The organism is Streptomyces sp. NPDC088097, assembly GCF_044741845.1.
GTDB lineage: Bacteria > Actinomycetota > Actinomycetes > Streptomycetales > Streptomycetaceae > Streptomyces.
Map to the genome: position 1 here is coordinate 1 of NZ_JBIUTJ010000016.1, position 57,671 is coordinate 57,671.

General features: G+C 72.7%; 43 protein-coding genes and 1 other RNA gene (1 of these 44 running past the window's edge). 25 read left to right on the forward strand and 19 right to left on the reverse strand.

What is annotated here, in order from left to right; all coding sequences use genetic code 11:
- Positions 1-137: 137 nt before the first annotated feature.
- The 6 genes from ACIOD1_RS29915 to ACIOD1_RS29940 form a co-directional block, all read right to left on the reverse strand.
- On the reverse strand, positions 138-332 hold the full coding sequence (locus ACIOD1_RS29915; protein ID WP_401905832.1) for a hypothetical protein: 195 nt from the start codon (positions 330-332) through the stop codon (positions 138-140).
- Positions 333-578: 246 nt separating this feature from the next.
- Positions 579-1,889 carry a DUF58 domain-containing protein gene (locus tag ACIOD1_RS29920; RefSeq protein WP_401905834.1) on the reverse strand — a complete coding sequence of 437 codons (1,311 nt, stop codon included), beginning with the start codon at positions 1,887-1,889 and terminating at the stop codon, positions 579-581.
- The gene (locus ACIOD1_RS29925) at positions 1,889-2,851 is read right to left on the reverse strand and encodes a MoxR family ATPase (RefSeq protein WP_365624386.1); all 963 of its coding nucleotides are present in this window, start codon (positions 2,849-2,851) and stop codon (positions 1,889-1,891) included. The genes ACIOD1_RS29920 and ACIOD1_RS29925 overlap by 1 nt, the downstream gene beginning before the upstream one ends.
- Positions 2,848-4,110: a DUF4350 domain-containing protein gene (locus tag ACIOD1_RS29930; protein WP_365624383.1), complete on the reverse strand. Its 1,263-nt coding sequence runs from the start codon at positions 4,108-4,110 to the stop codon at positions 2,848-2,850. The genes ACIOD1_RS29925 and ACIOD1_RS29930 overlap by 4 nt, the downstream gene beginning before the upstream one ends.
- A complete protein-coding gene (locus ACIOD1_RS29935) occupies positions 4,107-4,787 on the reverse strand; it encodes a DUF4129 domain-containing protein (protein ID WP_365624380.1) in 681 nt (226 codons plus the stop codon). The genes ACIOD1_RS29930 and ACIOD1_RS29935 overlap by 4 nt, the downstream gene beginning before the upstream one ends.
- A gap of 7 nt (positions 4,788-4,794) precedes the next feature.
- Positions 4,795-6,069, reverse strand: coding sequence for a glycerophosphoryl diester phosphodiesterase membrane domain-containing protein (locus ACIOD1_RS29940; RefSeq protein WP_401905836.1), 1,275 nt, complete (start codon positions 6,067-6,069; stop codon positions 4,795-4,797).
- A gap of 235 nt (positions 6,070-6,304) precedes the next feature.
- On the opposite strand from ACIOD1_RS29940, the gene mtrA reads away from it, so the two are divergent.
- The 6 genes from mtrA to ACIOD1_RS29970 all read left to right on the forward strand — a co-directional run bounded on the left by mtrA (position 6,305) and on the right by ACIOD1_RS29970 (position 13,811).
- Positions 6,305-6,994, forward strand: coding sequence for a two-component system response regulator MtrA (gene mtrA, locus ACIOD1_RS29945; RefSeq protein ID WP_328298976.1), 690 nt, complete (start codon positions 6,305-6,307; stop codon positions 6,992-6,994).
- Positions 6,995-7,091: 97 nt separating this feature from the next.
- The gene (gene mtrB, locus ACIOD1_RS29950) at positions 7,092-8,972 is read left to right on the forward strand and encodes an MtrAB system histidine kinase MtrB (RefSeq protein WP_365624432.1); all 1,881 of its coding nucleotides are present in this window, start codon (positions 7,092-7,094) and stop codon (positions 8,970-8,972) included.
- Positions 8,959-10,842, forward strand: a complete 1,884-nt coding sequence (locus tag ACIOD1_RS29955) for an LpqB family beta-propeller domain-containing protein (protein WP_401905839.1) — start codon at positions 8,959-8,961, stop codon at positions 10,840-10,842. Before mtrB ends, ACIOD1_RS29955 begins: the two co-directional genes overlap by 14 nt.
- A gap of 149 nt (positions 10,843-10,991) precedes the next feature.
- Positions 10,992-11,762 (forward strand): ComF family protein, encoded by a 771-nt coding sequence (locus tag ACIOD1_RS29960; protein ID WP_401905840.1) that lies wholly within the window; start codon positions 10,992-10,994, stop codon positions 11,760-11,762.
- 351 nt (positions 11,763-12,113) lie between these two features.
- Positions 12,114-12,809 (forward strand): ribosome hibernation-promoting factor, HPF/YfiA family, encoded by a 696-nt coding sequence (gene hpf / locus ACIOD1_RS29965; protein ID WP_365624366.1) that lies wholly within the window; start codon positions 12,114-12,116, stop codon positions 12,807-12,809.
- 234 nt (positions 12,810-13,043) lie between these two features.
- Positions 13,044-13,811: a response regulator gene (locus tag ACIOD1_RS29970; protein WP_401905842.1), complete on the forward strand. Its 768-nt coding sequence runs from the start codon at positions 13,044-13,046 to the stop codon at positions 13,809-13,811.
- Positions 13,812-13,895: 84 nt separating this feature from the next.
- On the opposite strand, the gene ACIOD1_RS29975 is transcribed toward ACIOD1_RS29970, so the two are convergent.
- Together ACIOD1_RS29975 and ACIOD1_RS29980 are read right to left on the reverse strand one after the other, a co-directional pair.
- Complete coding sequence (locus tag ACIOD1_RS29975) at positions 13,896-15,077, reverse strand: DNA glycosylase AlkZ-like family protein (RefSeq protein WP_365624360.1); 1,182 nt, start codon at positions 15,075-15,077, stop codon at positions 13,896-13,898.
- 9 nt (positions 15,078-15,086) lie between these two features.
- A complete protein-coding gene (locus tag ACIOD1_RS29980; protein WP_365624357.1) occupies positions 15,087-15,668 on the reverse strand; it encodes a GNAT family N-acetyltransferase in 582 nt (193 codons plus the stop codon).
- Positions 15,669-15,894: 226 nt separating this feature from the next.
- Between ACIOD1_RS29980 and secA the strand changes: the two genes are divergently transcribed.
- Entirely contained in the window at positions 15,895-18,681 is a 2,787-nt protein-coding gene (secA, locus tag ACIOD1_RS29985) for a preprotein translocase subunit SecA (protein ID WP_365624354.1), read from the forward strand.
- Positions 18,682-18,847: 166 nt separating this feature from the next.
- Here secA and ACIOD1_RS29990 read toward each other — a convergent pair whose 3' ends face one another.
- Positions 18,848-19,282: an Rv3235 family protein gene (locus ACIOD1_RS29990; RefSeq protein WP_365624351.1), complete on the reverse strand. Its 435-nt coding sequence runs from the start codon at positions 19,280-19,282 to the stop codon at positions 18,848-18,850.
- Positions 19,283-19,631: 349 nt separating this feature from the next.
- Here ACIOD1_RS29990 and ACIOD1_RS29995 point away from each other — a divergent pair, with 349 nt between their 5' ends.
- The 3 genes from ACIOD1_RS29995 to ACIOD1_RS30005 all read left to right on the forward strand — a co-directional run bounded on the left by ACIOD1_RS29995 (position 19,632) and on the right by ACIOD1_RS30005 (position 26,117).
- Positions 19,632-20,132, forward strand: coding sequence for a DUF6912 family protein (locus tag ACIOD1_RS29995; RefSeq protein ID WP_365624348.1), 501 nt, complete (start codon positions 19,632-19,634; stop codon positions 20,130-20,132).
- A complete protein-coding gene (locus ACIOD1_RS30000) occupies positions 20,129-20,785 on the forward strand; it encodes an HAD family hydrolase (protein ID WP_365624345.1) in 657 nt (218 codons plus the stop codon). The genes ACIOD1_RS29995 and ACIOD1_RS30000 overlap by 4 nt, the downstream gene beginning before the upstream one ends.
- A gap of 364 nt (positions 20,786-21,149) precedes the next feature.
- A complete protein-coding gene (locus tag ACIOD1_RS30005) occupies positions 21,150-26,117 on the forward strand; it encodes an NAD-glutamate dehydrogenase (RefSeq protein ID WP_401905847.1) in 4,968 nt (1,655 codons plus the stop codon).
- Between the two features lie 98 nt (positions 26,118-26,215).
- Here ACIOD1_RS30005 and ACIOD1_RS30010 read toward each other — a convergent pair whose 3' ends face one another.
- Both ACIOD1_RS30010 and ACIOD1_RS30015 read right to left on the reverse strand, forming a co-directional pair.
- Positions 26,216-26,962 carry an ABC transporter ATP-binding protein gene (locus ACIOD1_RS30010; protein ID WP_365624429.1) on the reverse strand — a complete coding sequence of 249 codons (747 nt, stop codon included), beginning with the start codon at positions 26,960-26,962 and terminating at the stop codon, positions 26,216-26,218.
- A 94-nt stretch (positions 26,963-27,056) separates the two neighbouring features.
- Complete coding sequence (locus tag ACIOD1_RS30015) at positions 27,057-27,968, reverse strand: ABC transporter permease (protein WP_401905848.1); 912 nt, start codon at positions 27,966-27,968, stop codon at positions 27,057-27,059.
- Positions 27,969-28,151: 183 nt separating this feature from the next.
- Between ACIOD1_RS30015 and ACIOD1_RS30020 the strand changes: the two genes are divergently transcribed.
- Positions 28,152-28,772 (forward strand): TetR/AcrR family transcriptional regulator, encoded by a 621-nt coding sequence (locus ACIOD1_RS30020; protein ID WP_401905849.1) that lies wholly within the window; start codon positions 28,152-28,154, stop codon positions 28,770-28,772.
- Positions 28,773-28,851: 79 nt separating this feature from the next.
- On the opposite strand, the gene ACIOD1_RS30025 is transcribed toward ACIOD1_RS30020, so the two are convergent.
- The 5 genes from ACIOD1_RS30025 to ACIOD1_RS30045 form a co-directional block, all read right to left on the reverse strand.
- The gene (locus ACIOD1_RS30025) at positions 28,852-31,113 is read right to left on the reverse strand and encodes a bifunctional glycosyltransferase family 2 protein/CDP-glycerol:glycerophosphate glycerophosphotransferase (protein WP_365624336.1); all 2,262 of its coding nucleotides are present in this window, start codon (positions 31,111-31,113) and stop codon (positions 28,852-28,854) included.
- Positions 31,114-31,239: 126 nt separating this feature from the next.
- Entirely contained in the window at positions 31,240-32,157 is a 918-nt protein-coding gene (locus ACIOD1_RS30030; protein ID WP_365624333.1) for a carbohydrate ABC transporter permease, read from the reverse strand.
- On the reverse strand, positions 32,154-33,548 hold the full coding sequence (locus tag ACIOD1_RS30035) for a carbohydrate ABC transporter permease (protein WP_401905976.1): 1,395 nt from the start codon (positions 33,546-33,548) through the stop codon (positions 32,154-32,156). Before ACIOD1_RS30035 ends, ACIOD1_RS30030 begins: the two co-directional genes overlap by 4 nt.
- A gap of 9 nt (positions 33,549-33,557) precedes the next feature.
- On the reverse strand, positions 33,558-34,919 hold the full coding sequence (locus ACIOD1_RS30040) for an ABC transporter substrate-binding protein (protein WP_365624330.1): 1,362 nt from the start codon (positions 34,917-34,919) through the stop codon (positions 33,558-33,560).
- 108 nt (positions 34,920-35,027) lie between these two features.
- Complete coding sequence (locus ACIOD1_RS30045; RefSeq protein ID WP_401905852.1) at positions 35,028-37,988, reverse strand: FtsK/SpoIIIE domain-containing protein; 2,961 nt, start codon at positions 37,986-37,988, stop codon at positions 35,028-35,030.
- Between the two features lie 461 nt (positions 37,989-38,449).
- On the opposite strand from ACIOD1_RS30045, the gene ACIOD1_RS30050 reads away from it, so the two are divergent.
- Positions 38,450-40,189 carry a serine/threonine-protein kinase gene (locus tag ACIOD1_RS30050; RefSeq protein WP_365624324.1) on the forward strand — a complete coding sequence of 580 codons (1,740 nt, stop codon included), beginning with the start codon at positions 38,450-38,452 and terminating at the stop codon, positions 40,187-40,189.
- A gap of 150 nt (positions 40,190-40,339) precedes the next feature.
- Positions 40,340-41,602 (forward strand): serine/threonine-protein kinase, encoded by a 1,263-nt coding sequence (locus tag ACIOD1_RS30055; RefSeq protein ID WP_365624321.1) that lies wholly within the window; start codon positions 40,340-40,342, stop codon positions 41,600-41,602.
- Between the two features lie 60 nt (positions 41,603-41,662).
- On the opposite strand, the gene ACIOD1_RS30060 is transcribed toward ACIOD1_RS30055, so the two are convergent.
- Complete coding sequence (locus tag ACIOD1_RS30060) at positions 41,663-42,685, reverse strand: 2-oxoglutarate and iron-dependent oxygenase domain-containing protein (protein ID WP_365624318.1); 1,023 nt, start codon at positions 42,683-42,685, stop codon at positions 41,663-41,665.
- 315 nt (positions 42,686-43,000) lie between these two features.
- On the opposite strand from ACIOD1_RS30060, the gene prfB reads away from it, so the two are divergent.
- Positions 43,001-44,110, forward strand: coding sequence for a peptide chain release factor 2 (prfB, locus tag ACIOD1_RS30065; RefSeq protein WP_365624315.1), 1,110 nt, complete (start codon positions 43,001-43,003; stop codon positions 44,108-44,110).
- Positions 44,111-44,230: 120 nt separating this feature from the next.
- On the opposite strand, the gene ACIOD1_RS30070 is transcribed toward prfB, so the two are convergent.
- Positions 44,231-44,422, reverse strand: a complete 192-nt coding sequence (locus ACIOD1_RS30070) for a hypothetical protein (RefSeq protein WP_365624313.1) — start codon at positions 44,420-44,422, stop codon at positions 44,231-44,233.
- A gap of 228 nt (positions 44,423-44,650) precedes the next feature.
- Between ACIOD1_RS30070 and ftsE the strand changes: the two genes are divergently transcribed.
- The 5 genes from ftsE (at position 44,651) to ssrA (ending at position 48,629) form a co-directional block, all read left to right on the forward strand.
- Positions 44,651-45,340 carry a cell division ATP-binding protein FtsE gene (ftsE, locus tag ACIOD1_RS30075; RefSeq protein WP_030240478.1) on the forward strand — a complete coding sequence of 230 codons (690 nt, stop codon included), beginning with the start codon at positions 44,651-44,653 and terminating at the stop codon, positions 45,338-45,340.
- 16 nt (positions 45,341-45,356) lie between these two features.
- The gene (gene ftsX, locus ACIOD1_RS30080; protein WP_365624310.1) at positions 45,357-46,319 is read left to right on the forward strand and encodes a permease-like cell division protein FtsX; all 963 of its coding nucleotides are present in this window, start codon (positions 45,357-45,359) and stop codon (positions 46,317-46,319) included.
- Between the two features lie 67 nt (positions 46,320-46,386).
- The gene (locus tag ACIOD1_RS30085) at positions 46,387-47,589 is read left to right on the forward strand and encodes a S41 family peptidase (RefSeq protein ID WP_365624308.1); all 1,203 of its coding nucleotides are present in this window, start codon (positions 46,387-46,389) and stop codon (positions 47,587-47,589) included.
- A gap of 18 nt (positions 47,590-47,607) precedes the next feature.
- On the forward strand, positions 47,608-48,093 hold the full coding sequence (gene smpB / locus ACIOD1_RS30090; protein WP_266908355.1) for an SsrA-binding protein SmpB: 486 nt from the start codon (positions 47,608-47,610) through the stop codon (positions 48,091-48,093).
- A gap of 147 nt (positions 48,094-48,240) precedes the next feature.
- Positions 48,241-48,629: a transfer-messenger RNA gene (gene ssrA / locus ACIOD1_RS30095) on the forward strand.
- A gap of 113 nt (positions 48,630-48,742) precedes the next feature.
- Here the strand turns inward: ssrA and ACIOD1_RS30100 are convergent.
- Positions 48,743-50,062 carry an MFS transporter gene (locus ACIOD1_RS30100; RefSeq protein ID WP_401905855.1) on the reverse strand — a complete coding sequence of 440 codons (1,320 nt, stop codon included), beginning with the start codon at positions 50,060-50,062 and terminating at the stop codon, positions 48,743-48,745.
- Between the two features lie 84 nt (positions 50,063-50,146).
- Here ACIOD1_RS30100 and ACIOD1_RS30105 point away from each other — a divergent pair, with 84 nt between their 5' ends.
- The 6 genes from ACIOD1_RS30105 to ACIOD1_RS30130 all read left to right on the forward strand — a co-directional run.
- Positions 50,147-51,151 (forward strand): LysR family transcriptional regulator, encoded by a 1,005-nt coding sequence (locus ACIOD1_RS30105; protein WP_365624306.1) that lies wholly within the window; start codon positions 50,147-50,149, stop codon positions 51,149-51,151.
- Positions 51,152-51,246: 95 nt separating this feature from the next.
- A complete protein-coding gene (locus ACIOD1_RS30110) occupies positions 51,247-52,617 on the forward strand; it encodes a nitrate/nitrite transporter (RefSeq protein ID WP_365624304.1) in 1,371 nt (456 codons plus the stop codon).
- Between the two features lie 171 nt (positions 52,618-52,788).
- A complete protein-coding gene (locus ACIOD1_RS30115; RefSeq protein ID WP_401905856.1) occupies positions 52,789-53,967 on the forward strand; it encodes a uroporphyrinogen-III synthase in 1,179 nt (392 codons plus the stop codon).
- Positions 53,968-53,976: 9 nt separating this feature from the next.
- On the forward strand, positions 53,977-54,531 hold the full coding sequence (locus ACIOD1_RS30120; protein WP_401905858.1) for a GNAT family N-acetyltransferase: 555 nt from the start codon (positions 53,977-53,979) through the stop codon (positions 54,529-54,531).
- An 86-nt stretch (positions 54,532-54,617) separates the two neighbouring features.
- Positions 54,618-55,202, forward strand: a complete 585-nt coding sequence (locus tag ACIOD1_RS30125; RefSeq protein WP_365624298.1) for an ABATE domain-containing protein — start codon at positions 54,618-54,620, stop codon at positions 55,200-55,202.
- A 1,156-nt stretch (positions 55,203-56,358) separates the two neighbouring features.
- Positions 56,359-57,671 carry the 5' portion of a UvrD-helicase domain-containing protein gene (locus ACIOD1_RS30130; RefSeq protein WP_365624296.1) on the forward strand. The gene runs 994 nt beyond the window's last position, so the window shows 1,313 of its 2,307 coding nt (coding positions 1-1,313); its start codon is at positions 56,359-56,361; the stop codon falls past the right edge of the window.

The window sequence follows — 57,671 nt, forward strand, 5'->3', positions numbered from 1 at the left end:
CCCTGTGGGAGAGTAGGACGCCGCCGAACAATCATTGTGGGAAAGCCCCGCACCAACCCTTACGGGTTCGGTGCGGGGCTTTTCTGCGTTTACGGCCCGTGTGTGGGCGGGTCGTATGCGCGCGTAGCCGACGACGCTTACCAATCGACGGGGTAGCTCTTGAGGCTGCTCGTGTCGAGCAGCCACCGGCCGGCGGTCACGCTGTCCCCGAAGGCGTAGGGAACCGTCTTGCGGTACCGGATGCCGTCCGGGCCTTCCGAGGGGTCGCCATGGACGGTGACGCTCTTCTTGTCTTTACGAGGGTCCACGACGACGTACAGCGGAACTCCCATCTTCGGGTAGTCGTGCAGCTTGTCGCGGATGTCGGTGAGGGAGTTGGTGCGGCGTCTGGGCTTCGATCTGACGGCGCAGCCTCACCACGTTCAGCCCGTGGGGAGCTGTGGGGCTCGTCATGGTTCCGCGAAGTCGTGCATGCGGTGCATTTGCTCGGGGGTGAGGTCGGCCATGATGTCCCTCCTGATGGGTGCCGTGACCAGCGTATTCAGACTGGTGCCGGTGCGTGCGCCTACCGCCGGCGGCTAGAGGCGGCCGGTGGCTTTCAGGGTGAGGTAGGTGTCCGCCAGGGTGGGGGCCAGGGTTTCCGGGGTGGCGTCGACCACGTGGACGCCGTGGCGGGTGAGCTGTTCCGCCGTGCGACGGCGTTGGGAACGGGACTGGGTGGCGGCCGCGGCCTCGTAGACCGCGTCCAGGGAACCGCGGGAGGCCGACATCCGTGCGATGTTCGGGTCGGCGACCGAGGCCAGGACCACCGTGTGGCGCTGGGTGAGTCGTGGGAGGAGCGGGAGCAGGCCCTCTTCGACGGGGGCGGCGTCCAGGCTGGTCAGGAGGACCACCAGGGAGCGGCGCGGGGCGCTGCGCAGGATCGTGGAAACCAGGGTGCGGGGGTCGGTCTCGACCAGCTCCGGTTCCAGGCCGGCCATGGCGTTGACGAACGCCGGCAGGGTGTCGGCCGCCGAGCGGGCCTGGACCTGGGCGCGGGGGCGGCGGTCGTGGGCCAGGAGGTCCACGCGGTCCCCGGCGCGCACGGCCAGGGCCGTCAGGAGCAGGGCCGCGTCCATGGCGGAGTCCAGCCGCGGGGCGTCCCCGACCCGGCCGGCCGACGTACGGCCCGTGTCCAGGCAGATCAGGATGTGGCGGTCGCGTTCGGGACGCCAGGTGCGGACGGCCACCCGGTTTTGGCGGGCGGTGGCGCGCCAGTCGATGGAGCGGGTGTCGTCGCCGGGGACGTAGTCGCGCAGGCTGTCGAACTCGGTGCCCGCACCGCGCGTCAGGACACTGGTGCGGCCGTCCAGTTCGCGCAGGCGCGCGAGGCGGGACGGGAGGTGCTTGCGGCTGGTGAACGGGGGCAGGACGCGGACCGTCCAGGGGACGGTGTGGGAGCCCTGACGGGTGAGGAGACCGAGCGGGCCGTACGAGCGGACGGTGACCCGGTCCGCCTGGCGGTCGCCGCGCCGGGTGGGGCGCAGACGGGTCGTCAGGAGGCGGCGTTCGCCGGCGGGGACGGTCAGGGAGTGCCGCGAGGCGGCCGTTTCGCTGCCGGGCTGCCAACTGCTGGGGGGCCAGGCGTCGCGGACGCGGGCGCGGAGCCCGCGTGAGGAGGGGTTGGTGACGGTGAGGTGGACGTCGGCGCTCTCACCGAGGCGGACCGAGGTGTCGCCGGAGCGGGTGAGCTTCAGGGTGCGTACGGGCGCCGCGAGGGCGTAGTCGACGGCGCAGGCCAGGCCGAGCGCGCCGTTGACGGCGAGGAAGCCCGTCCAGCTCGGTTCGAGGAGGCCGACGGGGAGGCTGCCGAGGGCCGCCAGCAGGGCGGCGCGTCCGGTGAGGGCCATCAGCGCGGGACGGGGACGTGGGAGAGGATCGCGGTGATCACCGCGTCCGGGGTGACGCCTTCCATCTCGGCTTCCGGGCGCAGTTGGACGCGGTGGCGCAGCGTCGGCAGGGCGAGGGCCTTCACGTCGTCGGGGGTGACGTAGTCGCGGCCGGTGAGCCAGGCCCAGGCGCGGGCGGTGGCGAGCAGGGCGGTCGCGCCGCGCGGGGAGACGCCGAGGGTGAGGGACGGCGATGCGCGGGTGGCGCGGCAGAGGTCCACCACGTACGCGGTGATCTCGGGGGAGACGGTGGTCTCGGCGACGGCCTTGCGGGCGGCTTCCAGCTGTTCGGCGCCGGCGACGGGGCGGATGCCGGCGGCGTGCAGGTCTCGCGGGTCGAAGCCGGCAGCGTGGCGGGACAGTACGCCGATCTCATCCTCGCGGGAGGGCAGGGGGATCGTCAGCTTGAGGAGGAAGCGGTCGAGTTGCGCCTCGGGGAGCGGGTACGTGCCCTCGTACTCGACCGGGTTCATGGTCGCCGCGACGAGGAACGGCTCGGGGAGCTTGCGGGGGAGGCCGTCGACGGTGACCTGGCGTTCCTCCATCGCCTCCAGGAGGGAGGCCTGGGTCTTGGGGGGCGTGCGGTTGATCTCGTCGGCGAGCAGGAGGTTCGTGAAGACCGGGCCGTCCTGGAAGGAGAACTCGGCGGTGCGGGCGTCGTAGACGAGGGAGCCGGTGACGTCGCTCGGCATCAGGTCGGGGGTGAACTGGACCCGCTTGGTGTCGAGGGAGAGCGAGGCGGCCAGGGCCCGTACGAGGAGGGTCTTGGCGACGCCGGGCACGCCTTCGAGCAGGACGTGGCCGCGGCACAGGAGGGCGACGACGAGACCCGTGACGGCGGAGTCCTGGCCGACCACGGCCTTGGCGATCTCGGTGCGGAGCGCTTCCAGGGAGGAACGGGCGCTGTCCGTGGTGGCCGTCATGAGGTGCGGACCTCTCTTTCGAGGGCGTCGAGGTGGTCGGCGAGCGCGACGAGTGCCGCGTCGTCGGCGGGGGTGGGGCCGAAGAGGGTGGTGGGCACGTCGGGGCCCGGGTGCGCGGGGCGTTGGACGCGGGCGGAGACGGCCGGGATCAGGGTGGCGGGGTCGTGGGCGTGGGCGGGCGGTACGCCGACCAGCGCGGCGAGGCGTTCGCGGGCGGCGGCGCGCAGCACGGTGGAGGCGCGGTCGCGGGCGTTGGCCTTGCGGTAGAGGCGGGCGCGGCCCTCGGTGGCCTCGGAGGCGCGGACGGCGACGGGCAGCCTCTCGGTGACGAGCGGGCCGAGGCGGCGGGCCCGCCAGAGGGCGGCGAGGGCGGCGGCGACGAAGAGTTGGAGCAGGGCCCAGAGCCAGCCCGACGGGACGAGGTCGATGAGGCTCTCGTCCTCGCCGGCGGGGTCGTCGGGCATGTCCGCGAGGGTCGGCAGGTACCAGATCAGTTCGGGGCGGGAGCCGAGGAGTTGGAGGGCGAGGGAGGCGTTGCCCTCGGTGGCGAGGTGTTCGTTGAGGAGGATCGCGTCGGAGCCGAGGAGGACGGTGTCCCCACCCTCGGTGGTGCCGGGCAGGACCAGGACGCTCGGGTCGCCTTCGTCGGGGTAGCAGCCGACGGCGCCGGGGAGGTCGCTGGTGTAGAGGCGGCCGGCGCCGGTGGTGGCCGGGCCGGCGGCGCCGGCGGCGGGCAGCGCGCATGCGGGGGCGAGCGCGGAGGTGCGGGAGCGGGCCTCGTGGGCGCGGGCGGCCGGGGCGAGCGTGGTGAGGCCGGGGCCGGGGGAGACCAGGACGGTGCGGCCGCCGGAGAGGTCCATGGCGGAGCGGAGGGCGAGCCGCTGGGGTTCGCCGAGGAGGTCGGGGTCGGTGACCAGGAGGGTGGTGCCGGGGCCGGCCGCCGCGGCGGCCTCGTCGGCGTTGGTGACGACCCGGGTGGTCACGCCCCGCTCCCGGAGCAGCTCGGCGAGGGCGCGGCTGCCCTGGGGTTCCGCGGAGCGGGGGTCGAGCCGGCCGTGCCGGTCGCCCGACTGGAGCACGGCCAGGACGGCGACGGCGAGGAGCAGGACGGCTCCGGCGAGGAGGAAGCCGCGGGTGCGGGTCCAGAGCTGGGCGGGGGTGAGGGCGGTGGAGGTCCGACCGGCGCCCCCGTTCCGGTGTGCGGCGGGCGGCGTGCCGGGGTCGTGTGTCGGGGTCGGGCCCGGGGTGGGGGCGGTCATGCGCGGGGTCCCGTCAGGAGGGGCTTCGCGCGCTCCAGGGTGAGGTCGAGGGCGCGCAGGCGCGCGTAGGCGGCGGAGTCGCCGGGGCGGCCCCCGTACGTCACGTCGTCGAAGGCGCGGGCGGCGGCGCGCAGCTCCGCGGCGTGGGCGGGCAGGGTCACGGCGGCTTCGGCGGCGGCCTCGTCGGCGGTGCGACCGGGGCGGGGGTCGATGAGGGTGCGTTCCTCCAGGGAGCGGACGACGGCCCGCATGGCTTCCTGGACGGCCTCGGTCCAGGCTCCGGCCGCGGCATGGGCGTCGGAGGCCGCGCGGTGGTCGGCGGCGCTGCGCGGGCCCTCGTCGAACAGGCCGCCGACGCCGGTGGCGGTGCGGCGGGGGGAGCCGAGCCGCCACCACAGGGCGACGACGACCAGCACGATCAGGATCAGGATGACCAGGACCCCGAAGGCGCCCCCGGGGGTGGCTTCGGAGGCGCTCCCGAACAGTCCGTCGAGCCAGTGCGCGAACCGGCGCCAGGCGCGGGTCAGGAGGCCGGGGTCGTTCTGGTGGTAGAGCGCCTTGGACAGCTCGCGCTCGGCGGCCTCGCGGGCCGGCTCGCGCGGTGTCGTCACCGGTGGTGTCCCGTCGCGCGACGGGAGCGTCGTGACGCTCGTGATGAGGCCCCCCGTGCTCATCATCGGCGGGTCAGCCCCCGGTCGTGCCGGAGTGCTCGACGCCCGCGGCCCGGGCGAGCTCCAGGTCCAGGGCCTCGCGGCGGATGCGCTGGTCGACGTAGAGCAGGACGGTGACGCCGGACTGGAGGGGCAAGGTGACGGTCTGGGCGATGATCACGCCGACGCCGCTGAGGACGAGGACGCCCCAGGCGGTGGCGGCCGTGCCGCTCTGGAGGCCGTTCATGCCGCCGCCGAAGAGGATCAGGCCGAGGATGGTCATGGGCCAGGTGATGATCGCCGCGACGACACCGGCGATGAGGCCGGTCAGCAGGCTGATGCCGAAGACGCGCCACCAGGAGCCCTGGACGAGCTTGGAGGAGCGGCCGAAGGCCTTGCGGACGGTGCACTTCTCCAGCATCAGCGCGGCCGAGGCCAGGGTGAACTTGATGCCCAGCCAGATCAGCAGCGGGAAGGCGATGACGATGCCGAGGATGACCAGGCCGGTGCTTCCGGCGAGGATGCCCGGCAGCATCAGCACTCCGCCGAGGAGCACGGCGCCGACGCCCATGATCAGGGTGAGCCCGATCAGGCGCGGGAGCTGGGGGCGGGCGTCGCGCCAGGCGGCGGAGACGGTGGAGGAGTGACCGAGCACCGCGCGGCTGAAGATCATCGTCAGCATGGCGGTGGCCACGATCGTGCCGAGGAGCTGGATGAACCCGGTGGCGACCTCGAAGGCCAGAGTGGAGCCGAGGTCGTTGACCACGTCGTCGAGTCTCGGTTTCGCGCCGGAGGTCGTCGTGGTGGAGAGGTCCGCGAACACGTACTTCTGCAGGAGGACGCCGATCACCTGGATGACCGTGGCCACGACCAGGGTGATGGGCAGCACCGAGCGCCAGTGCGCGCGCATGGTGGCCATGGCGCCGTCGAGGATCTCGCCGAGGCCGAGCGGGCGCAGCGGGATGACCCCGGGCTTGGCGGCCGGGGGCCTGCCCCACTGGCCGGCGCCACCCGGATGGCCGTACGGGCCCTGGGAGCCCGCGTACGGAGCCGTGGGCGCTCCCGCGTACGGTGTGCCCGGGGGAGTGCCCCAGCCTTGCTGCTGGGGCTGCTGAGGCTGCTGGGGCGGGGTCTGGCCGGGGGTCGGGCTCGACCACTGGCCGGGCGGCGGCTGATCGGCGGACCACTTGGAGTCGTCGGTGGGCCCCGCGGACGGTCGGTCGGCGCCTTCGCCGTCCGCGGGCCTGTCGTCGGAACCCCGGTCGTCGGACGGGGTTCCGGGCGCGGCCCAGCCCGGAGAGTCGTTCATCGTCGCTCCTTCACGTGCACCTGCCGTGGCGGGCGCGCTGCTCGGCTGCCATCGTGCCACGGGGCGGCTCCGGGCGGACGGGCCCTCCCCAGGATCTTCGGTCCGTCGCTCCCTTCAATTGTCCTGCGGATCCGAGGCAGACTGGTCGCCCTGATCACCACGCAGGTCCGAGGGGCGATTTCCAGCCCTTTTGGCTGTGGGACAGCTCACCGCCAGGTAACGATTAGCTAATGGGATGATGTCAAGCATGAAGGGACGAGTCCTTGTCGTCGACGACGACACCGCGCTGGCCGAGATGCTCGGCATTGTGCTGCGTGGAGAAGGTTTTGAGCCGTCGTTCGTAGCGGACGGTGACAAGGCGCTGGCTGCCTTCCGGGAGGCGAAGCCGGATCTGGTACTGCTCGACCTCATGCTTCCCGGACGGGACGGCATAGAGGTGTGCAGGCTGATCAGGGCCGAGTCGGGCGTACCGATCGTCATGCTCACCGCCAAGAGCGACACGGTGGACGTCGTGGTGGGCCTGGAGTCCGGTGCCGACGACTACATCGTGAAGCCGTTCAAACCGAAGGAGCTGGTCGCCCGCATCCGGGCCCGCCTGCGCCGGTCGGAGGAGCCCGCGCCCGAGCAGCTGACCATCGGTGACCTGGTCATCGACGTGGCCGGGCACTCGGTCAAGCGCGAGGGTGCCTCGATCGCCCTGACCCCGCTCGAGTTCGACCTGCTGGTCGCCCTCGCGCGCAAGCCCTGGCAGGTGTTCACCCGCGAGGTGCTGCTGGAGCAGGTCTGGGGCTACCGGCACGCGGCGGACACCCGCCTGGTCAACGTGCACGTACAGCGCCTGCGCTCCAAGGTCGAGAAGGATCCGGAGCGCCCAGAGATCGTCGTGACGGTGCGCGGTGTCGGCTACAAGGCCGGACCGAGCTGACGTGCAGCCCGGCAAGTCCCGTGGCGACTCCCGCGGGGGAGTCGGGCGGGGCGGCCGGCCCCTGCGCCGTGGAACCGGCGGGGTGACCGGCGGTCCCGTGCTGCGGCTGTGCGCACGCCTCGTGGGCCGGCCGCTGCTTCCGGCTGTCCGGTTGTGGCGGCGCAACATCCAGATCCGGGTGATCGCGGCCACCGTGCTGATGTCGCTCGCCGTGGTCCTCGCGCTCGGCTGGGTCGTCGTGGCACAGGTCAGCAAGGGGCTCCTCGACGCCAAGGAGGAGGCCGCGCAGAGCCAGGCCGCGGGCGGGTTCGCGGTCGCACAGGAGAAGGCCAACACCCCGTTCGCGGTGGACGGCGCCGACGTCACCGACAACAAGGTCGGCCGCGACGCCAGCACCTGGATGAACTCGCTGGTCAAACAGCTCGCCAGTGGCGGACAGACCGCCTTCGAGGTGGTCGCGCTCGGCGCCGGTACGGGAGAGGAGGCGCCCGGCCAGGGCGTCAAGGGCGCACGCGCCTCGGGCAACGTGGACCCGACCGCGAGCGTCCCCATCACGCTGCGCCGGGCCGTCAACCACGGCACCGGAACCTTCAAGACCTTCTCGGAGATCCGCTACACCGCCGGGACCGGGGAGAAGAAGCCCGAGCCCGCGCTGGTCGTGGGCAAGCGGGTCACCGACATCAACGGGGATCCGTACGACCTCTACTACCTCTTCCCGCTGACGCAGGAGGAGGAGTCCCTCAACCTGGTCAAGAGCACCATCGCCACCGCCGGACTCTTCGTCGTGGTGCTGCTCAGCGCCATCGCCTGGCTGGTCGTGCGCCAGGTGGTCACGCCGGTGCGGATGGCCGCCGGCATCGCCGAGCGGCTCTCGGCCGGGCGGCTCCAGGAGCGGATGAAGGTCACCGGCGAGGACGACATCGCCCGCCTCGGCGAGGCCTTCAACAAGATGGCCCAGAACCTCCAGAGCAAGATCCAGCAGCTGGAGGAGCTCTCGCGGATGCAGCGCCGCTTCGTCTCGGACGTCTCGCACGAGCTGCGGACCCCGCTGACGACCGTGCGCATGGCCGCCGACGTCATCCACGACGCCCGCGTCGACTTCGACCCCATCACCGCGCGCTCCGCCGAACTGCTCGCCGGGCAGCTCGACCGCTTCGAGTCCCTCCTCGCCGACCTGCTGGAGATCAGCCGGTTCGACGCGGGCGCGGCCGCGCTGGAGGCCGAGCCCATCGACCTGCGCGAGGTCGTGCGCCGGGTCATCGACGGGGCCGAACCGCTCGCCGAGCACAAGAGGACCCGGATCCGGGTCCTCGGGGACACCCAGCCCGTCATCGCCGAGGCCGACTCGCGGCGGGTCGAGCGGGTGCTGCGCAACCTCGTCGTCAACGCCGTCGAGCACGGGGAGGGCCGCGACGTGGTGGTCCGGCTCGCCTCGGCGGGCGGAGCCGTCGCGGTGGCCGTCCGCGACTACGGGGTCGGGCTCAAGCCCGGCGAGGCCACCCGCGTCTTCAACCGCTTCTGGCGGGCCGACCCGGCCCGGGCGCGCACCACCGGCGGAACCGGCCTCGGCCTGTCCATCGCCGTCGAGGACGCCCGGCTGCACGGGGGCTGGCTCCAGGCCTGGGGCGAGCCCGGCGGCGGGTCCCAGTTCCGCCTGACCCTGCCCCGCACCGCCGACGAGCCGCTGCGCGGATCGCCGATCCCGCTGGAGCCCGAGGACTCGCGGGGCAACCGGGCCAGGGCCGCCGCCGACGCCGCCCAGCGGGCCGCGGGAGCGGGCGGACGCCCCGCCGGGGCCCCCGAGCGGCCCGACCGCTCCCCGATACCGCCGAGGCCGGCGGTCACCACCGCCCAGCCGGTGCCCGCCGACCCCACGGCGCTGCCGGGCAACGGGGCCCGGGTCGTGGCCCGACCGACCGAACAGCCGGCGCAGCCCGCACGAGGACAGCAGGAGGATGGATCCGGTGGAGGACGCTGAGCGGGCGGCGGCGGGAGGCGTACGGGGCTCCGTACGGGCTGCGGAGCGGTCCCCGGGGCCGGGCGGGACGCGCGGGCTCGCCGTCCTGGCCGCCGCCGGGATGCTGCTGGCCGGCTGCGCCTCCATGCCCAACCAGGGCGAGATCCGCCGGGTGGACGCCTCCCAGGGCGTCGACTCCCAGGTCCGGGTCTTCGGCGCGCCACCGGCCGACCGGGCCGGTCCGGCCGACATCGTCGACGGCTTCCTGGAGGCCATGACCAGCGACGACCCGCAGCTGGCGACCGCCCGCAAGTACCTCACCGACCAGGCCGCGAAGGACTGGCGGCCCGGCTCCGCCGTCACGGTCCTGTCCGCGGGCCGCGACACCGTCCCCGTGACGGGCGAGAAGGACCCCGAGGGGCCCCGCTGGAAGGTGTCCGGCAAGAAGCTCGCGACCGTCGACGAACGCAGCGCCTACCAGCCCGAGACCGGCGGCAAGCGCTACGAGGAGTACCTCCAGCTCGTCCGGGTCAAGGACCAGTGGCGGATCGCGACCCCGCCCAGCGGCCTGGTGCTCAGCGAGTCCGACTTCCAACGCATCTACAAGCCGGTCAACAAGTACTACTTCGCGGGCAACACGCTCGTCGCCGACCCGGTGTACGTGCGCCAGCGCAACGACCCCGAGTCCCGCATGGACCCGACCACGCAGACCGTGCAGTCGCTGCTCGCCGGCCCCTCCAAGTGGCTCGGGCCGGTCGTGTCCACCGCCTTCCCGACCGGCACCGCACTGCCCGAGGGAACCAAGTCCCTCTCGTACGACGGTCAGAACACCCTGCGCGTCCCGCTGAACGAGAAGGCCGAGAACGTCGGCCAGCCGCAGTGCCAGAAGATGGCCACCCAACTCATGTACACCGTGCGGGACCTGATCGCCTCGCGGCTGGAACGGGTTGAACTCCTGCGCGCCGACGGCAAGTCCTCGCTGTGCTGGGTGACGGCGGGGTCGAGCGCGGGCTTCGCGACCCGGCCGCCGTTCCCCGAGCACCAGTACTACGTGGACAAGGACTCCCGGCTGGTCCGCATGACGCTCGACGTCAACGCCGAGGAGCAACAGCAGCAGGACAAGCCGGAGCCGGCCCCCGGACCACTGGCCACGGCCACCGGTTTCAAGGTGGGCACGGCGGCGGTCACCTACGACGAGAAGCGGGCCGCGGTCGTCGGCGAGGACGGGCACGGGCTGTACGTCGTCACGCTGACCACGGCCGGGGCGATGCCGCAGCCGGTCCTGGGCGGCAAGACGTCCAGGCTGACCGCCCCGAGCTGGGACGCGCGCGGCGACCTGTGGATCGCCGACGTCGACCCGCAGAACCAGGCCCTGTGGCGGATCCCCGGCGGCACCGGGACCCCGCAGAAGGTGGACGTGGCCGGGCTGGACGGCGGTCGGATCAGCGCGCTGAAGGCCTCTTCGGACGGGGTGCGCCTGGCGCTCGTCGTCGAGAAGGAGGGCGGGCGCAAGAACCTCTACATCGGACGGATCGAGCGGCCCGACGGCAAGGAGGACGCCACCGCGGTCTCGGTGCGCGAGCTGCGTCCGGCCGCCCCGCAGATGGCCGAGGTGACGGCCATGAGCTGGGCGCCGCACGGGCGGCTGCTCGTGGTGGGCCGGGAGAGCGGGGGCGTGGACCAGGCCCGGTACATGCTGGCCGACGGGTCGATGGTGGCGGCGAGCCTGCCCGGGGCGACCGGGCTGAAGGCCATCGCCGCGTCCGAGGACGAGTCGAAGCCGGTGGTGGGCTACTCCGGCGAGGACGGGATCGGCATCGTGTGGCTGCCGCCGGGGGCGCAGTGGCGCACGGTGGCGGCGGGTGGCCGGGCGCCGGTCTACCCGGGCTGAGCGGCGGGGTCTTCCACCGGCCGATCTTCCACGGCCCGGTCGTCCGCGCCGAATCTGTTTTCCACACTCCGGATTTCCGCGGCCCGGTTTTCCACACCCGGTTTTCCACAGGGGTCGCGCGCGCCGGTTTCCGGCGGCAGGCTGGATCCATGCGGGGGTGGTGGCAGGAGCTGGCCGGGCTGGTGCTGCCGTCGCCCTGCGCGGGCTGCGGGGCCGGGCGGGAGCTGGTGTGCGCCGGCTGCCGGGACGCGCTGGGCGGAGCGGGCGCCGGGCCGGTGCGTCCGACCGAACGCCGGGCGGGGCCCGTCGGGCTGCCGCCGGTGTGCGCGGGCGCCCCGTACGAAGGGGCCGTGCGCGCCGTCCTGCTGGCCCACAAGGAGCGCGGGGCGCTCCCGCTGGCCGGGCCCCTCGGCGCGACCCTGGCGGCGGCCGTCCTGCGCACGGGTGCGGGGCGGGCGCGTGCGGGACGGGCGGGGGCCGGAGCCGGGCCCGGGGAACTGCTGCTCGTCCCCGTGCCGTCGGCGCGGCGGACGCTGCGGGCGCGCGGGCACGACCCGGCGCGCAGGACCGCCCTGGCGGCCTCGGCGCGGCTGCGCCGGGAGGGCGTCGCGGCGCGGGTGGTGCCCGTACTGCGGTTGCGGCGGCGGGTGGCCGACCAGGCGGGGTTGGGGGCGCGGGAGCGGCTGGCGAACCTGTCGGGCGCCTTGGAGGCGGTGCGCGCGGGGTCGCGGCTGACGGCCGGCGGGCGGATCCTGTTGGTGGACGACGTGATCACGACGGGGGCCACTCTGGCGGAGGCGGCCCGGGCCTTGAGGGCGGCCGGACTGCGGGTGGAGGAGGCCGCCGTGGTGGCGGCTCCGACGGAATCTTTCGTGCGGATCCGGTCGACAACCCGTGCGGACCAAAAATCTTGCGAATAGATTTGGAACTGCCGGGGAATGCGCAACGTTGCAGGTAGTAAGAGTGAACAGCCACCTGAACGGAGGTAGGTTCCGGTAGCGGGTGCCGACAACCGGCATTGAGGGATATGTTCGGTTGTGAGGAACTGGCGATCCTCGGGTTCCGGGTATCGGAGCACCGGTCCGCTCGTTTTGGAATCTTCGTGGCAGGTGGGTTCTCTCTACTCCGAAGTCGGTGGGATGTAGATCTTGCCGATGGGGGAGGAGGAGGTGAAAGTCGCCAAGTCCGAGGCTTCGGTGTTCACCGGAGCCTGGTGCGAAAGGGAGACGCTTCGCCACTGAGGGCGGGGCTCTCCGGGAACGGAGTTCTGCGTGGACATCGTCGTCAAGGGCCGCAAGACCGAGGTGCCCGAGCGGTTCCGCAAGCACGTGGCCGAGAAGCTGAATCCGGAGCGGATCCAGAAGCTCGACGCCAAGGTGATCAGCTTGGACGTCGAGGTGTCCAAGGAGCACAACCCGCGTCAGGCCGACCGTTCCGACCGCGTGGAGATCACCCTGCGTTCGCGGGGCCCGGTGATTCGTGCCGAGGCGTCCGCACCCGACGCGTACGCGGCGCTCGACCTCGCTCAGGACAAGCTGGAGGCCCGGCTGCGCAAGCAGCACGACAAGCGCTACACCCGGCGTGGGAGCGGCCGGATCTCGGCGGCCGAGGTCGCCGATGTGGTGCCCGGCGTCGCGTCGCTCAACGCCAACGGCGAGACGGTCGCGGAGGAGAACGCGGACGGGATTCCGACCACGCGGATCGGGCCCCTCGAAGTGCAGGGCGAAGGCCCGCTCATCGTCCGCGAGAAGACCCACTCGGCCGGCCCCATGTCCCTCGACCAGGCGCTGTACGAAATGGAACTCGTCGGCCACGACTTCTACCTGTTCGTGGACTCCGACACCAAGATGCCCAGCGTCGTCTACCGCCGTCACGCCTACGACTACGGCGTCGTCCACCTGAACGCCGACGGGGCTTCCAGCTCGGACGAACCGGCCGCCGGCGCGGGTGGCGCGCTCGGAGGCTGATCCCTCGATTTCACCGCCCCCGCGGAAACGCCCCGGCGTTCCGCGGGGGCACCTGTGTGCGAAGACATGGCCGATAGTCGTCGGTACTGACTGGTAATGACGGCCTTATTGAGCCGGACGGCTTCCGCAGGACCCCCTCGCGGCCATCGGGGCATGGAATCATGTCGGGCAGTCAGGCGGCGGTCGATACAGCCGGTTTGACCCAGCAGCTGAGCACATGCAGGGGGAGGAACCATGGCGGACAGCTTCGGGCCGGTACGCGGTGACGACGGCACGGGCTGCCGCGAGGCGGACCGCGGGGACCGGAGGGACGCGGCGGGGCCGGGCGGGCCTGGTGTCGGGGAGCCCATCCGGGTCCTGGTGGTCGACGACCACGCCCTCTTCCGGCGCGGACTGGAGATCGTCCTCGCGCAGGAGGAGGACATCCAGGTCGTCGGCGAGGCCGGGGACGGGGCGGAGGCCGTGGACAAGGCCGCCGACCTGCTGCCGGACATCGTGCTGATGGACGTGCGGATGCCCCGCCGCGGCGGCATCGAGGCCTGCACCTCCATCAAGGAGGTGGCCCCCTCCGCGAAGATCATCATGCTGACGATCAGCGACGAGGAGGCGGACCTCTACGAGGCGATCAAGGCGGGCGCGACGGGCTACCTCCTCAAGGAGATCTCCACGGACGAGGTGGCCACGGCCATCCGCGCGGTGGCGGACGGCCAGTCCCAGATCAGCCCGTCGATGGCGTCGAAGCTCCTCACCGAGTTCAAGTCGATGATCCAACGCACCGACGAGCGCCGGCTGGTGCCGGCGCCGCGGCTGACCGACCGCGAGCTGGAGGTCCTCAAGCTGGTGGCCACCGGGATGAACAACCGCGACATCGCCAAGCAGCTGTTCATCTCCGAGAACACCGTGAAGAACCACGTGCGCAACATCCTGGAGAAGCTCCAGCTGCACTCCCGCATGGAAGCGGTCGTGTACGCGATGCGGGAGAAGATCCTGGAGATCCGCTGAGCGGACCGGTCCCGGCGGATATGGTCCCGGCGGATCCACTCCCCGGGCCGGTTCCGGCGGACCGCGTCCCGGTCCGGACTCCCGTCAGAGCGCGGCCAGTTCGGAGGTGACGGCCGCAGCCTCGGCGTCCGAGGAGGCGCGCTCCACGCGGACCGCGTCACAGCCGACCCACTCCGCCGCCTCCCGCAGGGCCCGGGCCATCGCGCCGGCGGCCTTCGGGGTGGTCAGCGAGAGTTGGCGGGCGACCAGGGTGCTTCCCTCGCGGCCCGGGTCCACGCGCCCGAGGAGGCGCCCGTCGGCCAGCAGCGGCATCGCGAAGTAGCCGTGGATCCGCTTGGGCCGCGGGACGTACGCCTCCAGGCGATGGGTGAAGTCGAAGATCCGCTCGGTGCGGGGCCGGTCCCAGACCAGCGAGTCGAACGGGGACAGCAGGGTGGTGCGGTGGCGCCCGCGCGGTACGGAGGCCAACGCCGCCGGGTCGGCCCAGGCCGGCTTCCCCCAGCCCGCCACCTCCACCGGGACCAGCCCCGAGTCCTCGACCACCGCGTCGAACTGCTCGCCCTTGAGCCGGTGGTAGTCGGCGATGTCGGCGCGGGTGCCCACCCCCAGGGAGCGCCCGGCCAGGGACACCAGTCGGCGCAGGCACTCGCGGTCGTCGAGGTCGTCGTGGAGCAGCGCTTCGGGGACGGCCCGCTCGGGGAGGTCGTAGACGCGCTTCCAGCCGCGCCGTTCGGCGCAGACCACGTCACCGGTGTCGAGAAGCCACTCCACCGCGATCTTGGTCTCGGACCATTCGAACCACTCCCCGCCGTTCTTGGCGCCACCCAGCTCGGTGGAGGTCAGCGGGCCCTCGGTACGCAGCCGGTCCAGGACCGCCTTCGTCGAGCGGTCCTTGTCCTGGAGTAGGTGCCAGCGGTGGCCGCGCGCCCGCCGGGCCCGGCGGCGGAAGGCGAAGTGCGGCCACTCCTCGATCGGCAGCACGCAGGCCGCGTGGGACCAGTACTCGAAGGCGTGGCTGTCGGACCAGTACGCCCGCTCCACGGCGGGCCTGCCCACCGCGCCGAGGCGGGCGTACGGGATCAGCTCGTGCGAGCGGGCCAGCACCGAGATGGTGTCGAGCTGGACGGCGCCCAGGTGCCGCAGCACGCCCCGGACCCCGCCCCGGCGGTCGGGGGCCCCGAGGAAGCCCTGCGCGCGCAGGGCGATCCGGCGGGCCTCGTCGGCGGAGAGGGAGAGCGTCGGGCGCGGTGGGGTCAGGGGCGTCATGCGCGCACCCTAGAGGGCGCCACCGACAGCGGGCAGGTACGGCAGGGGGGACGGGAGGCCGAGGTCGCCGGGGAGCAGGGAGGCGACCCAGCAGTCCCGGGCGGTGCCCTGGTGCCTGCCGGAGCCGCGCAGGACGCCCTCGTAGTGGAAGCCGGCCTTCTCGGCGACGGCCCGGGAGCCCGCGTTGCCCACCTCCGCGCGCCACTCCAGGCGCAGGGCGCCCAGCTCGGTGAAGGTCCAGCGGGCGACGGCCCGCAGGGCCTCGGTCGTGTAGCCGTTGCCCCGGTGCTCCTTGACCGCCCAGTAGCCGACCTCCAGGGTGTCCTCGCCGCGCCGGTGCACGCCTATCGCCGCGACCAGCGGTCCGCCGGGGCCCCGGCGGACGGCGAACGAGTAGCCGGTGTCCTCGCGCCAGCCGGTCGGGACGATCTCACCGACGAAGGTCTTCGCGTGCGCGCGTTCGTAGGGGGAGGGGATCATGGTCCAGCGCCGGACGTCGGGGTCCTGCGCGGCGGCGTAGACCTCGTCCTCGTCGGCGGGCGTGAAGGCGCGCAGGTCGAGGCGCGGCGTCGTCAGTGTGGTGGGCTCCATGGGCGGATTCTCCCGGAGGGGGCCCGGGTCGGCGAGCAGTTTTCGTCGACACCGGCACCTTCGGAGCCTCCCGTACGTTCTCAATCCGGGCGCCCGTGCCCTGCGGATACGGCGGACCTCCCGGCGTGACCACGTCCTCGCTTACGATGGCCGTTGCGGTGGGGCCCACCTGCCGTGCCCGGTTACGAACAGTGCCCAGGCCCGACCGGCAAGGAGACATACCTCGGTGTCCGTCTTCAACAAGCTCATGCGTGCAGGCGAAGGCAAGATCCTGCGCAAACTGCACCGCATCGCGGACCAGGTCAACTCCATCGAAGAGGACTTCGTCAACCTCTCCGACGCCGAGTTGCGCGCGCTCACGGACGAGTACAAGCAGCGGTACCAGGACGGCGAGAGCCTCGACGACCTGCTGCCCGAGGCCTTCGCGACCGTACGCGAGGCCGCGAAGCGCGTCCTCGGTCAGCGTCACTACGACGTGCAGATCATGGGTGGCGCGGCCCTGCACCTCGGCTACGTGGCCGAGATGAAGACCGGTGAGGGCAAGACCCTCGTCGGCACGCTCCCCGCCTACCTCAACGCGCTGTCCGACAAGGGCGTCCACCTGATCACGGTGAACGACTACCTCGCCGAGCGCGACTCCGAGATGATGGGCCGGGTGCACAAGTTCCTCGGCCTGGAGGTCGGCTGCATCCTGGCGAACATGTCGCCGGCGCAGCGTCGGGAGCAGTACGGCTGTGACGTCACGTACGGCACGAACAACGAGTTCGGCTTCGACTACCTGCGCGACAACATGGCGTGGTCGCAGGAAGAGCTGGTCCAGCGCGGCCACAACTTCGCCGTGGTCGACGAGGTCGACTCGATCCTGGTCGACGAGGCCCGCACCCCGCTGATCATCTCCGGTCCCGCGGACCAGGCCACGAAGTGGTACGCCGACTTCGCGAAGCTGGTCACCCGCCTGACCAAGGGCGAGGCCGGTCAGCCGCTCAAGGGCATCGAGGAGACCGGCGACTACGAGGTCGACGAGAAGAAGCGCACCGTCGCCATCCACGAGGCCGGTGTCGCCAAGGTCGAGGACTGGCTCGGCATCGAGAACCTGTACGAGTCGGTGAACACCCCCCTCGTCGGTTACCTCAACAACGCGATCAAGGCCAAGGAACTCTTCAAGGTCGACAAGGACTACGTCGTCATCGACGGCGAAGTCATGATCGTCGACGAGCACACGGGCCGCATCCTCGCCGGTCGCCGGTACAACGAGGGCATGCACCAGGCGATCGAGGCCAAGGAGGGGGTGGACATCAAGGACGAGAACCAGACCCTCGCCACGATCACCCTCCAGAACTTCTTCCGCCTCTACTCGAAGCTGTCCGGCATGACCGGTACGGCCATGACCGAGGCCGCCGAGTTCCACCAGATCTACAAGCTGGGCGTCGTCCCGATCCCGACCAACCGGGCGATGGTCCGCAAGGACCAGGCGGACCTGATCTACCGCACCGAGGTCGCGAAGTTCGCCGCGGTCGTCGACGACATCGCCGAGAAGCACGAGAAGGGCCAGCCGATCCTCGTCGGCACCACCTCGGTCGAGAAGTCCGAGTACCTCTCGCAGCAGCTCTCCAAGCGCGGCGTCCCGCACGAGGTCCTCAACGCGAAGCAGCACGAGCGCGAGGCCTCGATCGTCGCCCAGGCGGGTCGCCGCGGCGCCGTCACGGTCGCCACGAACATGGCCGGTCGCGGTACCGACATCAAGCTCGGCGGCAACCCGGACGACCTCGCCGAGGCGGAGCTGCGCCAGCGCGGCATCGACCCGGAGGAGCACATCGAGGAGTGGGCGCAGGCCCTGCCCGAGGCGCTCCTGCGTGCGGAGGCGGCCGTGAAGGCCGAGTTCGAGGAGGTCAAGTCCCTCGGCGGGCTCTACGTGCTGGGCACCGAGCGCCACGAGTCGCGCCGTATCGACAACCAGCTGCGCGGTCGCTCCGGCCGTCAGGGAGACCCGGGCGAGTCCCGCTTCTACCTGTCGCTCGGCGACGACCTGATGCGCCTGTTCAAGGCGCAGATGGTCGAGCGCGTCATGTCGATGGCGAACGTGCCGGACGACGTCCCGATCGAGAACAAGATGGTGACGCGGGCCATCGCCTCGGCCCAGTCGCAGGTCGAGACGCAGAACTTCGAGACCCGCAAGAACGTCCTCAAGTACGACGAGGTCCTCAACAGCCAGCGCGAGGTCATCTACGGCGAGCGCCGCCGCGTCCTGGAGGGCGAGGACCTGCACGAGCAGGTCGTCTTCTTCATGGACGACACGATCGACGCGTACATCGCGGCCGAGACCGTCGAGGGCTTCGCCGAGGAGTGGGACCTGGACCGGCTGTGGGGCGCCTTCCGGCAGCTCTACCCGCTCAAGGTGACGGTGGACGAGCTGGAGGAGGCCGCCGGGGACCGGGCCGGCATCACCGCCGAGTTCATCGCGGAGTCCGTCAAGGACGACATCCACGAGCAGTACGCCTCGCGCGAGAAGACCCTCGGCTCCGACGTCATGCGCGAGCTGGAGCGGCGCGTGGTCCTGTCGGTGCTCGACCGCAAGTGGCGTGAGCACCTGTACGAGATGGACTACCTCCAGGAGGGCATCGGCCTGCGGGCGATGGCCCAGAAGGACCCGCTGGTCGAGTACCAGCGCGAGGGCTTCGACATGTTCAACGCCATGATGGAGGGCATCAAGGAGGAGTCCGTCGGCTACCTGTTCAACCTGGAGGTCCAGGTCGAGCAGCAGGTCGAGGAGCTTCCGGTGCAGGACGCCCCCTCCCTGACGAAGGAGCCGGCCCGCCCGGAGATCCGGGCCAAGGGCCTGGACGCTCCGCAGCGCCCGGACCGGCTGCACTTCTCCGCTCCGTCGGTGGACGGGGAGGGCGGTGTCGTCGAGGGCGAGTTCGACCACGACGGCTCCGAGGGCGGGGACGGTCTGACGCGTGCCGAGCGGCGCAAGGCCGCCAAGGCCTCGGGCGGACGCCGCCGCAAGAAGTAGCCGGGCCCTTCGGGGCACGTCGTGACACGGCCGGGGCCGGACACCGCTGGGTGTCCGGCCCCGGCCGTTCGCGGTACGGGCGTACGGGCGTAAGGGCGTACGGGCGTACGGGCCTGAGTACGGGCGTAAGGGTGCCGGGGGCCCGCGCGGGCGTCGGGGCGGGCGGTCAGGGGCGCGGAGGACCGACCTCGATCGCCGCGCAGCGCCAGCGCAGGTCGGCGCCCTGTTCGAGGCGGAAGGCCATCGCCGAGACCCGGTCGCCCGTGGCGACGCGGGCGAAGGCCTCGATGACCCCCGGGCCCGGGTGGAAGCGGCCGCACTGGCGCAGGACCGGGCGGGGGCGCTCGCGCGGGGGCCCGCTCGGGGCCAGGGCGACGAGCTGCTCGTAGGCCTCGCCGACCGTCAGGCCGAGCAGCGAGTGGACCGGGCGCCGGCCGCTCAGCACCGCCAGGAGGCGCTCCGCGAACCAGTCGTGGGGGCCGGGCCGGCGCACCGCGCGGGGCGTGGCCCGGGGGCGCCGGAGGTCGCGCCGACCGGCGGGACCGGTGCGGTTGCCCTCGCCACCGCTCGCGGTGCGGGTGCTGCGGGTGGTGGTCTTCATGGCGGTTCCCCCCGAACGGGCCGGGCCCGGCGGGGGTGCCGGGCTGCGGTGTGTCCCGGATGTCTACGGGCGGGGAACAGGCCCCGCAACGGGCCCCTCGGGGGCGCGCCGGGGCGGGGCCCGTTCACCTATCCAGGTCGGCGCCGGTCGGGTGGGGGGCCCGGGGGCCGGGGCGCGCGGACGGCGGTGGACGCGGCCGGGGCGCGCCGCCGAGGCCCGAAGGGGTACGGCCCGCTCACTCCGGCGGACGCACCCCGTCGGGCCGGCCGCGAACGGCGCAGGGGGGCTCCGGCGGAGCGGGGCGCGGTCGTATCCTGAGGGCGTTCCCGACTACCGAAAGCAGCCGGCCATGCGCGTGTACGTCCCCCTGACCCTTACCGGGCTCGCCGAGGCGCACCAGGCGGGCGAGTTGGGCCCCGCCCCGCTCCGCGCCTACGCCGTGACCCCCGGGCTGCGGGAGTGGTACGTCTCGGACGACGTCGAGGAGCTGGAGTACGCGGCCCTCGGTCGGGCCTCCGAGGCTTCCCTGCGCCTCCTGGCGGCCGACGGGGCCGCGCCCCGCCGTCGGATCGTGGTGGCCGTGGACGTGGACGACAAGGCCGCCGTGGCCGTTCCCGGGGACGACGAGGCCGCCCTCGGGCAGGTCACCCTCGCCGCGCCGGTCCGGCTCACCGTGGCCGCGGCCGTGCACACCGACGTGTACGACGCCGAGCGGGACGTGGCCGCCGCGGCGGAGGCGATCGGCGCGGCCGACGCCGGGGACGACGAGGCCCGCTCCGCCGTCGACGGGGCCGCGGACCACGAGCTGCTGTGGTTCGGCGTCCAGGAGATCCCGGGGCTGCTGAAATGACCCACCTGGTCTGGGACTGGAACGGCACGCTGCTGCACGACATCGACGCGGTGATGGCGGCCACCAACGCCTCCTTCGCGGAGCTGGGCTTCGCGCCGATCACCCTGGCGACCTACCGCGACCTGTACGTGGTGCCGGTGCCCAAGTTCTACGAGCGCCTCATGGGCCGGCTGCCCACCGAGGCGGAGTGGCTGCTCATGGACGAGACCTTTCACCGGCACTACTGGTCCGCCGCCGAGACCGCGGGCCTCGCCGAGGGCGCCCTGGAGCTGCTGCGGGGTTGGCAGCGCGACGGGCTGACCCAGTCGCTGCTGTCCCTCGCGCCCCACGACAAGCTGGTGCCGCTCGTGCGGACGCACGGCATCCACGGGCACTTCCTGCGCGTCGACGGACGCACCGGGCCCTCCCACACATCCAAGGCGGGGCACCTCGTCCGCCATATGGCCGCACTGGAGTCCTCGGGTGTGGAAGCCGGCCGGACCGTCCTCATCGGGGACGCCGTCGACGACGCCCTGGCGGCCGCGCACGTGGGCGCGTACGCGGTGTTGTACACGGGCGGTTCGCACAGCCGCAGCAGTCTGGAATCGGCCGGCGTCCCCGTCGTGGACACGCTGGCGGAAGCCGTAGCCACAGCTCGGGAACTGGCCGGATAGTGCCGGGCACGGGCACACGGCCACGTCGCTGGCCAGAGTGTCCAGGTTTCACCCCCGGATTTGTACAGATGCAGTGAATGACGGGCGGGGGGTGGGTGGGGATAGCCTGGACCCGTGATCAGCGCGATAGTCCTCGGGGGCACGGACGCCCCCGTCCCGCGCCCGGCGCACACACGTGCCCGGGCCCTCGCTGGTCCCCGCTGCCCGGACCTCGTGCCGATCTTGGCCGAAACCCTCCAGGGCGGCTTCACCGACGGCATAGCGTCGACAACGAATCCGGACGGACATCCCGCTTCGACGGGGCGCTGTGCCATTCCTTCCTTCACCTACGTCACGCAATGGCGCGCGACAGGAGCCAGAGGACATGCAGACCAAGCTGGACGAAGCAAAGGCCGAGCTGCTCGCGCGGGCGGCACGGGTAGCTGAGAACAGCCCGGCCGGGGGGCTACTTCCGACTGGGGCAGAGCGGGGGGAACGCACCGGCGCGGGCACCGCGCTCCCCTACCTCCAGCGCTACTACCTGCACACGGCACCCGAGGACCTCGCCGACCGGGACCCGGTCGACGTGTTCGGGGCGGCGCTCTCCCACTACCGGCTGGCCGAGAACCGACCGCAGGGCACCGCGAACGTGCGCGTGCACACCCCGACGGTCGAGGAGAACGGCTGGACCTCCAGCCACTCGGTCGTCGAGGTGGTCACCGACGACATGCCGTTCCTCGTGGACTCCGTCACCAACGAGCTGTCCCGCCAGGGCCGCGGCATCCACGTCGTGATCCACCCGCAGGTCGTCGTGCGCCGTGACGTCACCGGCAGGCTCATCGAGATCCTCGGCCCCGACTGCGACGCCCACGGTCCCCGCACCGCGCGCCCCCACGACTCCCTCGTGGAGTCCTGGATCCACGTCGAGATCGACCGCGAGACCGACAAGGCCGACCTCAAGCAGATCACCGTCGACCTGCTGCGCGTCCTGTCCGACGTCCGCGAGTCCGTCGAGGACTGGGAGAAGATGCGCGACGCCGCGCTGCGCATCGCCGACGAGCTGCCCGCCGAGCCCACCGCGCCCGACCTGCGCGAGTACGAGCTCGAAGAGGCCCGCGAGCTGCTGCGCTGGCTCGCCGACGACCACTTCACCTTCCTCGGCTTCCGCGAGTACAACCTCGTCGACGGCGACGCCCTCAGCGCCGTCCCCGGCACCGGCCTCGGCATCCTGCGCTCCGACCCGCTGCACAGCGGCAAGGAGGACGGCCACCCGGTGTCCCCGTCCTTCAACCGGCTGCCCGCCGACGCCCGCGCCAAGGCCCGCGAGCACCGCCTGCTGGTGCTGACCAAGGCCAACAGCCGCTCCACGGTGCACCGCCCCTCCTACCTCGACTATGTCGGGGTGAAGAAGTTCGACGCCGACGGCAACGTGGTCGGCGAGCGCCGCTTCCTCGGCCTGTTCTCCTCGGCCGCCTACACCGAGTCCGTGCGCCGCGTCCCGGTGGTCCGCCGCAAGGTCGCCGAGGTCCTGTCCGGCGCCGGTTTCGCGCCGTCCAGCCACGACGGCCGCGACCTGCTCCAGATCCTGGAGACCTACCCGCGCGACGAGCTGTTCCAGACCCCGGTCGACCAGCTCCGGGCCATCGTCACCTCCGTCCTGTACCTCCAGGAGCGCCGCCGGCTGCGCCTGTACCTGCGCCAGGATGAGTACGGCCGCTACTACTCCGCGCTGGTCTACCTGCCGCGCGACCGCTACACCACCGGCGTGCGGCTGCGCCTGATCGACATCCTGAAGGAGGAGCTCGACGGCATCAGCGTCGACTTCACCGCCTGGAACACCGAGTCGATCCTGTCCCGCATCCACTTCGTCGTCCGCGTCCCGCAGGGCACCGAACTGCCCGTGCTCACCGACGCCGATGTCGACCGCATCGAGGCCCGCCTGGTCGAGGCCGCCCGCTCCTGGGCCGACGGCTTCGGCGAGGCCCTCACCGCCGAGCTGGGCGAGGAGCGCGCCGCCGAGCTGCTGCGCAAGTACGGCACCTCCTTCCCCGAGGGCTACAAGGCCGACCACTCGCCGCGCGCGGCCGTCGCCGACCTGTGCCACCTGGAGCGGCTCTCCGCGAGCGAGCGCGAGTTCGCGCTGTCCCTCTACGAGCCGGTCGGCGCGGGCCCCGGCGAGCGCCGCTTCAAGATCTACCGGACCGGCGACCAGGTCTCCCTCTCCGCCGTCCTGCCGGTCCTCCAGCGCCTGGGCGTCGAGGTCACCGACGAGCGCCCCTACGAGCTGCGCCGCACCGACCGGGTCAGCGCCTGGATCTACGACTTCGGGCTGCGCATGCCGCTGGCGCCGGGCAACGGGGACTCCTACCTCGGCGACGACGCCCGCGAGCGCTTCCAGGAGGCCTTCGCGGCCGTCTGGACCGGCGACGCCGAGAACGACAACTTCAACACCCTCGTCCTGGGCGCCGGACTGACCTGGCGCCAGGCCGTGGTCCTGCGCGCGTACGCCAAGTACCTGCGCCAGGCCGGCTCCACCTTCAGCCAGGACTACATGGAGGACACCCTCCGCAACAACGTCCACACCACCCGGCTGCTGGTCTCCCTCTTCGAGGCCCGGATGTCGCCCGCCCGGCAGACCGCCGGCAGCGAGCTGGTCGACGCCATGCTGGAGGAGCTGGACGGGGCCCTGGACCAGGTCGCCTCGCTCGACGAGGACCGCATCCTGCGGGCGTTCCTCACCCTCATCAAGGCCACCCTGCGGACCAACTTCTTCCAGCTCAACGACTCGGGCGAGCAGCACTCCTACGTGTCGATGAAGTTCGACCCGCAGGCCATCCCGGACCTGCCGGCGCCGCGCCCGGCCTTCGAGATCTGGGTGTACTCCCCGCGCGTCGAGGGCGTCCACCTGCGCTTCGGCAAGGTCGCCCGCGGCGGCCTGCGCTGGTCGGACCGGCGCGAGGACTTCCGTACGGAGATCCTCGGCCTGGTCAAGGCGCAGATGGTCAAGAACACCGTCATCGTGCCGGTCGGCGCCAAGGGCGGCTTCGTCGCGAAGAACCTCCCCGACCCGTCGGTGGACCGCGACGCCTGGCTCGCCGAGGGCATCGCCTCGTACAAGATCTTCATCTCGGCGCTGCTCGACATCACCGACAACATGGTGGCCGGCGAGGTCCTGCCGCCCAAGGGCGTGGTCCGCCACGACGAGGACGACACCTACCTCGTCGTCGCCGCCGACAAGGGCACCGCCACCTTCTCCGACATCGCCAACGGCGTCGCGGAGGCCTACGGCTTCTGGCTGGGCGACGCCTTCGCCTCCGGCGGTTCCGCCGGCTACGACCACAAGGGCATGGGCATCACCGCCCGCGGTGCCTGGGTGTCGGTCGAGCGCCACTTCCGCGAGCTGGGCCACGACACCCAGAGCGAGGACTTCACCGTCGTCGGCGTCGGCGACATGTCCGGAGACGTCTTCGGCAACGGCATGCTGCTCTCCGAGCACATCCGCCTCGTCGCGGCCTTCGACCACCGGCACATCTTCATCGACCCGAACCCGGACGCGGCCACCTCCTACGCCGAGCGCCGCCGCCTCTTCGACCTGCCGCGTTCCTCGTGGGCGGACTACGACACCGCGCTGCTGTCGGCGGGTGGCGGGATCCACCCGCGCACCGCCAAGGCGATCCCGGTCAACGCGCAGATCCGCGAGGCCCTCGGCATCGAGGCGGGCGTCACCAAGATGACCCCCGCCGAGCTGATGCAGGCCGTCCTGCGGGCCCCGGTCGACCTGCTGTGGAACGGCGGCATCGGCACGTACGTCAAGGCGACCGCCGAGACGCACGCCGACGTCGGCGACAAGGCCAACGACGCCATCCGCGTCAACGGCTCGGACGTCCGCGCGAAGGTCATCGGCGAGGGCGGCAACCTCGGTCTGACCCAGCTCGGCCGCATCGAGTTCGCCCGCACCGGAGCCGGCGGCGACGGCGGCAAGATCAACACCGACGCCATCGACAACAGCGCCGGCGTGGACACCTCCGACCACGAGGTGAACATCAAGATCCTGCTCAACGCGGTGGTCACGGACGGCGACATGACCGTCAAGCAGCGCAACAAGCTGCTCGCCGAGATGACCGACGAGGTCGGCCGGCTGGTGCTGCGCAACAACTACGCGCAGAACACCGCGCTCGCCAACGGCGCCGCCCAGGCGCCCAGCCTGCTCCACGCCCAGCAACGCTTCATGCGCCGCCTGGAGCGCGCCGGGCTGCTCAACCGCGAGCTGGAGTTCCTGCCCACCGACCGGCAGATCCGCGAACTCCTGGGCAGCGGCAAGGGCCTGACCCAGCCGGAACTGGCCGTCCTCTTCGCCTACACCAAGATCACGGTGGCGGACGAACTGATCGCGACCGAGCTGCCGGACGACCCGTACCTGCGCCGTCTGCTGCTGGCCTACTTCCCGGGCGCCCTGCGCGGCACGTTCCCCGAGCAGATCGACGCGCACGCCCTGCGCCGGGAGATCATCACCACCCTCCTGGTCAACGACACCGTCAACACCGGCGGTTCGACCTTCCTGCACCGCCTGCGGGAGGAGACCGGAGCCTCCACCGAGGAGATCGTGCGGGCCCAGCTCTCGGCCCGCGAGATCTTCGGCATGGCCGAGGTCTGGGACGCCGTCGAGGCCCTGGACAACAAGGTCGCCGCCGATGTCCAGACCCGGGTGCGCCTGCACTCGCGCCGCCTGGTCGAGCGCGGCACCCGCTGGCTGCTGAACAACCGCCCGCAGCCGCTCCAGATCACCGAGACCATCGAGCTGTTCACGGCCCGGGTCGAGCAGGTGTGGTCGGAGCTGCCGAAGCTGGTGCGCGGCGCGGACCTGGAGTGGTACCGGTCGATCATGGACGAGCTGACCGGCGAGGGCGTGCCGGAGGAGCTCGCGGCGAAGGTCGCCGGCTTCTCCTCCGCCTTCCCGACGCTGGACATCGTCGCCATCGCCGACCGGACGGGCCTGGACCCCCTCGCCGTCGCCGAGGTGTACTACGACCTCGCCGACCGCCTGGAGATCACGCAGCTGATGGACCGCATCATCGAACTCCCGCGGTCCGACCGCTGGCAGTCGATGGCCCGTGCCTCCATCCGCGAGGACCTCTTCGCGGCGCACGCGGCCCTGACCTCAGACGTGCTGTCGGTGGGCAACGGCACTTCCACTCCCGAAGAGCGCTTCAAGGCGTGGGAGGACAAGAACGCGGCGATCATCGGGCGGGCCCGCTCGACCCTGGACGAGATCCGCGGGTCGGACGACTTCGACCTGGCGAACCTGTCCGTGGCGATGCGCACCATGCGCTCGCTGCTGCGCACGCACAGCTGAGCGACGCCCCCTCAAGGGGGGTGAACGCGGCGGCCCGGGACCACTGGTCCCGGGCCGCCGCGCGTACCGCGGGGCGCGCGCCGCGCCCGCCGCCGGGGTCAGCGGCCCGAGGTGAAGGCCTCGTAGGCGTCGCAGACCTCTCGCGAGGGGCCGTCCATGCGCAGGACGCCCGCTTCCAGCCAGATCGCGCGGTCGCAGGTCTCGCGGACCGTGCCGATGCCGTGGCTGACGAGGAAGACCGTGCCGGCCCGCTCGCGCAGCTCCTCGATGCGGGCCTGGCTGCGCCGTTGGAAGGCCGCGTCGCCGGTGGCGAGGGCCTCGTCGATCATCAGGACGTCGTGGTCCTTGGCCGCGGCGATGGAGAAGCGCAGCCGGGCGCCCATGCCGGAGGAGTAGGTGCGCATGGGCAGCGAGATGAAGTCGCCCTTCTCGTTGATGCCGGAGAAGTCGACGATGTCCTCGTAGCGTTCGCGGACCTGCTGTCGGGTCATGCCCATCGCGAGCCCGCCGAGGACCACGTTGCGTTCGCCGGTCAGGTCGTTCATCAGGGCGGCGTTCACCCCGAGCAGGGAGGGCTGGCCGTGGGAGTAGACCGCCCCCGAGGCCACGGGCTGGAGGCCGGCGATGGCCTTAAGGAGGGTGGACTTGCCCGAGCCGTTGGTCCCGATGAGGCCGATGGCCTCGCCCCGGTAGGCGGTGAAGCTGACGCCCTTGACGGCGTGCACCTCGCGGATGCCGGGGGCGGGCTTGCGGGAGAAGATCCGGCTCAGGGCGGCGGTGGCGGCGCCCCGGCCGCCGCCGGAGCCGTGCACCTTGTAGATCACGTGGACCTCGTCCGCGATCACGGTCGGGACCCGGGTGTCCGGGGCCGCCGCGGTGGTCGCCGTCGTGGTCGCCGTTGTGTTCGCTGTCGTGTGCGTCGAGTGTCGGGTCAGGATGTCAGCCACGGCCGTACTCCTCCTCTGCCTTCCAGAAGTAGACGAACCCGCCGACGCCGGCGAGCAGGGCCCAGCCGATGGCGATCGGCCAGACGTGGTGGGGCAGCGAGCCCGCCTTGAAGCTGTCGATCAGGGCGAAGCGCATGAGGTCGATGTAGACGGCCGCCGGGTTGGCCTTGAGCGCCAACAGGATCCAGTGCGGCAGGTGGTCCTTCGCGAGCATGGAGTCGATGGACCACATCACGCCCGAGGCGTACATCCAGGTGCGCAGGACGAACGGCATCAGCTGGCTGATGTCCGGGCTCTTGCTGCCGATGCGGGCCATGACCATCGCGCAGCCCGCGCAGAAGACGGCCATCAGCAGGAGCGTGGGGAAGGCGAGCAGCCAGGCCGGCGAAGGGGTCTGGCCGAAGGCCAGCAGCAGGATGACCAGTGCGCCCATGGTGACGAGCAGCTGTTGGAAGAGCTGGACGACGGTGGAGATGGGCAGGCTGGCCCGGGGGAAGTGCAGGGCCCGGACCAGGCCGAGGTTGGAGTGCACGGCGCGGGTGCCGGCGTTGATCGAGCTGCCGATGAAGTCCCAGACGAACACGCCGGTGATCAGGAACGGCAGGTAGTCGGCCACGCCGTGGCTGGCGCGCATGATGATGCCGAAGATGAAGTAGTAGACGGCCGCGTTGAGCAGCGGTGTCACCAGGTGCCAGACCTGCCCGAGCTTGGCCGTGCTGTACGTGGCGTGCATCCGGGCGGTGGCGTACGCCGTCACGAAGTGGCGCCGGCTCCAGAGCTGCGCGATGTAGCGGGGCAGCGAGGGGCGGGCGCCGCTGATGGTCAGGCCGTGGGCCGCCGCCCGCTCCGCCGGGGTGGCGGTCGCGGGGGCCGGGGGCGCGGTGCGCGCCGTTGTCGCGGTCACAGGGGCGGTCACAGTAGTCGCTTTCGCCGGGGTCCGGGGCTTCGCCGTCGGGTGCTCCGGAGAGGACCGGAGGACGGGACGGGTCCGTATCGTCGCTACGGCGAGATTAGGCCGATGTTGCGATGGAACGCAACCGTATCGTCGTGACGGGTGAGTGGCGGCGTGCACGGCTATGCTCTGTGCATGACCACCGAGCCTGCCGCCGTACCCGCCGCCGCCCGCCGAGCCCCCGCCGGGGCCGCCGTTCTGCGCGAGGACGTGACCGAGGCGATCCGGGCGGCCGTGGTGGAGGAACTGGCGGCGGTGGGCTTCGCCCGGATGTCGATCGAGGGCATCGCGCGGCGGGCCGGGGTCGGCAAGACGGCCGTCTACCGCCGGTGGAAGTCCAAGCTGCACCTGGTGCTGGACCTGGTCGGCGCCTTCGCCACCGACGGCCTGCCCGTCCCCGCGACGGGCTCGCTCTACGGGGACGTACGGGCCCTGCTGGAGGTCATGTCCCACGTGCTGCGGCACCCGGTGGCCTCGGCGGTGATCCCGGACCTGCTGGTGGAGGCCGCGCGGAACCCGGAGATCGCCGACGCGGTCCGGGGGGCCCTGCTGGACGGGCAGCGTCGGCTCGCCGAGGGGATCGTGGCCGAGGCCGTCGGGCGCGGGGAACTGCCCGGGTCCGCCTGCCCGGAGCGGGCGCTCGACCTGGCGATCGGGCCGCTGTACTGGCGCCAGGTCGTCGTACGGGACGCCGTGCCGGCGGGCTACCTCGACGAGCTGGCCCGCGCGGTGGTGGCGGGCCTGCGGGCCGTCTGACGCCGGCCGCCGAGGCCCGACCGGAGCCGACCCTGAGCCGGCACCGCACCCGGCGCCGGATCCCGACCCGCGAGGCGCGTCAGAAGGCGAAGCGGTGGCTCAGCGTGGGCTCCGGGGTCGGGGAGGGCGCCGGGGGAGCGGGGCGGCGGTCCTCCAGGGGGGTGATCGCCGGGAGCGGGGCGGACTGGCCCAGGAAGACGCGGCGCACGACGCGTTCCGCCGCGTGGCCGTCGTCGAAGGAGCAGAACCGGGACCGGAACGCCGCGCGGAGCTGGGCCGAGCGGGAGCCCTGCCAGTGGCCGGTCGCGAAGATGTCCACGAGCTCGTCCTCGGTGCGGGCGATCGCCCCCGGCGGACAGGCCCGCAGGTCGAAGTAGGTACCGCGGGCCGCCTCGTACGCCTCCCAGTCGTCCGCGTGGATCACGATCGGCCGGTCCAGCGCCGCGTAGTCGAACATCAGGGACGAGTAGTCCGTCACCAGCGCGTCCGAGGCCAGGCACAGCTCCTCCACCGAGGGGTGGTCGGAGACGTCGATCAGGCGCGGGTGCGGATCCCCCGGCGCGCCGGTGCCCGCGTACGTCAGGTGGGTGCGGGCCAGCACCACGTAGCGCGGGCCGAGGTCGCGCAGGACCCGCTCGAAGTCCAGGTGCTCGGGCCGGCTGCGCCGGTAGTCGCGGTGGGTGGGGGCGTAGAGGATCGCCGTCGATCCCGGCGGGACGCCGAGGCGCTCGCGCAGCTCCAGGACGTCGGACCGGCTCGCCCGGTGGAAGGCGTCGTTGCGCGGATAGCCGTATTCGAGGGTCGTGTAGGAGGCGGGGACGGCCTTCTCCCAGACCAGGGTCGAGTGCCGGTTCGCCGAGAGCAGGTAGTCCCACTGGTCGGCGCCCCGCAGCAGGCCGGCGAAGTCCGTGGTGGGGGTGGCCGCCGGCCGGTCCTGGAGGTCGAGGCCCACCCGCTTGAGCGGGGTGCCGTGCTGGGTCTGCACCAGGATCTGCCCGGGGCGCTTGACCAGCCCGCGGTCGAAGTTGACGTTCGTGGTCAGGTACGTGGCCCGCGCCAGGGCCGTCCAGTACGCGGCCGTGCCCGGCCGGAGCCGGGCCGTCTGCGGCGGGAGGGTCGAGGCGTGGCGGGGGTCGCAGATCCACGCGGTGCGCATCCTGGGGGACAGTTCGCGCAGCTTCGCCTCGATGGCCGCCGGGTTGCAGGCGTAGCCGCCGTGCCAGTAGGCGGAGAACACCGCCAGCTCCGGGCGCAGCGGCAGCAGGCGCTGGATCCGGTAGTGCAGGCGCAGGGAGGTCTCGCGCAGGCCCCGCCCCAGGGTCGAGCCCGCGCCGGCCCCGGCCAGCGCGCCCGCGCGCAGGACCGACAGCAGCCGGTACGTGCGCCGGGCGCCCCACCGCATCAGGGTGTGCCGCACCCGGTCGGTGCGCGACAGGGACAGCGACCGGGCGCCGCTCCCGACGGCCGGGGTGCGGTGCCGGCGCAGCAGGGCGGAGGCCCGGGAGAAGAACTCGGCGCGGGAGGCGCGCGGGAGGCGGCGCGGGTCGGCGTACAGGGCGCAGAAGTGCTCGGCCATCCGACGGTGCACCGTGGGCCGCCAGCGCTCCAGTTCGGGGCGACCGCAGAGGTAGCCGAAGACCCGGTCGTACTGGTCGAAGATGTCGAGGTGGCGACGGCTGGTGGTGGTCAGGATCGAGCCCGTCCGGCGCTGGCGGTAGTGCACGCAGACCCGGTCGAGGACGGCCACGGACTCGGCGGCCAGCAGCGCCGGATAGGTCCAGGGGGTGTCCTCGTAGAAACCGGGCGGGAACGTGAGGCCCTCGCGCTCCACGTACTCGCGGCGGTACGCCTTGTTCCACACCACCATCAGCATGCCGAGCAGGGCCGGGCGGTCGGCGAGCCGGAAGCTGGCCGGGCCCTCCTCGGAGAGGCGGTGCGCGAGGCGGTTGCGGACCAGTTCGCCGGTCCAGAAGGTGCGCGCGTAGTCGTAGACCAGGACGTCGGGGGAGCCGGTGGCCTTGATCCGGTCGGCGATGGCCCGGAGGGCGCCGGGGGCCAGGGTGTCGTCGCCGTCGAGGAAGACCACGTAGTCGCCGGTGGCCCGCGCCAGACCCGCGTTGCGGGCCGGACCCAGGCCGAGGTTGTGCGTCAGGTGCACGGCCGTGACCCGGGGGTCACGGGCGGCGTGCTCGTCGATGAGGGACCCGCAGGCGTCCGGGGAGGCGTCGTCGACCGCGATCAGCTCCAGATCCCCGTACGACTGGGACAGGACCGACTCCAGACTCTCCTGGAGGTACGCCTGAACCTTGTACGCGGGCACGATGACGCTGAACCGGGGCACGGCACATCCAGGGGTCGGCGCGGGCATATGGGCCAGGAACCGCGCGCGCGCCGATCGGGTTACGCACCCTGTGGCATTCGGGTTGTCCGGCGTCAACGCCGCACGTCAACGCCTTGATCCAAAGGGTTACTTGATCGCTCCCGCCATCACGCCCGACACGAACTGTCGCTGGAAGGCGAAGAAGACCACCAACGGCACGACCATCGACAGGAAGGCCCCCGGGGCCAACACGTCGATGTTGTTCCCGAACTGCCGCACCTGCTGCTGGAGCGCGACCGTCACGGGCGGGTGCGCCGAGTCCGCGAAGACCAGCGCCACCAACATGTCGTTCCACACCCACAGGAACTGGAAGATGCCGAGCGAGGCGATGGCCGGCCCGCCGAGCGGCAGCACCACCCGGGCGAACAGGCGCAGTTCGCCCGCCCCGTCCAGGCGCGCCGCCTCCAGCAGCTCGCGCGGGATCTCGGCGAAGAAGTTCCGCAACAGGAACACCGCGAAGGGAAGGCCGAAGGCGGTGTGGAACAGCACCACGCCCGCCGTCGTCTCGAACAGGCCCACCGAGCCGAAGAGTTCGGACACCGGGATCAACGCCACCTGCACGGGGACCACCAGCAGCCCGACCACGACCAGGAACAGCCAGTCCCGGCCCGGGAACTCCAGCCAGGCGAAGGCGTACCCGGCCAAGGAGCCCAGTACGAGCACCAACAGGGTCGCCGGAACCGCGATGGCCACCGTGCTCAGCAGCGAACCGGTGATGGTGTCGTTGGAGAGCAGCCGGTCGTAGTTCGACACCGTCAGCCGGGAGGGCTCCGTCAGGACCCGCCACCAGCCGCCGTCGTTGAGGTCGGTGGGCGACAGGAAGGACGAGACCAGCAGCCCGAGCGTCGGCAGCAACCAGAACAGCGCCGCCAGGACGAGGAAGACGCGCAGCGCCCCGCCCGCCGCGCGGGCCGCCCACCGGCCGGAGCCCTCGCCCCGGGCCTTGACGGGTTCGGGTGGAACGGGCGCCCCGTGGGGGGCGGGCGCCGACCGCGTCGTGCTCATCGGGAGGACTCCTTCCGCATGCGGCGGATGTTCAGCAGCATCACCGGCACCACCAGCACCAACAGCAGGACCGCGATGGCACTGCCCAGGCCCGGATCGGCGTCCGTCCCGAAGGAGGTCCGGTAGAGCTGGAGCGCGAGCACGTTCGCGTCGTCCTGGACCGCGCCCGGGGCGATCACGAAGACCAGGTCGAAGACCTTCATCACGTTGATCACCAAGGTCACCAGGACCACCGCCAACACCGGACCCAACAGCGGAACGGTGATCCGCCGGAACACCTGCCACTCACCCGCCCCGTCCACCCGGGCCGCCTCCAGCAGCTCGCGCGGCACGGCCGCCAGCCCGGCCCCGATCAGCACCATCGCGAACCCGGCCCACATCCACACGTACGCCCCGATCACCGCCGGGGTCACCAGCGTCGGACCGAGCCAGCCGACCCCCGCGTACGGCTCCCGGAAGTTGCTCCCCGGCAGCCGCAGGAGCGCCCCGTCCGCCCTTGCGGGCAGGGTGAAGGTGCCGTCGGCGCGGGCTGTGGTCGAGGCCACCACCCGCCCGTCCCGGACCGCCTCGACCCGCATCCCGGAGAACCCCTGCTCGGTCGGGTCGACCGTGTTGACGGCGCCGCCCCCGCCCCGGGTGAAGTCCTGCCAGACGGTGCCGGTGACCTCGCCCGGTCCGACCTCGGAGGTCCCGGCGGTACGGGTCCCCTTCGGCAGGGCCTCCGGAGCCACCCCGACCAGCGGGAGCAGCGCCGCCGTCCCCGCCCGCACGGGCTCGCGCGTCACGAAGGCGCCGCCCTCGGCGGCCTCCAGCGGGGAGTCCCGGCCCGGCCGGGCCTTGGGGAAGGCGGAGGACGGGGCGAAGGTGTCGTGCACCCCGACCCACACCGCGTTGGCCAGGCCCCGGTCGGGGTCCTGGTCGTAGACGAGCCGGAAGATGATGCCCGCCGCCAGCATCGAGATCGCCATCGGCATGAAGACCAGCAGCTTGAACGCCGTGCCCCAGCGGACCCGTTCGGTCAGCACCGCGAAGATCAGGCCGAGGGCGGTGGCCGTGGTCGGGGCCAACACCACCCACAGCATCGTGTTGCGCAGGGCGGTGCGGATCGTCGGGTCGCTCAGGATCTCCCGGTAGTTGTCCGCGCCGACGAAGGCGTCCCCGGAGCGGTCGAAGAGGCTGCGGTAGAGGGAGTAGCCGATGGGGTGCACCACGAGCGCCCCGAGCAGCACCAGCGTGGGCAGGATGAAGGCCGCCGCGACCAGCCGGCGCCGCCGGCGCTCCGGCCGGCCCGTGCGGGCGGCCCCGGACTTCGGGGCCCGCCCCGCCGCTGTCGCCGCCGCTGACGTCGCCGCCGGCTCCGGCGCCGGCTCCGCGGTCCGTGCGTCCTTGATCGTCACGGGTCAGTTCCCGTAGGCCTTGGCCGCGTCCGCCTCCAGCCTCGCCTGGATCCCCGCCACGTCCGACGGGTTCGCCAGGAAGTCCTGGAGCGCCTTCCACTCGCCCGCGCCCGGGGTCCCGCCGAAGGCCGCCGGGGCCTGGTCCGACAGGTCGAAGCGGAAGTCGTCGCCCGCGGCGATCAGGGCCTTCGCGATGCCCCGCTGGATGTCGTTCGGGTACGCCTTCGGGTCCACCGCCTTGTTCGGCGAGATGAAACCGCCCTCGCGGGCCTGGATCTCCGCCGCGTCCGCCGAGGCCAGGAAGGTCAGCAGCGCCTGCGCCCCCTTCGACGGCTTGAGCGCGACCGCCACGTCACCGCCCGAGACCACCGGAGCCTTCCCGCCCACCGCCGGGAAGGGGAAGACCAGGGCGTCCTCGCCCACCTTCGCCTCCGTCTGGCCGATGTTCACCGCCACGAAGTCGCCCTCGAAGACCATCGCCGCCGCGGGTCGGTCCCCACCGGTGAAGGTCTGCGTCACCGACTTCGGGAACTCCGTCGCCAGCGCGCCGGTCGGGCCGCCCGCGAGGAAGTCCTTGCGGCCGAACAGCTCGCCCAGGGTGGTCAGCGCCTGCTTGACGCTGTCGTCCGTCCACTTCAACTCGTGCTTCGCCAGCAGGTCGTACTTCTCCGGACCCGCCTGCGAGAGGTAGACGTTCTCGAACCAGTCGGTGAGGGTCCACCCGTCCGCCCCCGCCACCGAGACCGCCGGGGTGCCGGACGCGGACAGGGTGTCGGCCGCCGCGATCAGCTCCTTCCAGGTCTTCGGGGGCTTGACCCCGGCCGCCTCGAAGGCCTTCGCGTTGTACCAGACCAGCGATTTGTTGGCGGCCTTGTAGTAGATCCCGTACGGGGTGCCGTCCACCGAGCCGAGGTCCTTCCAGCCCGCCGAGTAGTTGGCGTCCAGCTGGGCCTTGGCCTCCGGGCCCACCGGCTGCGCCCACTTGTTCTTCACGGCCGCCACCAGCGCCCCGACCTGCGGGAGCAGTGCCACGTCCGGCGGCTGGCCGCCAGCGACCTTGGTGCCGAGGAAGGTGACGATGGGGTCCTGGGCCGGGACGAAGGTGACGGTGGCGCCCGTCCGCTTCTCGAACTCCTTCAGCACCTTGACGAAGTTGGCCTGTTCGGCGCCCGTCCAGACCGCCGCCACCTCCAGCTTCTCGCCGGGCAGCTTCGGCAATTCCACCCGGGAGGCCGACGGTTGACCCTGGTCGGGATCCTTCGGCCCCGGCTGCGGATCGCCGCCGCACGCGGTGAGCGCGAGCGCCCCCGCGGCCGCCAGGGCCGTCCAGCAGAGTTTCCTACGGCTCGTTCCGCGCTCGCGCATGGCTGTGCCCCCGATGCCCGTGGTGTGTCCCGGACCACAAGGTCTACGCCGACCCGCGCGCCCCCGCAATACCGCCTCGGGGACCGTGCGCGCGGGGCCGGCGGGACCTCAGGGGGCCGCCGGGAACGGGACGGGGACCGCCGAGACCAGGTGGGAGGCCCGGTCCAGCGCACTGGCCAGCAGCGCCAGGTCGGTCGGCCCGTTGCCCAGCTCGCGCACCGGACGGCGGGCCGGAGGGTCACCCATCCGCTCCCACTCCACCGGGACCACCGTCGGCCGCAGCGTCGCCGTGCGCGGGATCCGCCCCGTCACCCGGCCCGCCTGGAAGGGCACCGATCTGCCGTCGGCGTACCGCAGCACCCCGCGCCCGGGCCCGGGCTGGTCGGGGGCTCCCAACTCCACGCGCAGGCTCGCCATCCGGGCCGGCTCGGTGTCGGCCGTCCGGTCCGGGCGGGCGCTGGCCGCGATCAGGTGCACCCCGAGCCGGGCCCCCTCGCGCGCCACCGCCTCCAGGATCCGCACCACCGAGCCGGCGGCGGGCCGGCCCGTACTGCCCAGCGCCGGGGCCACCAGCGCGTCGAAGTCGTCCACCAGCACCACCAGCCGGGGCAGCGGGCTCGGCCCGGCCACCTGATCGGTACGGGCCGTCGCCGCGCGCAACCGCAGGGTCCCGCTGCGCGGCGATTCCAGGTCCCCGCGCAGCTCGCCGGGGGTCGGCCGGCGGGGCGCGACCATCCGGTCCGACAGCTCCCGGCGGGAGTGCCACTCCGCGAACGGCGCCCCCTCCAGCAGCTCGTGGCGCCGCTTCAGCTCGGCGCCCAGGGCCTGCGCGAACTCCCGCATGCGCACCGGGTCCGAGGCCACCAGGTGGGCCGACACGTGCGGCAGCTCCGTGCAGGGCAGCAGGCCCTCGCCGCGCTCGCCGCCGGCGCCGTCCAGCAGGAGCAGGCCGAGCCGGTCGGGGCGGGCCGCCGCCGACAGGGAGGCGGCCAGGGAACGCAGCAGCTCCGTCCGGCCGCTCCCGGTGGGACCTTCGACCAGGAGGTGCGGGCCCTCGTGGACCAGCTCCGCCCCGACCGGACCGCGCCGCCCGCTGCCCAGCACCACCTCGGCCAGGCCGCCGACGCCCTGGCCCTGGTCGGTGGCCGCCGCCCAGCGGGCCATCAGCGAGGCCGGCGTGGCACGGGCCAGCCCCAGCTCGTCCAGGAGCCGGGAGGAAGCGGGCAGGGTGGCCGCCGCCGGGCGGTACGCGCTCGTCGAACCCGGCCCGCCCACGGTGCGGAGCGGGGCGAGCGCCCGGGCGAACCGCTCCGCCCAGGCGGTGGACACCCCGTCGGCCACGGCGCTCTCCCCGGGCGGGACCGGCCGGCCGACGCCGACCGCGAAGGTCCGTACGGTCGTGGCGACATCGCCGCTCAACAGCGCGACCATGGCGCAGTCGCGGAAGGCCGGGGCGTTCGCGCACGCGCTGTCGTACGTCTGCGCCACCGGGGAGGCCGGGGTGGCCGCCGGGGTCTCGGAGAGGACCAGGACGTGGACCCCGGACGCGGCCCCGTGCGAGGCGAGCCGGCCCGTGACCTCGCGCAGGGCGCCCGCGCCCGGATCGCCGTCCAGGACCACCACGGTGCGCGGGCCGTCGTACGCGTACGCCGCCTCGTGCAGGGTCGCCGGATCGGCCGCGGCCCAATGGGTGCCGAGCGGGCCGTCGTCCAGCCGCCGGGTCAGCTCCCCGACGCGGGCGGCCACCTGCTCGCGGTCGTAGGCCAGAAGCAGCCGGCAGTCCTGGCCGTGCGCGGGCCGTACGTGGGGGAGCCAGCCGAGCCAGCCCCAGTCGCGCCGCCGCTCCTGGAGCGGGCGGACCCGGTCGGCGGCCAGCAGCACGATCTCCAGCCGGCCGGGCGCGTGCAGCGCGGCCAGTTGGGCGATCACCGACCGGGCCACCCCGGTCAGCCGCGCCCGCGGTCCGGCGATGCCCAGCGAGCCGGTGTGCCGCAGCGCGACCCGGCTCCCCGCGCCCAGCCCGACCTCCAGGAACCCGGGGTGGCCGGGCCCGCGCGACCAGAGCCGCTCCGTGGGCCCGAGCGCCGCCAGCAGCAGCGCCGCCGGGTCGTCGGCGTCCGGTGCGGCCGTCGCCACCGCCGGGGGCTCCGCGTGGGCCGCCGCGTCCTCGCCCGCCGGGGAGTCCTCGCCGCGCACCCACTTGCGGGCCCAGGCCCCGATCCCGCGCCGGGGCCGGGCCCCGCCGTACGTCCCGGAGTCCGGGTCGGAGTCGAAGCCGGAGCCGGAGTCGAAGCCGGCATGGGGGTCGGAGTCGGGGGCGGCGGCCGGGGCGGCGGGCGCCCCGAATGCGCCGGCCGCCGGGTCGAGGGGGTGCGCGCCGCTGTCGGGGGCGCCCGCGTGCGGGGCGCGACCGGCGTCGGCGGAGGGGTCGGGCAGGGAGAGGTGGCCCTCCAGGTCCGGGACGACCGCGAGGGGTCTGCCGCCGCCGGGGGCCAGCCTGAGGGTGGACTCGCCGATCCGCAGGAGGGCCCCGGAGGGCAGTGCCACGGCCCGCACCCCGACCGGGACGCCGTCGAGGGTGGTGCCGTTCGTCGAGCCGAGGTCGGCCACGGCCACGCGTCCGTCGGGCATCACGGTGACCGCGCAGTGCAGCCGCGACACGTCGGGGTCGTCCAGCGGCACGTCGGCGTCCGCCGAGCGGCCCACGCGCACCGCCCCGGGGTGCAGCAGGTGAACCCCGCCCGCGTCGGGACCGGCCACCACGTGCAGCTGGGGGGCGTCGCCGTCGTCGCCGGCCGGGTCGGGGGCCGGGGTGTGCAGCGAGAGCACCGCCCCGTCGACCAGCGGGGGCTCGCCGAGGACGGTCCGTTGGAGGTCCAGCCGCCGGGACCCGGAGTAGAGGACGACCGTGCCGCCGGTGTCGGGTCCGCCCACCGTCGCCGCGAGCCCCGAGGCGACCGCGGCGAGCGCGGTCCCGGCGGGCGCGGTGACGAGCACGTCACAGCTGGCTGGCGCGGTGGCGGCCAGGTGGCCGCTGCGCGATCCAAGGACGGTCAGCCGGATCTGCATCGCCGTCAGCGGTCCCTTCTGCGCGGAGCGCAGTGCGCGGTGCGTGCGCCCGGCAGGGAACGTCGGGGCATGCCTGCCCGGTCACCCCCCGCCCGGCACGGACGCGTCGCCCGGTCAGGTCTGCCGGAAGGGCAGGGCTCCCGTCCCGGCCGTTCCGTACGGGTGCATCCTCGCACCTGTCACGGACAACACGCCCGGCACCCGCCAAGAAATGATCTTGATCGATCAGGAGGGGGTGGGTGCAGTGCACAAATACGGACATCGAGCAGAGCGAAAACCAGAAGAAACAGCCTCCGGCATACCCCACAAAACTCACCCATCGCACAAATGTGCGGCAACCAACCCTCGCCGTCCCGCGTCTTCCCCGGAGACACCCCCTAGAGTTGGGCCGGAAACGCGTACAGCGGAACCACCCCCCACACCGGGAAAACCCCAAGGGACGACAGCAGGGAGCGCGCGACGTGCGGCCAGTCGGCAGCAAGTACCTGCTCGTGGAACCGCTCGGACGCGGCGCCACGGGCACTGTCTGGCGTGCGAGCCAGCGAGAGGCCGCCGGAGCCGAGGCGGCCGTCGCCGGTCAGCCCGGCGAGACCGTGGCCATCAAGGTCCTCAAGGAGGAGCTGGCCCAGGACCCCGACATCGTCATGCGCTTCCTGCGCGAGCGGTCGGTCCTGCTGCGCCTGACCCACCCCAACATCGTCCGCACCCGCGACCTGGTCGTCGAGGGGGACCTCCTCGCCCTGGTCATGGACCTGATCGACGGTCCGGACCTGCACAAGTACATCCGCGCGAACGGCCCCTTCAGCCCCGTCGCCGCGAGCCTGCTGACCGCCCAGATCGCGGACGCGCTCGCCGCCAGCCACGCCGACGGCGTGGTCCACCGCGACCTGAAGCCCGCCAACGTGCTGCTCGACGAGAGCAACGGCCAGATGAAGCCGATGCTGACCGACTTCGGCATCGCCCGCCTCGCCGACTCCCCGGGCCTGACCCGCACCCACGAGTTCGTCGGCACCCCCGCCTACGTGGCCCCCGAGTCCGCCGAGGGCCGCCCGCAGACCTCCGCCGTCGACATCTACGGCGCCGGCATCCTGCTCTACGAGCTGGTCACCGGCCGCCCGCCGTTCGCCGGCGGCACCGCGCTGGAGGTGCTCCACCGCCACCTGAGCGAGGACCCGCAGCGCCCGCCGTCCCTGCCCGAGCCGCTCTGGACCGTCATCGAGCGCTGCCTGCGCAAGGAGCCCGACGAGCGCCCCAGCGCCGAGAACCTGGCCCGCGGCCTGCGCGTGGTCGCCGCCGGCATCCGGGTGCACTCCTCGCCCGACGAGGTGGAGGCCGCGCTCGGCGTCGGCGCCCTGCTCGCCCCCGACCCCTCGCCCGCGCCGGTCCCCTCCGGCCCCGGTGCGGGCATGGCCGCGCCGGTCGCCCCCGCAGGGCCGGCGGGCGCGTACGACCCCAACGGCATGACCAGCGTGCTGCCCCCGATCGGCGGGGCCGACGCCACCACCGTGCTGCCGAGCACCGGAGCGCCCGCCGCCGAGGCGACCTCCGTCATGCCGCCCGTGCAGCAGCCGGACGCGGCGCACCCGTGGCAGTCGCAGATGCGGGCCGTCCGCGACCGCAACGAGCAGACGCAGATGCAGTACCTCGACCCGAGCGAGGACCCGCTGCGCCGCCGCCCCCAGCGCCAGGCTCCGCCGCCCCCGCAGCACCAGCCCCGGCAGCAGCACCAGCAGCCGCCCCAGCAGCCCCCGCAGTACCGCCAGGCGCCCCCGCCGCCGCACTACCAGCAGCAGCAGCCGCCCCCGCAGTACCAGCCGCAGCCGTACCAGCCGCCGCAGCAGCAGCCCCAGTACGCCCAGCCCCAGTACCGCCAGCCGCAGCAGCCCCAGCAGCAGGCGCCCCAGCAGCAGCGCCCCCAGCAGCAGCGGCCCCCGCAGCAGCAGGCCCCGCGCGAGCCGCGCGAGCCGCGCCGCCGCAGCGCCAACCCGGTCCGGATCCCCGGCCTCGGCTGCCTCAAGGGCTGCCTGGTCATGATCCTGCTGCTGTTCGTCGGTGGCTGGCTGGTGTGGGAACTGACCCCCCTCCAGGATTGGGTCGGCACCGGACGCGGTTGGTGGGACCAGGTGTGGACCTGGGGCAACGACGCCGTGGACTTCGTCGGCTCCGTCGGAGACTCGACGGGTGGCGGGGGCACCCCCTGAATCAGCCCCCAGAAGCGCCGACTTCATGGATTTGTCGACATCCGGCAGGTGATTTCGCCCGCAGAAGTCAAGGTCGCCGCGATCCGGAGCGCCCAACCCCCATTCGGCCGCGTAGCTTTGGTGCGTACGCCAGCCGCTGAGGGAGCAGTTGTGGCACGGAAGATCGGCAGCCGGTACACCGCGCACCAGATCCTGGGACGCGGCAGCGCGGGCACGGTGTGGCTGGGCGAGGGGCCTGACGGGCCCGTCGCCGTCAAACTGCTGCGCGAGGACCTCGCCTCCGACCAGGAACTGGTCGGACGGTTCGTCCAGGAGCGCAGCGCGCTCCTCGGCCTGGAACACCCGCACGTGGTCTCCGTCCGCGACCTCGTCGTGGACGGCAACGACCTCGCCCTCGTCATGGACCTCGTCCGCGGCACGGACCTCCGCACGCGCCTCGACCGCGAACGCAGACTCGCGCCCGAGGCGGCCGTCGCCATCGTCGCGGACGTCGCCGACGCCCTCGCCGCCGCACACGCGGCCGGGGTCGTCCACCGCGACGTCAAACCCGAGAACGTCCTCCTCGACATGCAGGGCCCGCTCGGACCGGGCGGCGCGCACCCCGCGCTGCTCACCGACTTCGGCGTGGCCAAGCTCATCGACTCCCCGAGGCGGGTCCCCACCGGCCGGACCTCCGCGTCCACGACCCGGATCATCGGCACCCCCGACTACCTGGCCCCGGAAATAGTGGAGGGCCTGCCGCCGAGGGCGGCCGTCGACATCTACGCCCTGGCCACCGTGCTGTACGAGCTGCTCGCCGGGTTCACCCCCTTCGGCGGCGGCCACCCGGGCGCGGTGCTGCGCCGGCACGTCACCGAGACGGTGGTCCCGCTGCCGGGCATCCCCGACGAGCTGTGGCAGCTCATGGTGCAGTGCCTGGCCAAGGCCCCGGCCTCACGGCTGCGGGCCTCGGAGCTGTCCACCCGGCTGCGCGACCTGCTGCCGCTGCTGGCCGGGATGCCACCGCTGGACGTGGACGAGCCGGACGACGCCGAACGGGAACCGGAGGACGTCCCCGAGGAGCCCGCCTCCACGACGGGGGCCGAACCCGGACGCAGGCGGGGCGTGGTCCCGCTGGTCCCCGGCTCCGCGACCGACTCCAACCGGGACACCCACACCTCCATGCGGGTCCCGGGCCCCGACGAACTCGCCGGCGGCGCCCTGGGGACCGCCCGGGTCCCGCGGCCCGCGGGCGGTCACCGCCCGGGCTCCGCCCGCCACCGCGCCGAGGCGGCGCGCAAGCGGAGGCTGCTGCTGTCCGCCTCGGCGGTGGCGCTGGCCGCCGCGGTCGGGGTCGGCGGCTGGCTGGCCCTCTCCGGCGGCGAGGACCCCCCGCCGCAGGACACCCGACACTCGGGCCCCCTGCGCCCCTAGGGGCCGGTCGAAGTCCCGCCGGACGGGACTTCGACCACACCACCCCCGAGGCGCGAAGGATCAGGCGCGGACCAGCTCCGGGTGCCAGCGCCGGGCCACCGCGGGGTGGGCGCGGACCCAGCCCTTCAGCTCGTTGCGGCCGTACTCCGCGTGGAGCGGGTTCGAGGTGTCCTGCGCGAGACCCGGGGCCGAGCGCAGGTAGTCCCCGGGGACGGTCTCCACCACCGCGTCCAGCCGCGGGTTGTAGAAGAACGGCACCGAGTACCGCTCCACCGCGCCCGGCGGGCTGACCACCCGGTGATCGGTCGCCACCAGGTACCCCTCGGTGGCGATCTCCAGCAGCTCGCCCAGGTTGACCACGAACGCCCCCGGCATCGGCGGGATGTCCACGTAGCCGCCGTCCCGGACCACCTGGAGCCCGCCCACCCCGTCCTGGAGGAGCAGCGTCAGGAAGCCGTAGTCCTTGTGCGCCCCGACCCCCTGGTCCGTGCCCGAGGGGGCGGAGCCGGGGTAGCGGATCAGCTTCGTGTGCAGGTGCGGCCGGTCCGCGAAGGCCGCGTCGAAGAAGTCCGGAGAGGCGCCGATGGAGGCCAGCAGTTCCCGGAGCAGGCGGTGGGCCACCGCCGCAAGCCGGCTCTGCCAGGCCAGGACCGTCTCCCGCAGCTCCGGCAGCGCCGCCGGCCACTGGTTGGGTCCCTCCAGCCACAGGTACGCCGGATCCTCCGGCCCCGGCTCCGGCGCGGGCCGCTCGGCGCCGACGTCCAGCTGGTCCCGCCAGTCGGAGGCCCCGCCGGTCAGCTCGTGGCCGATCCGGGTGTAGCCCCGGAAATGCGGGGAGTTCAGATTGCTCACGGCCAGCCGGTCGGCTTCCGGGAGGGCGAAGAAGGCGCGGGTCAGCTCCAGGATCCGGGCGGTCTCCGCCCCGGTTATCCCGTGCCCCGTCAGGTACAGGAAGCCCGTGTCGCGCGCGGCGGCGTGCAACTGCTTGAGGAAGTCGGCCCGCTCGGCCGGGTCGTCGGCCCGGGAGAGATCGATCACGGCCAACGACGGGGAGGGGGCGGAAGAAGGGTGCGCGGACGGCATGACTGCTCCGTTTCGGATGTCACGGGGTCCTGTGCCCCAAAGGTGGCGGGGCGGCGGGTCGAGCCGTCCGCCGGCAGGGGTGGCGCCGGGACGGGGTGGCCGCGCGTCAGGACCGAAGTCGGATCGGGGTGGATCAGGCTCGTGCGGGGTCCGTCGGCAGACAGCTCGTCGTGGTCACACGCATGTGGTCCACATGGCGGCGCTTGACGAGGAGGAGGGTCATAGGGCGAGCGTACGCCCGCACCCACCACCCTCCATAAGGGCGGATACGGCCTGGCCGGAGAGTGCCGTCCGCGGACCGGCTAGGCTGGGCCCGTGGCAGTTGTCGATGTTTCCGAAGAGCTGAAGTCCCTCTCCTCGACCATGGGGTCGATCGAGGCCGTCCTGGACCTCGACAAGCTGAGGGCAGAAATCGCCGTGCTCGAGGAGCAGGCAGCCGCGCCGTCCCTGTGGGACGACCCGGATGCCGCCCAGAAGATCACGAGCAAGCTTTCGCACCTCCAGGCCGAGGTCCGCAAGACCGAGACCCTGCGGGGCCGCATCGACGACCTCGCGGTGCTGTTCGAGCTCGCCCTGGAAATGGACGACGCGGACACCCTCGCCGAGGCGGAGGTCGAGCTGGTTTCCGTGCGCAAGGCGCTGGACGAGATGGAGGTCAGGACCCTGCTCTCCGGCGAGTACGCCGAGCGCGAGGCCCTCGTCAACATCCGTGCCGAGGCCGGTGGCGTCGATGCCTCCGACTTCGCCGAACGCCTCCAGCGCATGTACCTGCGCTGGGCGGAGCGGCACGGCTACCCGACCGAGGTGTACGAGACCTCGTACGCGGAAGAGGCCGGCATCAAGTCGACCACCTTCGTCGTCAAGGCCCCCTACGCCTACGGCACCCTCTCCGTCGAACAGGGCACCCACCGGCTCGTCCGGATCTCGCCCTTCGACAACCAGGGCCGGCGCCAGACCTCCTTCGCGGGCGTCGAGGTGCTGCCGGTCGTCGAGTCCAGCGACCACGTCGAGATCGACGAGGGCGAGCTGCGCATCGACGTCTACCGCGCCTCCGGCCCCGGCGGCCAGGGCGTCAACACGACCGACTCGGCCGTCCGCATCACCCACCTGCCCACCGGCATCGTGGTCTCCTGCCAGAACGAGCGCTCGCAGATCCAGAACAAGGCCAGCGCGATGAACGTGCTCCAGGCCAAGCTCCTGGAGCGGCGCCGCCAGGAGGAGAAGGACCGGATGGACGCCCTCAAGGACGGCGGAAGCTCCTGGGGCAACCAGATGCGGTCCTACGTCCTGCACCCGTACCAGATGGTCAAGGACCTGCGGACGGAGTTCGAGGTCGGCAACCCGCAGGCGGTCCTCGACGGCGAGATCGACGGCTTCCTGGAAGCCGGCATCCGCTGGCGCAAGCAGCAGGAGCAGGGCGCGTAACACCGTGTGACACGCGACCACGCGTGACACCCACGCTCACGCGGAAGGGCCCGGACACCGTCAGGTGTCCGGGCCCTTCCCCTTTACGTGTGATCACGTCTGATCGGGACGCGGCACGGGCTACGCGGTGTGGGCCACCAGCGCCAGCGCCGTCACCAACAACACCAGAAGCGCGACGAGCGTCACCGGATTCAGTCCGCCGAACGGGCCCTGCTCCTGCTGGAGGCGCTCCCGGTTCGCCCGGCACACAGGGCAGCGGCCCTGGCTGACAGGTGCGGCGCAGTTCGCACACACGAGCCGGTCATATGTCATGCGCTCCTCCTCTCGTCCCCTCGCCAACCTTTAACGGCACGGGGACCGAGTCCGTTCCCCCTACCACTGTGCCGGCTCCGCCGACATTCGGCGCGGCCCGTCCGGGCCATCACGGTCCGGCCCCTCGCGCACCCGGGATAAAACGGGCAACTCCGGATGCCGGGTCCCGACCTCGCGCCCGGTCGCGTATGGTCACGCTCACCTACTCCCGGCGACCGTGGTGCACCCGTGATCCGATTCGACAACGTCTCCAAGTCCTACCCGAAGCAGAACCGTCCCGCACTCAGAGATGTCTCCCTCGACATCGCGAAGGGCGAGTTCGTCTTCCTGGTCGGCTCCTCCGGCTCCGGCAAGTCCACTTTCCTGCGCCTGGTCCTGCGCGAGGAACGGGCGAGTCACGGCCAGGTGCACGTGCTGGGAAAGGACCTCGCGAAGCTCTCCAACTGGAAGGTCCCGCACATGCGGCGCCAGCTGGGGACCGTCTTCCAGGACTTCCGGCTGCTTCCGAACAAGACCGTCGCCGAGAACGTGGCCTTCGCGCAGGAGGTCATCGGCAAACCGCGCGGAGAGATCCGCAAGGCCGTCCCCCAGGTGCTGGAGCTGGTCGGCCTCGGCGGCAAGGAAGGGCGCATGCCGGGCGAGCTGTCCGGCGGTGAGCAGCAGCGCGTGGCCATCGCCCGCGCCTTCGTCAACCGGCCGGCCCTGCTGATCGCGGACGAGCCCACGGGCAACCTCGACCCGCAGACCTCCGTCGGGATCATGAAGCTCCTGGACCGGATCAACCGGACCGGCACCACCGTGATCATGGCCACGCACGATCAGCAGATCGTGGACCAGATGCGCAAGCGCGTCATCGAACTCGAACAGGGCCGACTCGTGCGCGACCAGTCGCGCGGCGTCTACGGCTACCAGCACTGAAAGGCCCTGAGACGTCATGCGCGCCCAGTTCGTCATGTCGGAGATCGGCGTCGGTCTCCGTCGCAATCTCACCATGACCTTCGCGGTCATCATCTCCGTGGCCCTCTCGCTGGCCCTGTTCGGTGGCTCCCTCCTCATGCGCGACCAGGTCAGCGCGATGAAGGGCTACTGGTACGACAAGGTCAACGTCACCGTCTACCTCTGCACCAAGAGCGACGCCGTCGACGCGGCCGCAGCCCCCGCCACGGCCGGTGCGCCCGCCGCCGGCTCCGGCAAGCCCTGCTCCAAGGGGGCCGTGACCCCCGAGCAGAAGCAGGGCATCGAGGCCGAGCTGAAGAAGATGGCGCTCGTCCAGACCGTCCTGTACGAGTCCTCGGACGAGGCGTACAAGCACTACAAGGAGCGGTACGGGCACACGGCCCTGGCCTCGGTCGTCACCCCGGACCAGATGCCCGACTCCTTCCGGGTCAAGCTGAAGAACCCCGAGCAGTACGCGGTGATCACCTCCGCCTTCGCCGGTCGGGACGGGGTCCAGTCGGTCGCCGACCAGAGCAGCGAGCTGGACAACCTGTTCAAGCTCTTGGGCTCCCTCAACTGGGCCGCCCTCGGCATCATGCTGATCATGCTGATCGTGGCCCTGTTGCTGATCGTCAACACGGTGCGCGTTTCGGCGTTCAGCCGTCGGCGGGAGACCGGGATCATGCGCCTCGTGGGCGCCTCGGGCTTCTACATCCAGGTCCCGTTCATCCTGGAGGCCGCCGTGGCCGGCCTGATCGGGGCGATCCTCGCCTGCGTGATGCTCGCCTGTGGTCAGTACTTCGTGATCGACCACGGGGCCGCGCTGCGCGACAAGCTCCAGCTGATCAACTTCATCGGCTGGGACTCCGTCCTCACCAAGCTGCCTCTGGTGCTGGTCATCGGTCTGCTGATGCCTTCGCTGGCCGCGTTCGTGGCGTTGCGCAAGTACCTGAAGGTGTGACGAGCGCCCCGTGTGAGGTACGGCCAACCCGCCTTGCCGCACCGGGGCTTGTCCTAGACTCGGCGCCATGCCGGGTCTGCCCGCCCTCTGTCTCCGGCCCCGCGACCTGCGTCGCGGGGCCGCTCTGACGTTGCTCTTCCTCGTGTCCGTCACCGCGGCCGCGGGAACGGGCTGCTGGACCCCGGACGACGCCCGCGCCCTCGCCCTGACCGGCGCCGCCGCCACCGCCGCGGAGCAGGACCCGCCCGCGCCGCCGGGCGCGGAGGACCCCGGCACCGCCGACCGGGAGGCCGTGGCCCGGGCCGCCGCAGAGGCCGTCGCCGAGGGGAAGTCCGGCAAGAAGGCCGCCCAGGAGGTGGTCAGCCGCAGCGGGGACCGCTGGGGCACCGTCTACGACCAGGGCGAGTACGCCGCCTTCGCGGAGGAACTCGACGGCCGTTGGACCGGGGTCGGGCTGTGGGCCGGCCGCCGCCGCGACGGCCGGATCGAGGTGGACCGCGTCCAACCCGACAGCCCCGTCGCCCGGGCCGGACTGCGCGCCGGTGACCGGCTGTTGAGCGTGGACGGGCAGGGCGTCACCGGGCTCGCCGTCCCCGACGTGGTGGCCCTGCTGCGCGGAGCGGCGGGCACCCCGGTGGTGCTCGGCCTGAGCCGGGGCGGCGCCGACCTCACCGAGACCGTCCGGCGCGAGCAGCTGCACACCGAGGCGGTGACGGTACGCCGCCTCGCGGGCGGGGTCACCGTGATCAAGGTGAACTCCTTCACCCGGGGCTCGGGGGAACGGGTCCGGGAGGCGGTCCGCCAGGCCCCGCCGGGCGCCGGGCTGATGCTGGACCTGCGCGGCAACCCGGGCGGGCTGGTCACCGAGGCGGTCAGGGCGGCCTCCGCGTTCCTGGACGGCGGACTCGTGGCGACGTACGACGTACGGGGCTCCGAGCGCGCCCTGTACGCCGACCCGGGCGGGGACACCGCCCGCCCGCTGGTGGCCCTGGTGGACGGGGGCACGATGAGCGCGGCCGAGTTGGTCACCGGCGCCCTCCAGGACCGGGGCCGCGCCGTCACGGTCGGCACCCGCACCTTCGGCAAGGGCTCGGTGCAGATGCCCACCGAACTCCCGGACGGCTCGGTGGCGGAGCTGACGGTGGGCACGTACCGCACTCCGGCCGGCCGCAGCCTCGACGGCGCGGGCATCACCCCCGACCTGGCGGCGGGCGACGGGGCCGAGGAGCGGGCCCGCACGGTATTGAGTGGCATCGGAGTGGGTCCGTAGTGCGAAAATGACCGCACTATGGCTAAGGAAACAGGGCGCAAGCTGATCGCCCAGAACAAGAAGGCGCGGCACGACTACACGATCATCGACACCTACGAGTGCGGTCTCGTGCTCACGGGTACCGAGGTCAAGTCCCTGCGCCAGGGACGTGCCTCGCTGGTGGACGGCTTCGTCTCGGTGGAGAGCGGCGAGGCCTGGCTCTACAACGTGCACGTGCCGGAGTACAGCCAGGGCACCTGGACCAACCACAGCGCCCGGCGCAAGCGCAAGCTCCTCCTGCACCGCGAGGAGATCGACAAGCTGGACTCGAAGACCGGGGAGACGGGCAACACGATCGTGCCGCTCGCCCTGTACTTCAAGGACGGCCGGGCGAAGATCGAGATCGCGCTGGCGAAGGGCAAGAAGGAGTACGACAAGCGTCAGTCCCTGCGGGAGAAGCAGGACACGCGCGAGACGAACCGGGTGATCTCGGCCGTGAAGCGCAAGGAGCGCGGGCAGCTTTAATCTTCTGGCACACCGTGGTCCACTTCGCGTACGATGGCGTCAGCACCACACGCCGCGGCTTCGCGGAGGGTGCCGGTGGAGCGGGATCCGGTCGGTCCGACGGAGCCCGGCGACATCGCAGGACCCTAACTGAATAGCGTGAAACATGGGGATGATCGGTTTCGACAGCGGATGTCGATGTAGGGGAAGCGAGCCGAGGAAGCGGCAATGATCTCGTTAACCATATGTCGCAAACAATAATCGCCAACTCCAAGAGCGATAACTCCCGCTTCACCCTCGCTGCCTAATAACAGTGAGCTGAAGCCTCTGTGAGGAGCGTCAGCCCGGAAGTGGTCCCGGTCCGGATCCTGGCGTCAATTAGGGATCTAAACCTCTAACTCCGGTCACGGGGGATAGAGGGAAATCAAACAGTGACTGAGCCCGTCGGAGACTTGTCCGTGTGATCTCCGGGGCTGAGAAAAGCGCAGCGGAATGCGCTCGGAGAAGCCCTACTTCTGCACCGTTGGACGCGGGTTCGATTCCCGCCATCTCCACAACCCCATGTGGGCGAAGGCCCCGCGGCCTGTTGGCTGCGGGGCCTTCGTCATGTCCGGGGTCAGCCGTGGACGGTGACCTCGTCGAAGTTCTGCGCGGTGCCGGTGCCGCGGGATCACGGGCCCTCGGGCCGCGCCACTGCGCGGGCACCGTCGCTCGGCCGCCGGATCGATCCTCCGGTCGCGCGCGCGAGGAGCAGCGCGCACAGCGCCGCCGCCGCGGGCAGGGCGTACGCCGTCGTCGTGCCGAGCCGGTCCACCACCAGGCCCGCCGTGGCACTGCCCGCCGCGATGCCGCCGAGGATGGCGGTCACGGCCAGGGTCATGCCCTCGTTGAGCCGGCCTGCCGGGGTGCGGGCGTGGACCAGGGACATCGCCGTGACCATCGCCGGGGCCGTCGCCGCCCCGGCGAGCAGCAGCGCGGCGGCCAGGAGCGGGAGCGAGCCCGTCGAGGCCGCCGCCCACGGCAGGGCCATCGCCCCGGCCAGGGCGAGCAGGCAGGAGGTCAGGCTCCGGGCGCGGAGGGTTCCGTAGAGCAGGCCGGCCGCGCAGGAGCCGGCCGCCTGGAGGGCCAGGACCGGCCCGGAGGCGGCCCCCAGGCCCCGTTCGGCCAGATGCGCCACCGAGGTGACCTCCATGGACCCGAACACCGCCCCGACGGCGAGGAAGATCCCGAGGAGCGGGCGCAGCGCCCGTAGCGGGGAGGGGCCCGGGGCGGCGCCGCCGCCGGAGGGCGGGGGCTCCGTGGCGCGGTGCGCGGTGAAGACGAGCATCCCGACCAGCAGCAGCGCCGCCCCGGTGAGGGTGCCCGCCTCGGGGGCGACGGCGGTGCACAGCAGGGCCGCGAGGACCGGGCCCAGCAGGTAGCAGAGCTCGTCGGCCGCCTGCTCGAAGGACATCGCGGTGTGGTGCGCGGCCGGGGGCAGCAGGTGGGTCCAGCGGGCCCGGGACATGCCGCCGATGTTGGGGGTGGTCGCGGTGGCGGCGTAGGAGGCGAAGAGGGTCCAGGCGGGGGCTCCGGCGCGGACGCACAGGGCCAGGCAGAGCGAGCCGAGGACCGCGATCACCGTGGCCGGTACGGCGATGCGGGCCTGGCCGTGGCGGTCGACGAGCCGGGCCGTCCACGGGGCGACGAGGGCGGTGGCGGCCAGGCCGGTCGCGGTGACCGCCCCGGCGAGGGCGTACGAGCCCCGCTGCCCGGCGATCATCATCACCGCGCTGATCCCGAACATGCCCATGGGCAGGCGGGCGAGGAGGTTCCCGGCGGTGAACCCGCGGCTGCCGGGGACCGCGAAGAGGCGGGCGTAGGGACCGGCGGGACGCCGGCGCCGCCGGGAGCCGGCGGGGGCGGCCAGGACCAGGGTGGAGCCGGTCACGGTCATGAACGCGGGGACGGGGCGGGCGGGGGAAGCGGCGAAGGGGGCGGTCCGGTGCATGTGCCGAGCCTGCGGCCCGGGCCCCGGAGCGGTCCAACACCTGTTCCGGGCCCATTCACCCGCCCGCGTTGTTAATCTCCCGGGGTGACCTCCCCCGACGTGGACCCCCGGCTGCTGCGCGGCTTCCTCGCCGTCGCCGAGGAGCTGCACTTCTCCCGCGCCGCTGCCCGCCTCTACGTCGCCCAGCAGGCCCTCAGCCGGGACGTGCGCCGGCTCGAACGGGCCCTGGACACCACCCTGTTCCTGCGCACCACCCGGGCCGTGGAACTCACCCCCGACGGGGAGCGGCTGCTGCCCCACGCCCGCGAGGTGCTGCGCGCCCACGAGGAGCTGGCCGCCGCCTTCGCGGGGCCGCCCGGCGCCCTCCTCGTCGACATCAACTCCGACGGGCCCGGCACCGGGCGCCTCGTCCTGGAGCGGGCCCGCGAACTCGCCCCCGGCTGCGAGCTGATGGCCCGCTTCGAGAGCGGGCTCACCCATGCCGCCGCCGAGATCGCCGCCGGTCGGCTCGACGTCTCCTTCGGCTACGCGGCCGGGCTGGAGCCCTCCCTGCGGGCCCGCCTCGCCCACCGGCCGGTGCGCTACGAGCCCCTCGCCGTACTGCTGCCCGAGGGGCACGCGCTGGCCGCGCGGGAGACCGTACCGCTGGCCGCCCTGGCCGGGGAGAGCGTCTACACCGGGGCCGGGAACCCGCGGACCCTGGAGTGGACGGGGCTGGCCGCCGAACTGTTCGCCGGACGGGACATCGCCGCCGCGCCGCCCGCGCCCGTGGCGGTCGGCAAGGAGGAGTTCCGCCGGGTCATGGCCAAGACCGGCCACCCGGTGCTCGCCACCGTCGGCTTCACCGACATGCCCGGCTGCGTCAAGCGGCCCCTGACCGACCCGGTGCCGCTGTCCCCGCTGTCCCTCGTCTGGCGGCGCGGCCTGCGCCACCCCGGCCTCGACGCCCTCCTGCGGGCCGCCACCGAGCTCCAGGACGCCCACGGCTGGCTGGCGGTCCCCCCGGGCAGCTGGCTGCCCGCCGCGCTCGCCCCCGACCACGGGACGCCAGGTCCGACGGCGCTCACAGCGGGCCCCGAGACCGGGTGAGTGCAAGGTTTCCCGCCGGTCATCCGGCGGGGACCGGCGCCGAAACGCGCCCTTCCTACCGTCGGACCAGGCAACGACAGCTGGGGAGGCGTGTGATGACCGGTACCACCGCACCGCGCAGGGGAGGCCGCTGGATCGAGCGGTGGGATCCGGAGGACGAGACCTTCTGGCGGGAGTCCGGAGAGCGGATCGCCCGCCGCAACCTGCTCTACTCCGTCCTCTCCGAGCACATCGGCTTCTCCATCTGGTCCCTGTGGTCGGTCATGGTGCTCTTCATGGGCCCCGCCTACGGCATCGACCCGGCCGGGAAGTTCTTCCTCATCGCCACCGCCACCCTCGTCGGCGGCCTCGTCCGGGTGCCCTACACCTTCGCCGTCGCCCGCTTCGGCGGCCGGAACTGGACGGTCGTCAGCGCCCTGCTGCTCCTCGTGCCGACCGTGGCCGCGCTGATGGTCATGGAACCCGGCACCTCGTACGGCACCTTCCTGGCCGTGGCCGCCCTGACCGGGGTCGGCGGTGGGAACTTCGCCTCCTCCATGACGAACATCAACGCCTTCTTCCCGCTCCGCAAGAAGGGCTGGGCGCTCGGACTGAACGCCGGCGGCGGGAACATCGGCGTCCCCGTCGTTCAGCTCGTCGCGCTCCTCGTCATCGCCACCGCCGGGGCCGGCCACCCCCGACTGCTGCTCGCCGCCTACCTCCCGCTGATCGTGGTCGCCGCCGCGCTGGCCCTCGTCCGCATGGACAACCTGGCGCCCGTACGGGCCGACACCGGCGCGGTGCGCGAGGCCCTGCGCGAGAAGCACACCTGGATCATGGCCTTCCTCTACGTCGGCACCTTCGGCTCCTTCATCGGCTACGGCTTCGCCTTCGGCCTCGTCCTCCAGACCCAGTTCGGACGCACCCCGCTCCAGGCGGCCTCGCTCACCTTCCTCGGACCGCTCCTCGGCTCCCTGGTCCGGCCGGTCGGCGGGGCCCTCGCCGACCGGTGGGGCGGGGCGCGCATCACCCTGGCCGCCTTCCTGGCGATGGCCGCGGCCACCGCGGTGGTGGTGCTGGCCTCCGTACGGCAGTCCCTGCCCGTCTTCCTCGTCGGCTTCGTGGCCCTCTTCGCGCTCAGCGGCCTCGGCAACGGCTCCACCTACAAGATGGTCCCCGGCATCTTCCAGGCCCAGGCGCTCGCCCGGGGCCTGGAGGCCGAGGAGGCCGCCGCGTACGGCAGGCGCCTGTCCGGGGCCGCCATGGGCCTCATCGGGGCCGTGGGGGCGCTCGGTGGACTCGGCATCAATCTGGTCTTCCGCCAGGCGTTCCAGGACACCGGCTCCGGGACGGCCGCCTTCGTCACCTTCCTCGGCTTCTACGCGGCGTGCTGCGCCGTCACCTGGGCGGTATACCTTCGCCGACCCTCCACCACCCCCGACCGGGCCACCGGGAGCGAAAGGAAGGCGCAGCTCACGGCGGTGTGAGCACGGGGCGCGGCGGGCGCGTTACGACGCGGAAATACGGTGGAACCGAGCCCGACACGACGCCTTGACAGGCTCGGTTCGCGCCGCACGACGACATCGGGCCGACCGTCCCCCCGGGGGCGACCGGCCCGATCGGCAGGACATTCCCCAGGGGCAAGGCAGGACACCACGATGGACGAGGACCCCACCCCGCACGCCGGGCCGATCGCCGCCGCACCCCTCGCCGGGTTCACGGTGGCCGTCACCGCCGCCCGACGGGCCGACGACCTGATCGCCCTGCTGCGCCGGCGCGGGGCGGCCGTCGTGCACGCGCCCGCCCTGCGGATCGTGCCGCTCGCCGACGACGGCGAGCTGATGGCCGCCACCAAGGAGCTGATCGACAGCCCGCCCGACGCGGTCGTCGCCACCACCGCCATCGGCTTCCGGGGCTGGATCGAGGCCGCCGACGGATGGGGCATCGGCGAAGGACTCCTCGACCGGTTGCGGTCCGCCGAACTGCTCGCGCGCGGGCCCAAGGTGAAGGGGGCCGTACGGGCCGCGGGGCTGGTGGAGGACTGGTCACCCGGCTCGGAATCCCTCGCCGAGGTGCTGGACCGGCTGCTGGAGTCCGGGGTCGCGGGCCGCCGGATCGCGCTCCAACTGCACGGGGAGCCGCTGCCCGGCTTCGTGGAGGCGCTGCGGGCGGCCGGGGCCGAGGTCGTGCCGGTGCCCGTCTACCGGTGGATGGCCCCGCAGGACCTCGCGCCGCTGGACCGGCTGCTCGACGCGGTGGCCGTGGGGGCCGTGGACGCCGTCAGCTTCACCTCGGCGCCCGCGGCGGCCTCCCTGTTGTCCCGGGCGGCGGAGCGCGGACTGCGGGAGGCGGTGTTGGACGCGCTGCGCGGCCCGGTGCTGTCCGCGTGCGTCGGCCCGGTGACCGCGCTGCCCCTACAGGCCGAGGGCGTGGCCACGGTCCAGCCGGAGCGCTTCCGGCTCGGGCCCCTGGTGCAGCTGCTCTGCCGCGAACTCCCCGCCCGGGCGCGGGTCCTGCCCGTCGCCGGACACCGGCTGGAGTTCCGGGGCCACGCGGTGATCCTGGACGACACCCTGCGGCCGGTGCCCCCGGCCGGGATGGCCCTCCTGGAGGCCTTGGCCCGCCGGCCCGGGTGGGTGGTCTCCCGGGCCGAGCTGCTGCGGGCCCTGCCGGGCGCGGGGCGCGACGAGCACGCCGTCGAGACCGCGATGGCCCGGCTGCGGGCGGCGCTGGGGGCGCCGGGGCTGATCCGGACGGTGGTCAAGCGGGGGTACCGGCTGTCGCTGGACGCGGGGGAGTGCGGGGGCGCCGACGACCAGTGGGCGGAGGTCCGTTAGCGTGCCCGGATGCTGATCGTTGACGGAGTGGAGATGCGGGTCGTCGCCGTCGAGGACGCTGCCGCGCTGGCCGACGTACTCACGCGCAACCGGGCCTTCATGACCCCCTACGAGCCCGCGCGGACCGAGGCGTTCTACACCGAGGCGGGCCAGCGGGCCCGCATCGAGGAGTACCTGGCCGAACACGAGGCCGGGCGCATGGTCCCGTACGTGTGCGTGGACACCGCGACCGGAACGCCGTTCGGGGCGGTCAACCTCGGCTCGATCGTCCGCGGACCACTGTGCGGCGGGGGCGTCGGCTACTGGCTGGACCAGGCCTGGAACGGCAAGGGCGTGGCCACCGCGGCGGTGCGGGAGGTCTGCCGCGCCGCCCGCGACGAACTGGGCCTCCACCGGATCGAGGCCGGCACCCGCGTGGACAACGTCGCCTCGCAACGGGTCCTGATCAAGGCCGGGTTCACCGAGTACGGGCTCGCGCCCCGCTACCTCCACATCGCCGGGGCCTGGCGCGACCACCGCCTCTTCCAGCGACTCCTCCACGACGACCCGCCGCCCGGCGCGTAGCACGCGGCGCCCGTCCGGGGGCTTCCGCAACGCACCCCGCGACGGCACTCTGGGAGAGGCCCACGGCGACCGAGGCGGTGACGCGCATGTGGTTCGACTCCGGGCGGGTCTGTCTGGACCTGCTGGCGACCGGCACGCCCCGCGGGGACACCGAGGGGATCGGCGACGGCGACGGGCTCCGGCTGTGGCTCGTCGGCGCCGGGCTCGTCCCCGACCGGACCCCACTGGCACGCCTCGGACCCGACTGGGCGACCGCCTTCCGCGGCCTGCGCGGCGACGTGGACCGCCTCGTACGGGGCGAACTCGCCGGAGCCGGCCCCGAGGAGCCCGCCCTCGCCCGGGTCAACGCGGCGGCCGCCGGACCACCCCCGGGCGTATGTGCCGTCCGCGACCAGGAGGGCCACCTCGTGCGGGAGTTGTGCGGCGGCGTCGAGTGCGCGGGCCTGCTCGCCGCCGTGGCCCGGGACGCGGTGGAACTCCTCACCGACCCGGGGGACCTCGCCCTGCTGCGGACCTGCGAGGGCGACGGCTGCGCCCGGGTCTACCTGGACACCTCACGCGGCCACCGCCGGCGCTGGTGCTCCAGCGAGCGGTGCGGCAACCGCGAGCGCGTAGCACGCCACCGCCGCCGAGCCCGCACCCCGGCGGAGGCGGGGCAGGGGGCGGGGTAGGGGGGTGGTGCGGGGGCTGCGGGGAACCTCGGCGGTACCTGTGTGGGGCGGTCTCGCGGAGCGTTTGGGGGTTTCCCGCCAGTCCACTGTCCTTCCGTGCCGGTCCGGTCCCTCAAGGGCGCTCCCTACGGTCGCGTCGCTACGCGATGGCCTTCGGCCACCCTTGACCGACCGGCCCGTCCCGGAATGCCAAAGACTGTCGGGAAGCCCCCAAAAGAACGGGCTGGTCTGTAGTGACGAGGAGCGGCCCCGTCATAGGGGATGGGACGGGCGCTTCGGCGACCAGACCGGGCATCCGGGTCCCTCACAGAACCTTTCAGGACTCGGCTCGGACTACTCCACACCTGCGGCTGATCAGGACACCTGAACGGCACCGAGGGCGCATCGGATCGCTACACACTTCCTCCCGGCTTAGCGACTGCGACCCGTCTGTGGCCGGGCATAGCCGCACGAGGCCTCACGTATCCCACTCGGCTTGTCGACTGCGACCCGTCTGGGCATTCGCGCTTCTGAGCCCTCTTCTTGCAGTCCATGACCGCTTCTCCACATTCACCGTTGATGACTTCGTCATTTCGTGCGGTCAGTGGGCCGTTGAGTTCATCCGGGTCGCAGTCGCTGAGCCGAGTGGGACAGGAGAGGCCTGGTGCGGCTTATGTCCGGCCACAGACGGATCGCAGACGCTAAGCCGAGTGGGAGGGGTCACGACCTGGTGCGTGGGCCGTCTCCACCGTCCTGAAAGGGGCTGTGAGGGACCCGAATGCCCGGTCTGGTCGCCGAAGCGGCCGTCCCATTGCCTATGACGGGGCCGCTCCTCCCTCGTTCAGACCAGCCCGTTCTTTTGGGGGCTTCCCGACAGTCTTTGGCATTCCGTGACGGGCCGGTCGGTCAAGGGTGGAGCGCAGCGAAATCGCGTAGCGACGCGAACGCAGTGAGCGCCCTTGAGGGACCGGACCGGCACGGAAGGACAGTGGACTGGCGGGAAACCCCCAAACGTTCCGAGAGACCGCCCCGCACACACCCCGCCGAGGTTCCCCCCATCCCCGCCCCACCCCCCCCGCCGCAGGGACGATTCGTCCGGCGCGCGGAACGGGCGTGCGGAGGGGCCTTGGTTCGCGTACGGTTGACGGTCGCCCATGCACGTCAGAAGGGGGCCTTGGTGGCCGCGCAGAATGCCGCTGTCGACAGCACGGCGGATTCCGTCCGCGATCGGGAGATCGCGGTCGAGCAGACGCATCTCGATCAGGTGTACCGACGCCTTGAGGAGAAGATCCACGAGGCTGAGTTCCTCATGAACGACGCCGCCAAGCGTGGCCAGGTGGGGACGCCCGGCGCCCTCGCCGAACGCGACGCGCAGGTGTTCCGCGCCGGGATCCACCTCAACCGGCTCAACAACGAGTTCGAGGACTTCCTCTTCGGCCGGATCGACCTCGTCCTCGGCAAGGACGGGGACCGCGGCTCCGACGGGGCGTACACCTCCGTCGAACCCGCCGAGGACGCGATCCGCGCCGACCTCACCGCCGACATCGCCGAAACCCTGCACATCGGGCGGATCGGGGTGCTCGACACCGACTACGCGCCGCTCGTCATCGACTGGCGCGCCCCCGCGGCCGCGCCGTTCTACCGCTCCACCCCCAAGGACCCCGGCCGCGTCGTGCGTCGCCGGGTGATCCGGTCCAAGGGGCGCAAGGTGCTCGGCGTCGAGGACGACCTCATGCGTCCCGAGGTCACCGCCTCCCTCGACGGCCGCGAGCTGCCCGTCATCGGGGACGGCGCGCTGATGGCGGCGCTGGGACGGGCCCGTACGCACTCGATGCGGGACATCGTCTCCTCCATCCAGGCCGAGCAGGACCTCGTCATCCGGGCGCCCGCCGCCTCGGTCGCCGAGGTGGCCGGAGGACCCGGCACGGGGAAGACCGCCGTGGCCCTGCACCGGGCCGCCTACCTGCTCTACCAGGACCGCCGTCGCTACTCCGGCGGCATCCTGATCGTCTCCCCGACGCCGCTGCTCGTCGCCTACACCGAGGGCGTCCTGCCCTCCCTCGGCGAGGAGGGGCAGGTCGCCATCCGGGCGCTCGGCTCGCTCGTCGACGGGGCCGAGGCGACCACGTACGACGATCCCTCCGTGGCCCGGATCAAGGGCTCCTCCCGGATGCTCAAGGTCCTGCGCAAGGCCGTGCGCGGCGCGCTGGAGCTGGGGAGCGCCCCCGACCGGCTGCGCGTGGTGGCCTTCGGCCGGCGCCAGGAGCTGGAGGCCTCCGACCTCAACCGGATCCGGCAGAACGTCCTGGGCGGAACCGCCCCGGTCAACCTGCTGCGCCCGCGCGCCCGCAAGCTGCTCCTGGACGCCCTGTACTCCAAGTCGGGGCAGTCGGGCCGGCACAGCGACCCGGAGCTGGCCGCCGAGCTGCGGTCCGCCTTCGACGAGGACATCTCCACCGAGGACGCGTTCATCGAGTTCCTGAACGCCTG

Coding starts and splice junctions, on each gene's coding strand:
- ACIOD1_RS29915 (WP_401905832.1), bottom strand. CDS start 332: ATGGGAGTTCCGCTGTACGTCGTCGTGGACCCTCGTAAAGACAAGAAG.
- ACIOD1_RS29920 (WP_401905834.1), bottom strand. CDS start 1,889: ATGGCCCTCACCGGACGCGCCGCCCTGCTGGCGGCCCTCGGCAGCCTC.
- ACIOD1_RS29925 (WP_365624386.1), bottom strand. CDS start 2,851: ATGACGGCCACCACGGACAGCGCCCGTTCCTCCCTGGAAGCGCTCCGC.
- ACIOD1_RS29930 (WP_365624383.1), bottom strand. CDS start 4,110: ATGACCGCCCCCACCCCGGGCCCGACCCCGACACACGACCCCGGCACG.
- ACIOD1_RS29935 (WP_365624380.1), bottom strand. CDS start 4,787: ATGATGAGCACGGGGGGCCTCATCACGAGCGTCACGACGCTCCCGTCG.
- ACIOD1_RS29940 (WP_401905836.1), bottom strand. CDS start 6,069: ATGAACGACTCTCCGGGCTGGGCCGCGCCCGGAACCCCGTCCGACGAC.
- mtrA (WP_328298976.1), top strand. CDS start 6,305: ATGATGTCAAGCATGAAGGGACGAGTCCTTGTCGTCGACGACGACACC.
- ACIOD1_RS29960 (WP_401905840.1), top strand. CDS start 10,992: ATGCGGGGGTGGTGGCAGGAGCTGGCCGGGCTGGTGCTGCCGTCGCCC.
- ACIOD1_RS29970 (WP_401905842.1), top strand. CDS start 13,044: ATGGCGGACAGCTTCGGGCCGGTACGCGGTGACGACGGCACGGGCTGC.
- ACIOD1_RS29975 (WP_365624360.1), bottom strand. CDS start 15,077: ATGACGCCCCTGACCCCACCGCGCCCGACGCTCTCCCTCTCCGCCGAC.
- ACIOD1_RS29980 (WP_365624357.1), bottom strand. CDS start 15,668: ATGGAGCCCACCACACTGACGACGCCGCGCCTCGACCTGCGCGCCTTC.
- ACIOD1_RS29990 (WP_365624351.1), bottom strand. CDS start 19,282: ATGAAGACCACCACCCGCAGCACCCGCACCGCGAGCGGTGGCGAGGGC.
- ACIOD1_RS29995 (WP_365624348.1), top strand. CDS start 19,632: ATGCGCGTGTACGTCCCCCTGACCCTTACCGGGCTCGCCGAGGCGCAC.
- ACIOD1_RS30000 (WP_365624345.1), top strand. CDS start 20,129: ATGACCCACCTGGTCTGGGACTGGAACGGCACGCTGCTGCACGACATC.
- ACIOD1_RS30005 (WP_401905847.1), top strand. CDS start 21,150: ATGCAGACCAAGCTGGACGAAGCAAAGGCCGAGCTGCTCGCGCGGGCG.
- ACIOD1_RS30020 (WP_401905849.1), top strand. CDS start 28,152: ATGACCACCGAGCCTGCCGCCGTACCCGCCGCCGCCCGCCGAGCCCCC.
- ACIOD1_RS30030 (WP_365624333.1), bottom strand. CDS start 32,157: ATGAGCACGACGCGGTCGGCGCCCGCCCCCCACGGGGCGCCCGTTCCA.
- ACIOD1_RS30040 (WP_365624330.1), bottom strand. CDS start 34,919: ATGCGCGAGCGCGGAACGAGCCGTAGGAAACTCTGCTGGACGGCCCTG.
- ACIOD1_RS30045 (WP_401905852.1), bottom strand. CDS start 37,988: ATGCAGATCCGGCTGACCGTCCTTGGATCGCGCAGCGGCCACCTGGCC.
- ACIOD1_RS30060 (WP_365624318.1), bottom strand. CDS start 42,685: ATGCCGTCCGCGCACCCTTCTTCCGCCCCCTCCCCGTCGTTGGCCGTG.
- ACIOD1_RS30070 (WP_365624313.1), bottom strand. CDS start 44,422: ATGACATATGACCGGCTCGTGTGTGCGAACTGCGCCGCACCTGTCAGC.
- ftsX (WP_365624310.1), top strand. CDS start 45,357: ATGCGCGCCCAGTTCGTCATGTCGGAGATCGGCGTCGGTCTCCGTCGC.
- ACIOD1_RS30085 (WP_365624308.1), top strand. CDS start 46,387: ATGCCGGGTCTGCCCGCCCTCTGTCTCCGGCCCCGCGACCTGCGTCGC.
- smpB (WP_266908355.1), top strand. CDS start 47,608: ATGGCTAAGGAAACAGGGCGCAAGCTGATCGCCCAGAACAAGAAGGCG.
- ACIOD1_RS30100 (WP_401905855.1), bottom strand. CDS start 50,062: ATGCACCGGACCGCCCCCTTCGCCGCTTCCCCCGCCCGCCCCGTCCCC.
- ACIOD1_RS30110 (WP_365624304.1), top strand. CDS start 51,247: ATGACCGGTACCACCGCACCGCGCAGGGGAGGCCGCTGGATCGAGCGG.
- ACIOD1_RS30115 (WP_401905856.1), top strand. CDS start 52,789: ATGGACGAGGACCCCACCCCGCACGCCGGGCCGATCGCCGCCGCACCC.
- ACIOD1_RS30120 (WP_401905858.1), top strand. CDS start 53,977: ATGCTGATCGTTGACGGAGTGGAGATGCGGGTCGTCGCCGTCGAGGAC.
- ACIOD1_RS30125 (WP_365624298.1), top strand. CDS start 54,618: ATGTGGTTCGACTCCGGGCGGGTCTGTCTGGACCTGCTGGCGACCGGC.